Origin of the sequence: Candidatus Pelagibacter sp. HIMB1715 (assembly GCF_052047595.1) — a bacterium.
Taxonomy (GTDB): Bacteria; Pseudomonadota; Alphaproteobacteria; order Pelagibacterales; family Pelagibacteraceae; genus Pelagibacter.
In genome coordinates, this window is sequence record NZ_JBNAJY010000006.1 from 1 (window position 1) to 42,234 (window position 42,234).

41 protein-coding genes and 3 tRNA genes are annotated in these 42,234 nt (G+C 27.6%); 28 read left to right on the top strand and 16 right to left on the bottom strand.

From position 1 onward, the window contains the following. Positions 1-157: 157 nt before the first annotated feature. From fabZ to lpxB, 5 genes are read left to right on the top strand one after another with little or no spacing between them, the layout of a single operon-like run. Positions 158-604, top strand: a complete 447-nt coding sequence (fabZ, locus tag ACTTAY_RS02905; protein WP_440672284.1) for a 3-hydroxyacyl-ACP dehydratase FabZ — start codon at positions 158-160, stop codon at positions 602-604. A 51-nt stretch (positions 605-655) separates the two neighbouring features. After that, positions 656-1,636 carry a UDP-3-O-(3-hydroxymyristoyl)glucosamine N-acyltransferase gene (gene lpxD, locus ACTTAY_RS02910; RefSeq protein WP_440672285.1) on the top strand — a complete coding sequence of 327 codons (981 nt, stop codon included), beginning with the start codon at positions 656-658 and terminating at the stop codon, positions 1,634-1,636. Continuing rightward, positions 1,633-2,415 carry an acyl-ACP--UDP-N-acetylglucosamine O-acyltransferase gene (gene lpxA, locus ACTTAY_RS02915; protein WP_440672286.1) on the top strand — a complete coding sequence of 261 codons (783 nt, stop codon included), beginning with the start codon at positions 1,633-1,635 and terminating at the stop codon, positions 2,413-2,415. Before lpxD ends, lpxA begins: the two co-directional genes overlap by 4 nt. Before the next feature lies 1 nt (position 2,416). Beyond that, the gene (gene lpxI / locus ACTTAY_RS02920) at positions 2,417-3,202 is read left to right on the top strand and encodes a UDP-2,3-diacylglucosamine diphosphatase LpxI domain-containing protein (RefSeq protein WP_440672287.1); all 786 of its coding nucleotides are present in this window, start codon (positions 2,417-2,419) and stop codon (positions 3,200-3,202) included. Then, a complete protein-coding gene (gene lpxB, locus ACTTAY_RS02925) occupies positions 3,199-4,332 on the top strand; it encodes a lipid-A-disaccharide synthase (protein WP_440672288.1) in 1,134 nt (377 codons plus the stop codon). Before lpxI ends, lpxB begins: the two co-directional genes overlap by 4 nt. Here lpxB and gltX read toward each other — a convergent pair. The 7 genes from gltX to ACTTAY_RS02960 all read right to left on the bottom strand — a co-directional run bounded on the left by gltX (position 4,312) and on the right by ACTTAY_RS02960 (position 11,724). Beyond that, complete coding sequence (gene gltX, locus ACTTAY_RS02930; protein WP_440672289.1) at positions 4,312-5,709, bottom strand: glutamate--tRNA ligase; 1,398 nt, start codon at positions 5,707-5,709, stop codon at positions 4,312-4,314. The genes lpxB and gltX overlap by 21 nt on opposite strands. A 22-nt stretch (positions 5,710-5,731) precedes the next feature. Continuing rightward, complete coding sequence (lexA, locus tag ACTTAY_RS02935; RefSeq protein WP_440654252.1) at positions 5,732-6,409, bottom strand: transcriptional repressor LexA; 678 nt, start codon at positions 6,407-6,409, stop codon at positions 5,732-5,734. 89 nt (positions 6,410-6,498) lie between these two features. Beyond that, positions 6,499-7,290 (bottom strand): indole-3-glycerol phosphate synthase TrpC, encoded by a 792-nt coding sequence (locus ACTTAY_RS02940; RefSeq protein ID WP_440672290.1) that lies wholly within the window; start codon positions 7,288-7,290, stop codon positions 6,499-6,501. After that, complete coding sequence (trpD, locus tag ACTTAY_RS02945) at positions 7,283-8,275, bottom strand: anthranilate phosphoribosyltransferase (protein WP_440672291.1); 993 nt, start codon at positions 8,273-8,275, stop codon at positions 7,283-7,285. Before trpD ends, ACTTAY_RS02940 begins: the two co-directional genes overlap by 8 nt. Positions 8,276-8,279: 4 nt before the next feature. Beyond that, the gene (locus ACTTAY_RS02950; RefSeq protein WP_440672292.1) at positions 8,280-8,846 is read right to left on the bottom strand and encodes an anthranilate synthase component II; all 567 of its coding nucleotides are present in this window, start codon (positions 8,844-8,846) and stop codon (positions 8,280-8,282) included. Next, positions 8,846-10,303, bottom strand: coding sequence for an anthranilate synthase component I (gene trpE, locus ACTTAY_RS02955; RefSeq protein ID WP_440672321.1), 1,458 nt, complete (start codon positions 10,301-10,303; stop codon positions 8,846-8,848). The genes ACTTAY_RS02950 and trpE overlap by 1 nt, the downstream gene beginning before the upstream one ends. Next, a complete protein-coding gene (locus tag ACTTAY_RS02960; RefSeq protein WP_440672293.1) occupies positions 10,303-11,724 on the bottom strand; it encodes a SurA N-terminal domain-containing protein in 1,422 nt (473 codons plus the stop codon). Before ACTTAY_RS02960 ends, trpE begins: the two co-directional genes overlap by 1 nt. Before the next feature lie 56 nt (positions 11,725-11,780). On the opposite strand from ACTTAY_RS02960, the gene tpiA reads away from it, so the two are divergent. The 8 genes from tpiA to ACTTAY_RS03000 are packed head-to-tail and all read left to right on the top strand — an operon-like array spanning position 11,781 to position 18,208. After that, the gene (tpiA, locus tag ACTTAY_RS02965; RefSeq protein ID WP_440634095.1) at positions 11,781-12,521 is read left to right on the top strand and encodes a triose-phosphate isomerase; all 741 of its coding nucleotides are present in this window, start codon (positions 11,781-11,783) and stop codon (positions 12,519-12,521) included. 6 nt (positions 12,522-12,527) lie between these two features. Then, positions 12,528-12,827, top strand: a complete 300-nt coding sequence (gene secG, locus ACTTAY_RS02970) for a preprotein translocase subunit SecG (RefSeq protein ID WP_440672294.1) — start codon at positions 12,528-12,530, stop codon at positions 12,825-12,827. A 44-nt stretch (positions 12,828-12,871) separates the two neighbouring features. After that, positions 12,872-14,488 (top strand): CTP synthase, encoded by a 1,617-nt coding sequence (locus ACTTAY_RS02975; protein ID WP_440672295.1) that lies wholly within the window; start codon positions 12,872-12,874, stop codon positions 14,486-14,488. After that, complete coding sequence (kdsA, locus tag ACTTAY_RS02980) at positions 14,485-15,306, top strand: 3-deoxy-8-phosphooctulonate synthase (protein WP_440672296.1); 822 nt, start codon at positions 14,485-14,487, stop codon at positions 15,304-15,306. The genes ACTTAY_RS02975 and kdsA overlap by 4 nt, the downstream gene beginning before the upstream one ends. Beyond that, positions 15,303-16,559 (top strand): phosphopyruvate hydratase, encoded by a 1,257-nt coding sequence (gene eno / locus ACTTAY_RS02985; RefSeq protein WP_440672297.1) that lies wholly within the window; start codon positions 15,303-15,305, stop codon positions 16,557-16,559. Before kdsA ends, eno begins: the two co-directional genes overlap by 4 nt. After that, a complete protein-coding gene (locus ACTTAY_RS02990) occupies positions 16,559-16,861 on the top strand; it encodes an FtsB family cell division protein (protein WP_262589265.1) in 303 nt (100 codons plus the stop codon). The genes eno and ACTTAY_RS02990 overlap by 1 nt, the downstream gene beginning before the upstream one ends. Continuing rightward, positions 16,851-17,771, top strand: coding sequence for a lipoyl synthase (gene lipA / locus ACTTAY_RS02995; RefSeq protein WP_440672298.1), 921 nt, complete (start codon positions 16,851-16,853; stop codon positions 17,769-17,771). Before ACTTAY_RS02990 ends, lipA begins: the two co-directional genes overlap by 11 nt. Further along, positions 17,771-18,208 (top strand): type II toxin-antitoxin system RatA family toxin, encoded by a 438-nt coding sequence (locus ACTTAY_RS03000; protein ID WP_440672299.1) that lies wholly within the window; start codon positions 17,771-17,773, stop codon positions 18,206-18,208. Before lipA ends, ACTTAY_RS03000 begins: the two co-directional genes overlap by 1 nt. Here ACTTAY_RS03000 and ACTTAY_RS03005 read toward each other — a convergent pair. The 3 genes from ACTTAY_RS03005 to ispF are packed head-to-tail and all read right to left on the bottom strand — an operon-like array spanning position 18,205 to position 20,260. Beyond that, the gene (locus tag ACTTAY_RS03005; RefSeq protein ID WP_440672300.1) at positions 18,205-18,672 is read right to left on the bottom strand and encodes a CinA family protein; all 468 of its coding nucleotides are present in this window, start codon (positions 18,670-18,672) and stop codon (positions 18,205-18,207) included. The two genes, ACTTAY_RS03000 and ACTTAY_RS03005, sit on opposite strands and share 4 nt — an antisense overlap. Further along, positions 18,672-19,163 (bottom strand): phosphatidylglycerophosphatase A family protein, encoded by a 492-nt coding sequence (locus tag ACTTAY_RS03010; RefSeq protein ID WP_440672301.1) that lies wholly within the window; start codon positions 19,161-19,163, stop codon positions 18,672-18,674. Before ACTTAY_RS03010 ends, ACTTAY_RS03005 begins: the two co-directional genes overlap by 1 nt. Continuing rightward, the gene (gene ispF, locus ACTTAY_RS03015) at positions 19,160-20,260 is read right to left on the bottom strand and encodes a 2-C-methyl-D-erythritol 2,4-cyclodiphosphate synthase (protein WP_440672302.1); all 1,101 of its coding nucleotides are present in this window, start codon (positions 20,258-20,260) and stop codon (positions 19,160-19,162) included. The genes ACTTAY_RS03010 and ispF overlap by 4 nt, the downstream gene beginning before the upstream one ends. A 23-nt stretch (positions 20,261-20,283) precedes the next feature. Here ispF and ACTTAY_RS03020 point away from each other — a divergent pair, with 23 nt between their 5' ends. From ACTTAY_RS03020 to ACTTAY_RS03065, 10 genes are all read left to right on the top strand, one after another. Then, positions 20,284-22,065: an ATP-binding protein gene (locus tag ACTTAY_RS03020; RefSeq protein ID WP_440672303.1), complete on the top strand. Its 1,782-nt coding sequence runs from the start codon at positions 20,284-20,286 to the stop codon at positions 22,063-22,065. A gap of 1 nt (position 22,066) precedes the next feature. Then, entirely contained in the window at positions 22,067-23,422 is a 1,356-nt protein-coding gene (locus ACTTAY_RS03025) for a sigma-54-dependent transcriptional regulator (protein WP_440672304.1), read from the top strand. Then, entirely contained in the window at positions 23,423-24,814 is a 1,392-nt protein-coding gene (gene trkA / locus ACTTAY_RS03030; RefSeq protein ID WP_440672305.1) for a Trk system potassium transporter TrkA, read from the top strand. Positions 24,815-25,052: 238 nt separating this feature from the next. After that, positions 25,053-26,222 carry a potassium transporter TrkG gene (locus ACTTAY_RS03035; protein WP_440672306.1) on the top strand — a complete coding sequence of 390 codons (1,170 nt, stop codon included), beginning with the start codon at positions 25,053-25,055 and terminating at the stop codon, positions 26,220-26,222. Between the two features lie 29 nt (positions 26,223-26,251). Beyond that, a tRNA-Arg gene (locus ACTTAY_RS03040) sits at positions 26,252-26,328 on the top strand. Between the two features lie 124 nt (positions 26,329-26,452). Further along, on the top strand, positions 26,453-27,493 hold the full coding sequence (locus ACTTAY_RS03045; protein WP_075506690.1) for an amino acid ABC transporter substrate-binding protein: 1,041 nt from the start codon (positions 26,453-26,455) through the stop codon (positions 27,491-27,493). 63 nt (positions 27,494-27,556) lie between these two features. Then, complete coding sequence (locus ACTTAY_RS03050; RefSeq protein ID WP_440672307.1) at positions 27,557-28,708, top strand: amino acid ABC transporter permease; 1,152 nt, start codon at positions 27,557-27,559, stop codon at positions 28,706-28,708. Next, positions 28,709-30,151: an amino acid ABC transporter permease gene (locus tag ACTTAY_RS03055; RefSeq protein WP_440672308.1), complete on the top strand. Its 1,443-nt coding sequence runs from the start codon at positions 28,709-28,711 to the stop codon at positions 30,149-30,151. A gap of 2 nt (positions 30,152-30,153) precedes the next feature. Beyond that, positions 30,154-30,888: an amino acid ABC transporter ATP-binding protein gene (locus tag ACTTAY_RS03060; RefSeq protein ID WP_440672310.1), complete on the top strand. Its 735-nt coding sequence runs from the start codon at positions 30,154-30,156 to the stop codon at positions 30,886-30,888. Between the two features lie 146 nt (positions 30,889-31,034). After that, positions 31,035-31,406 carry a helix-turn-helix domain-containing protein gene (locus ACTTAY_RS03065; RefSeq protein WP_440672311.1) on the top strand — a complete coding sequence of 124 codons (372 nt, stop codon included), beginning with the start codon at positions 31,035-31,037 and terminating at the stop codon, positions 31,404-31,406. A gap of 66 nt (positions 31,407-31,472) precedes the next feature. On the opposite strand, the gene ACTTAY_RS03070 is transcribed toward ACTTAY_RS03065, so the two are convergent. Together ACTTAY_RS03070 and ACTTAY_RS03075 are read right to left on the bottom strand one after the other, a co-directional pair. Beyond that, positions 31,473-31,548 (bottom strand) — tRNA-Asn (locus ACTTAY_RS03070). Between the two features lie 50 nt (positions 31,549-31,598). Continuing rightward, a tRNA-Cys gene (locus ACTTAY_RS03075) sits at positions 31,599-31,672 on the bottom strand. 122 nt (positions 31,673-31,794) lie between these two features. On the opposite strand from ACTTAY_RS03075, the gene ACTTAY_RS03080 reads away from it, so the two are divergent. Genes ACTTAY_RS03080 through ACTTAY_RS03090 form a run of 3 tightly spaced genes read left to right on the top strand, consistent with a single transcriptional unit; the run spans position 31,795 to position 37,351 of the window. Further along, entirely contained in the window at positions 31,795-34,422 is a 2,628-nt protein-coding gene (locus ACTTAY_RS03080; protein ID WP_440672312.1) for a valine--tRNA ligase, read from the top strand. Continuing rightward, a complete protein-coding gene (gene ilvD, locus ACTTAY_RS03085) occupies positions 34,422-36,140 on the top strand; it encodes a dihydroxy-acid dehydratase (protein WP_440672313.1) in 1,719 nt (572 codons plus the stop codon). Before ACTTAY_RS03080 ends, ilvD begins: the two co-directional genes overlap by 1 nt. Beyond that, complete coding sequence (locus tag ACTTAY_RS03090; RefSeq protein WP_440672314.1) at positions 36,140-37,351, top strand: sugar phosphate nucleotidyltransferase; 1,212 nt, start codon at positions 36,140-36,142, stop codon at positions 37,349-37,351. Before ilvD ends, ACTTAY_RS03090 begins: the two co-directional genes overlap by 1 nt. Before the next feature lie 166 nt (positions 37,352-37,517). Here ACTTAY_RS03090 and ACTTAY_RS03095 read toward each other — a convergent pair whose 3' ends face one another. Together ACTTAY_RS03095 and ACTTAY_RS03100 are read right to left on the bottom strand one after the other, a co-directional pair. Further along, positions 37,518-37,727 (bottom strand): hypothetical protein, encoded by a 210-nt coding sequence (locus ACTTAY_RS03095; protein WP_440672315.1) that lies wholly within the window; start codon positions 37,725-37,727, stop codon positions 37,518-37,520. Positions 37,728-37,795: 68 nt separating this feature from the next. After that, entirely contained in the window at positions 37,796-38,686 is an 891-nt protein-coding gene (locus ACTTAY_RS03100) for a diacylglycerol/lipid kinase family protein (RefSeq protein WP_440672316.1), read from the bottom strand. Between the two features lie 108 nt (positions 38,687-38,794). Between ACTTAY_RS03100 and ACTTAY_RS03105 the strand changes: the two genes are divergently transcribed. Then, entirely contained in the window at positions 38,795-39,619 is an 825-nt protein-coding gene (locus ACTTAY_RS03105; protein ID WP_440672317.1) for a UDP-2,3-diacylglucosamine diphosphatase, read from the top strand. Beyond that, positions 39,619-40,623: a glycosyltransferase family 4 protein gene (locus ACTTAY_RS03110; protein ID WP_440672318.1), complete on the top strand. Its 1,005-nt coding sequence runs from the start codon at positions 39,619-39,621 to the stop codon at positions 40,621-40,623. Before ACTTAY_RS03105 ends, ACTTAY_RS03110 begins: the two co-directional genes overlap by 1 nt. Here the strand turns inward: ACTTAY_RS03110 and ACTTAY_RS03115 are convergent. Together ACTTAY_RS03115 and ACTTAY_RS03120 are read right to left on the bottom strand one after the other, a co-directional pair. Next, positions 40,616-41,347, bottom strand: a complete 732-nt coding sequence (locus ACTTAY_RS03115) for a 1-acyl-sn-glycerol-3-phosphate acyltransferase (protein WP_440672319.1) — start codon at positions 41,345-41,347, stop codon at positions 40,616-40,618. The genes ACTTAY_RS03110 and ACTTAY_RS03115 overlap by 8 nt on opposite strands. 4 nt (positions 41,348-41,351) lie before the next feature. After that, positions 41,352-42,176, bottom strand: coding sequence for a GNAT family N-acetyltransferase (locus tag ACTTAY_RS03120; RefSeq protein WP_440672320.1), 825 nt, complete (start codon positions 42,174-42,176; stop codon positions 41,352-41,354). Positions 42,177-42,234: the final 58 nt, after the last annotated feature.

Sequence of the window (42,234 nt, forward strand, 5' to 3'; positions counted from 1 at the left end):
AAATTTAATTAATCCAATTATTGAAAGCTATATGGAAAATAACTCTATTTCAATTCTCGTTAACAAAGAAAACGTGTATATGGGTAATAATAATTATGATATTACAAAAAATTTAATTGAGATAATTAACAAAAAACTTTAAAAAAAGTCTTATTAAATGAACATATTAAATAAAGATCAAATTAGAAATTTACTTCCTCATAGAGAGCCTATGTTGTTAATCGATAAGCTTTATGATATTAAAAAACTCCAATCAGCAAAAGCTTTGGTAAATGTGAGTAAAGATAGTTTTTTTGTGCAAGGTCATTTTCCTGATCAACCAGTAATGCCTGGAGTTTTAATTGTGGAGTCCTTTGGTCAAGCTGCTGCAGCTCTTACAGCTAATGGTTTAGACAGATCAACATATGAAAATAAATTAGTATTTTTAATGGGTATTGAAAAAGCACGTTTTAGAAATCCAGTAATACCTGATTGCAATTTGATATTAAACATTGAAGCAATAAGATCACACGGACGCGTCTGGAAGTATAAAGGTGAAGCTTTTGTAAATGAAAAAAAAATGGCAGATGCCATTTGGTCCGCTACTATTGTAGATAAGAAATAAATAGCAATAATTATTGACTATTTAAATGTATTAGTATTGTTAAAAACATTCATGTCTAATTCCTTTTTTATAAACAAAGGTCCAGTCTTATTTCATGAAATTTTAAAAATTCTTAAATTGCAAAATATCCATAATCAAAAGAATATAAAATTAAATGATATCAAAGATCTTTATAGTGCAAATAATTTTGATATTACCTTTTTTCACTCTAAAAAATATTCTGAATTTGCAAAAAGTACTAAAGCTTTATTTTGTATAACTACAGAGTCCTTAAAAAAAGATCTTCCAACCACTTGTTTTCCTTTAGTTGTTCAAAATGTATTAATATCTGTTTCAAAAATAACATCAATTTTTTATCCTGATGCTATAAATGATGATTTTGACGGTAGCGTTATTGAAATTAATCAAACAAATTTTAATGATAGAGTAATTTATGGTAAAAATGTTTTAATTGGAAAAAATGTATCAATAGGTAAAAATTGTAAAATAGGTCATAATACCATAATTGAAAAAAATGTTTCTATTGGAGATAATTGTTCAATAGGTTCTAATACAATAATAAGAAATTCATTAATTAGTAATAATGTAAAAGTTTTAGATAACTGTGTAATTGGAAAACATGGTTTTGGTTTTTTTCCAAATAAAAATAAGAATTTAAGATATCCACATATTGGCATTGTAATTATTGAGGAAAATTGTGAAATAGGAAGTGGATCTACTATTGATAGAGGTTCGATGTCAAATACAGTAATTGGCAAAAACACTTATCTTGATAATCAAATACATATTGCTCATAATGTTAAAATAGGAGAAAATTCTATTATTGCAGGTCAAGTAGGTATTGCTGGGAGCTCAATTATCGGTTCAAATGTAAGAATAGGTGGTCAGGCAGGAATTTCAGGACATATTAAAGTTGGCAACAATGTTGAAATTGGAGGTGGCTCAGGTGTAATAAAAAATATTCCAGACAATACAAAAGTAATGGGTTATCCAGCAAAAAATATTAGAGAATTTTTAAGAGACAACAAATGATCCACAAAACGGCTATTATTGATTTAAATGCTAAAATTTCTCAAAATGTAACAATTGGACCATATTCTGTTATTGGCTCAAATGTAGAAATAGGAAATGGAACAGTTGTTCAGTCCCACGTAAATATAACAGGTAATACTAAGATTGGTGCTAATAATAAAATTTATCCATTTGTTTCTATAGGAAATGATCCACAAGATTTAAAATTTAAAGGTGAAAAAACTTCATTAGAAATAGGTGATAATAATAAAATAAGAGAATACGTTACTATAAATCCAGGTACAGAAGGTGGTGGAGGTAAAACTAAAATAGGTAATAATTGTCTGTTTATGGTGTCTTCTCATATTGCTCATGATTGTATTGTTGGTGATAATGTTATTTTAGCAAACAATGTTCCATTAGGTGGCCATGCTCATGTTGATGATAATGCCATAATTGGTGGCAATTCAGCTGTGCAACAATTTACTAGAGTTGGTAAATTTGCAATGATAGGTGGGATGTGTGGTGTAGTAAGAGATGTGATACCGTATAGTATAGCACATGGAAATAGAAGTATATTGCAAGGATTAAATCTTATTGGTTTAAGAAGAAATAATATACCAAATAAAGAAATATTATCTCTTAGTGAAGCTTATAAAATAATATTTAAGAATGAGAATTTAACAGAGAATTTAAGTAATTTATCAAACGATTTAAGAAAAAATGAATTAGTTTCCGAAGTAGTTAATTTTATAGAAAAAGACAAGAAAAGACCAATTTGCACTCCCTTTTCAAAATAAAATGATTGGTTTATTTTTAGGTGATACAGATTTTCCTGAAATAGTTTTAAAGAAAATAAAAAAATTAAAAAAAAAATATTTTATTATAGATTTTTCAAAAAATAATAAATTTAAAAGAGATAAAAATTCTTACAGGATTAGCATTGGTAAATTTGGAAAAATAATAAAATTAATTAAACAAAAAAAATCTAAAAAAGTTTTGTTTGCAGGTAAAATAGCAAAGCCTAACTTTACATCCCTTAGATTAGATTTTAAAGGTATATATTATATGCCAAGTGTTATTAGAGCTTCTAAAATTGGTGATGCTGCAATTATAAAATCTATAATTAAGGTTCTTGCAAATGAAGATATTAAAGTTATTAGCTCTGTATATTTTAATCCAGAACTTTCTCTTAAAAAAGGAAATTATACAAAAACTAAGCCTAATAAGAATGATAACAACTCAATTAAAAAAGCTAAAAATTATTTTAATAAAATTAATAGTTTGGATCATATACAGGCTTTAGTTGTCAAAGATGAAAAAATAATTGCAAAAGAAGGAAGGCAAGGAACAAAAAAAATGCTTTCAAAAGTTAAGAAAAATTCAAAAGGTATATTAATTAAATTACCTAAAAATAAACAAGATTTAAGAATGGATTTACCTACCGTTGGTTTGCAAACTTTAAAAGATATAAAAAAATATGGATTAAAGGGTCTAGTTTTAAAATCTAAAAAAAATATTTTTCTTGATAAAAAAGAAGTAATAAATTTTGCAAATAAAAATAAAATTTTTATTAAAATTATATGAAAAAAATTTTTGTATTAACTGGTGAACCATCAGGAGACAAACTTGCATCAACTTTAATTTCAAGATTAAAACTAGAAAATTCTGAAATTGAATATTTATCAGTGGGCGGTACTCACCTAAAAAATTTGGGAATCAAGTCTATTTTTGATTTGAAAGAAATTACATATTTAGGGTTTACAAGTGTATTGCTTAATGTTTTTAAAATTAAATCAAAAATAAATAAAACTGTAGAAGAAATAGTAAAATTTAACCCTGATTTATTGCTAAGTGTAGATAGTCCTGATTTTACTTTACGAGTAGCAGAAAAGGTTAAAAAAATGAATAACAACATTAAAACAATTCACTATGTAGCACCTCAAGTATGGATATGGCGAAAGAATAGAGTTAAAAAAATTAAAAAGTTTATTGATCATATTCTTTTATTGTTTGAATTTGAAAAAAAATACTTTGATGAAGAAAATATAAATAATACTTTTGTTGGTCATCCTCTTATAGAAATAAATCAAAATAACAAAACTATTATTGATAATATTTTACCTAAAAATAAAAAAATAATATCTATATTTCCTGGTAGCAGAAATTCTGAAACTAACGTTTTGCTACCTATATTATTGGATTTTATTAAATTAATGAACAAAAAGCATAATGAATATTTTTTCTATATTCATGCAACAGAAGAAAATAAAAGTTTAATTTTAGAACATGTAAAAAAACATAACTTTGAAAATATAGATATAGTGTCTGATGAAAATATTAAATCTGAAATTTTGTCTAAATCTATTTTTGCTGTTTCAAAATCCGGTACTGTTTCATTACAAATTTGCAATTTTAATGTTCCATCAATTATTATTTATAAACTTAGTTTTATTAATTTTATGATTTTTAAAATGTTAGTTAATGTAAAATTTGCAAATATTATAAATATAATTAATAATCGTGAGATAATTCCTGAATTACTTCAAAAAGAATGTAATGCAGATGAAATATATAGGTCTGTTATTTATTTTCTTAAAAACCCCGAGTTGATGAAAAAACAAGTAAGTGAGAGCTCCAAAACTTTAGAGGGCATCAGATCTAAAACTTCATCTGCTAGTGAGGCAAGTTCTATTTTAATGAAGTATCTTTCTTAATCTTTTCTCAACATCTGCTTTACCCAAAGATATAACAATGTCATATAGGCCTGGTCCAAACTTAGATCCTGTTAGAGCCACTCTTAACGGTTGACCTACACCTTTGAAATTTGTTTCATGTTTTTTTATCAAGTTGTTGACTATTGGCTCTAAATTATCTCTGGTTAAACTTTCTAAATTTTTAATTTCATCTTGAAATTCATTAATTATTTTTTTGGATTTATCGTCAATTAGTTTTAAATCATTTTCATTAAAATTAACTTCATCATTAATGATATATTTTGCATTATTAAATATTTCTTCCAGTGTTTTTGCTTTATTTTTTAAAAATCCTAAAGATGATTTTATTTTCGATGCTTTTTCTGTATTAATTTTATCTTTATATTCTTCACAGTATCTCAAAAGATGATCATACAGATCATTTTCATCAATATTTTTGATATAGTGCTCATTCATTGACAAAATACGGCTCATATCTAATTTTGATGGTGATTTTCCAATACCTTCTAAGTTAAAAAATTTTATACTTTCCTCTAGAGTAAATATTTCTTTGTCTTGATACGACCATCCTAGTCTTAGTAAATAATTTCTTAATGCGTCAGGCATAATTCCAATTTTTGAATAGTCATCCAATGTTGAAGCATTATCTCTCTTGGATAATTTTTTACCGTCTATTGTGTGAATTAAAGGAATATGGGCAAACAGTGGAACATCCCATTTCATTGCTTCATAAATTTGTATTTGTTTAAAGGTATTTATTTTATGGTCATCACCCCTAATTATATGCGTCATTCCCATTTCATGATCATCTACAGTTGCTGATAAATTATAAGTTGGGGTTCCATCATTTCTTAATATTACAAAATCTTCAATTGTACTATTTTCGATTTCAACATCGCCCTGAACTAAATCTTTAAGAATTGAACTTCCTTCAATTTTACTTTTAAATCTTATTACAGGTTTAATTTCTTTAGGAGCGTCTTTTTCTTCTGCATCCCTCCATTTTCTGTTGTAAATATAAGGTATTTTCTTTTGTCTAGCTCTTTTTTTTTGCTCTTCTATCTCTTCAGGTGAACAGTAACATTTATAGGCATACCCATTTTTTAATAATTCATGTGCAATTTTTACATGATCATCAATTTTTGTTGACTGAATATATTCTTCACCATCATGTTTTATCCCTAACCAATTTAAGGATTTAATTATTTGAATTTTGTGTTCTTCTTTCGATCTTTCCTTGTCAGTATCTTCAATTCTTAAATGAAAAGTGCCTTTTTGATTTTTTGAATATAACCAATTAAACAAGGCAGTTCTAACACCACCAATATGAAGAGCTCCAGTAGGAGACGGAGCAAAACGAGTTGCTACTTTTGACATCAGAGATGTTTAGACTATTTTTTTAGAAGTTTCTATATAAAGATACCAAAACACCCTGAACTTTAACTCTATCAGGGCCAAATATTTTGGTTTCATAATTTCTATTTGCACTTTCTAACGCAACAACTTTACCTTTTTTACGAATTCTTTTTAACATCGCCTCGTGTTCATCAATTAATGCGACTACAATTTTTCCATTATCTGCTGTATCTGTTCTTTTAATGATAACCGTATCTCCCTCGTGGATTCCTGCTTCAATCATTGAGTCTCCTTGAACTTTCAATCCAAAATAATCTCCATTTTTTTCTAAATTATTTGGTAATGGTATTCTTGAAACTTCGTTTTGTATTGCTTCAACAGGAGTACCTGCTGCAATTTTTCCTAATACTGGCACTTCTATTTCATCTGAATTGTTAGTTTCTTCATCTAAACCACCTTTGATAACACTTGGTGAAAAACTATTGTAAATATCGTTTGCTGAAGCTGTTTCAGGTAATTTTACTACCTCTAAAGCTCTCGCTTTATGAGCTAATCTTTTAATAAATCCTCTTTCTTCTAAGGCGCTAATCAATCTATGAATACCTGACTTTGATTTTAAGTTTAGAGATTGTTTCATCTCTTCGTAAGAAGGAGATACACCAGAACTTCTCAACTTCTTGTTGATAAATAAAAGCAGGTTTTTTTGTTTTTTTGTTAGCATAAGAACAAATATCGTACAAACAATGTTCTATAAAAGTTCTTTTGTTTTAACAATACTAAAAAAAGTGAGTAAAATAGGGCTTAAATTGACTACAAAACTGAAAAAATTGAATTTTCATCCAATTTTTTCAAAAGTGATTCACCAATTAAAAAAGTATTAATTGAAGTCTTACTGTTTAATTCCAATAATTCTTCTTTAGATTTAATACCACTCTCAGAAATTAGAGGTCCTTTATGGTTTTTTACTACATTATAAATATCATAGGTTGTATTTATATCAGTTTTAAGTGTTTTTAAGTTTCTGTTGTTAATACCAATTAGTGCATCTTTAAAATTTAATGCCTTTTGAGCCTCTTCAACAGTATGTACTTCTACTATCACTGACATATCTAATTTCAATGCCTCTTGATATAAATTGTTTGCAAGATCATCTGAGACACCAGCTAAAATAATCAGAATTGCATCTGCACCATAACTTTTGGCAAGTGGCACTTGAAAAGTATCAATAAAAAAATCTTTACATAATATCGGTAAATTAACCTTATCTTTTATTTTGCTTATATGGATTAAATTTCCTAAAAAATAATCTTCTTCAGTTAAAACTGATAAACAAGTAGCATTATTTTTTAAATAAATATTAGCAATTTCTACTGGATTGTAGTCTTCAATTATAACACCTGCAGAAGGACTTGCTTTTTTTATTTCAGCAATAATTGAAGTTTTATTGTCTTTTAAATTGTTTTCAATTTTATCTTTAAAATTTATGTATGATTTATTTTTTTGTATTAATTCGTCTAATTTTTTAAGATCTATTGATTTTTTTAGATTATCAATTTTTTCGATTTTTTTTTTAATTATATTTTCTAAAACGTTTTCAGACATTTTGTATTTGTTCCAAATGTGAAAAAGTTTTACCAGAAAGAATAAATTGTCTTGCGTGATTATAGGCCTCTTCAAAATCAACAAACTTTTCTGCAACGATTAAACCAGCTGCGGCATTTAAACAAACTGCTTTCGAAAAATCATTATCTTTACCTTTAAATATTTCAATCATTTTATCTGCATTAAATTTCGCATCATTACCAATTAAATTCTCAAATTTCTCTGCATTCACACCAATTGAATTAGGATCAACCAAGATTTCAGATATTTCTCCATTCTTCAATTGTATTATATTTGTTTTTGCATAAGGAGATATTTCATCCAATCCATCTTCGCTATTTACTATCCATGCAAATTTTATATTTAAATTTTTTAATCCCTCTGCAAAAATTCTTAACAATTTTTTATCAAATACTCCAACAACCTGCCTTTCTACTAGAGCCGGATTGCTTAAAGGACCAATCATATTGAAAATAGTTCTTTTACCGATTTTCTTTCTTACAGGGCCTACAAATCTCATAGCACTATGATAATTTGGAGCAAACATAAAACCAAAATTGTTATTGCTTATTTCTCGTTCTATTTCTCTCGGCTCTAAATCAATTTTAATATTAAGAGCTTCCAAAACATCTCCAGAGCCACATTTTGAGGATACAGCTTTATTGCCGTGTTTTGCAACTTTTATACCCATACTAGCCAAAAGCAATGCTGATGCAGTTGATATATTAACAGTGTTCATGCCGTCACCACCTGTACCGCATGTATCTATACAATCTTGAACGTTTACTCTTTTAGATTTTTCTCTAAGGACATAAACACCCCCAGCAATTTCATCTGCAACTTCTCCTTTTTCTGAAAGAAGTGTTAAAAAATTATAGATTTGATCCTCATCAGCTTTACCAGTCATTAAAATCTCAAATGCTGATTTACTTTCTTCAAAGGTTAAATTTTCTTTATTTTTAAGTTTTTCTAAAATCTTTTTCATAAAATTAATAAATAATAAAATTTTTTAAAATTTTCATTCCCATCTTAGTTTTAATACTTTCTGGATGAAATTGTACACCATGAATATTAAATTGCTTATGTTGGATAGCCATAATTACCCCATCATTAGTTTCAGCTGTAATCTCTAAATCTTTCGAGAGGGTTTTTTTATCAATAATTAAGCTATGATATCTTGTAGCTTCAAAGGAACGAGGCAGATTTTTTAAAATCCCAATTTTTTTTGATTTAATTTTGCTAGTTTTCCCATGCATTAATTTTTTTGCTTGAATAATTTTAGATCCAAAAACTTGACCTATAATTTGATGTCCAAGACAAACACCTAAGAAAGGTAATTTTTTATATAATGATTTTAAAATACTTATACAATTTCCAGATTGACTTGGATTTCCAGGTCCAGGTGAAATTACAATTTTATCATATTTTTTTCTTATTATTTCTTTTGAGGTAATTTTATCATTCCTTATGACATCAACCTTTACACCTAATGAAGAAATGTAATGATAAAGATTAAATGTAAAACTATCATAATTATCTATTAATAATATTTTCATTATCTTAAAGCATTTATCAAAGCTTTCGCCTTGTTCACTGTTTCATCATATTCGTTTATAGGCTTACTATCAGCCACGATACCTGCTCCAGCTTGTACATAGAATTTTTTATTTTTTGCTACAGCTGTTCTTAATGCAATACAAGTATCAAATTCTCCATTAGCAGAAAAATATCCAATTCCACCAGCGTAAACTTTTCTTCTTGATGTCTCTAATTCATCAATAATTTCCATTGCTCTTATTTTAGGAGCACCAGATACAGTACCAGCAGGAAATCCTGCCAACAGTGATTTAAATTTTGAAAACTTTTTATTATACTCTCCAACTACATTTGAAACTATATGCATTACATGTGAGTACCTCTCAATTATGAAACTCTCAGTTACCTTTACAGTATTTATTTTTGATACTTTACCAGCATCATTTCTTCCTAGATCTAAAAGCATTAAATGTTCAGAAAGTTCTTTTTTATCTTTAAGAAGGTCTTTTTCATAAAAAAGATCTTCTTTTTTATTTTTTCCTCTTGGTCTAGTACCTGCTATTGGTCTAACTGTAATTTTGTTATCTCTTAGTCTTACTAAAATTTCTGGACTTGCCCCAATAATTTGAAAGTCATTAAAGTTGAAGTAAAACATAAAAGGAGAGGGGTTAGTTACTCTAAGTTTTTTATAAATTTCTAGGGGTTTTTTTGTTAATTTTGCTTCAAATCTTTGACTTAAAACAACTTGAAAAATATCACCAAGTTTAATGTATTTCTTAGCTTTATTAACCATTGCAAGAAATTTATTTTTAGATGTATTTGATTTAACTTTAATTTTTTTTTCTTTTAATACCCTTTTTGTATCAATATTTTTGATCGATGATTGAATTAATAGTTTAAATAGATCAGTCTTTATAGAGTCATACTTTTTTTGATAATTTTTAATTTTTTCATCATTAAAAACATTACTTATAAAAAATATTTCTTTTTTTAAATTATCATGAATAACCAAGGTTCTTGGTCTCATCAATCTTACATCAGGTAAATTAAGGTCATTTTTACATGAGTTAGGAATTTTTTCTATGTACCTAATAGAGTCGTATGAAAAATAACCTGAAATTAGCGAACAAATCTTAGGTAAATTCTTAGGTGTATCAAATTTAAAATTTTCAATAATTTTTTCTATTAACTCTTCTGGTTTATCTTTAAGAATGATTTTTTTATTTTCAGTGATTAAATATGACTTTTGGTTATTGAACTCCCATATCTTATCAGGATCTTTACCAAAAATTGTGTATCTACCTTTAATTTTTCCTTTTTCAACAGACTCAAATATAAAACTATTTTTTTCCTCTAAAAAATTATCAATTAAATTTATTACTTCATCATCAGAATTTACTTTTTTAGAAGTGTATATAATCTGATTTTTTTTGCTTCTATGTCGAAACTTAAAATCTTTGAAGCTTCGATTAATTATCATTTGAAATAGTTTTTGATTCTATCAATAGTTTTTTGATTCAATTGAACCTGATATTTATTATTCAACAGGGTATCGTAAGATTGTAAAATACTTTTTCTGTTGTTTGTATTTTGTGAATTTACAAATCCTTTATATTCCTCACCTTGTTTATTTATCGTATTTTTATTTATATCTTTTATTTTGACTAAAAATATTTGATTATTAGTGTTGTTTACTAAAGCAAAAGAATTTTGAGGTAATGAGTAGAGCATTTTAATTGAATTTACTTCAAATAGCCCATCATCGTTAATCGAATTAATTGATCCAGTTTGGATTTTACCTGAACTTAACTCTATAAATTTACTTTCATTAAATCCATCATTCTGTATTTCTTCAATTATTTTTCTATTGTAATCAAATTTACCTTTTTGATAAATGAGCTCGACAATTTCACTTTTTACTATCTCATCATTTAGATCTGGTGAACGATCATATTCATTCTCTATATTATAAAGAATATAATTATCGCCACTTTCAAATATATCTAATTTGCTTGATTTCTTAGAGTAAATTAACTTTTCGTTTGTGCTAGTGTTTTCATCTGGAGCAAATTCATTAATATTATTCACATCCACATTTATGTTTTCGATTATTGAACTAAAACTTTCATTTTGAGAAATTTTATTTTCTATTGCATCAATTTCGTTAAAAAAATCTTGATTAAATTCATCAATTCCAATTAGATTTTTTGGATTTAAAACCACATATTTAAAGTCAATATATTGTCTTTTTAATTGATCTTTATTTTCTTCAATAAATGCTTTGATTTCATCTGATGTATAATCATCTTTAATCTTATATAAATTTTCCATATCAAAGTATTCAATAATTAATGATTTATTGTTTTCTTCAAATTTACTTTCTATTAGAAATTCAGGGGTAACAGTACCTGCACCGATAAAATCAAATAAATGTTTCTGTAAACCTTGATTTTTTAATTTCAACTCAAACAAAGGAGCAGACATATTATTTGAAAGTAAAAATTTTTCGTATTTAATTCTTTCAAAAGCACCATTCTCGTCTTTAAAATTTTTATTGTCTTTTAAATATTTTAAAATTGTCTTTTCGTTTATAGAAAGTTTAAAATCTTCAATCTCTAGATCAATTAAAGTTGTTGAAATAAGTCCTGATAGTAATTCTTCTATAATATTGTTGTCTAAATTATTTCTTATTGCTTCTTGTGAAATTCCACTTTGATTAACATAGTCCATGAAATCTTGAGTGGTAACGTTAGTTTTATTTATTTTAGCAATGTTATTTTGATTGTTAGTGCTAAAGCCACCGCCAAATCCACCAAAGCCAAAAGCTATTATGATGATTACTATTAGAACCAATCCACCAAATTGTTTCCAACCTAAATTTTTTAATTTTTCAACCATAACGTTATAAATTTATTGATCTGTAAAAAACAAATCTATAGATTAAAAAGTCAATTATGACAAATAAATATATGTATTTTATAGCTAATTGGAAAATGTTTGGAGATTTAAAAACTATAAATTCATTAGATAAAGTTATTAAATTCTCAAAAAGTCATAAAAAAAATAAGTTCAAACTAATTTATTGTCCTCCAAATACTCTAATACGTCCAATTTCAAAAAGACTTAGTAAAACAAATATTGAAGTTGGTGCACAAAATTCTCATCAAAATTTAGATTATGGAGCTTTTACAGGTCAGGTTAATGCAAGAATGCTTAAAAGTGTTGGAGCAAAATATGTGATCTTGGGTCATTCCGAAAACAGAATGGCTGGAGAAAATGACAATCTAATTAATCTTAAAATAAAAAATTCAATTAAATCTGGTTTAAAAATTATTTTTTGTATTGGTGAAACTCTAAGACAAAAAAGAGATAAAAAGACTAATCAAGTTTTAAATAGTCAATTAAAGAAAGGATTAAAATCTATCAAAAAAATTAATGATATAATTATTGCATACGAACCAGTATGGTCAATTGGAACTGGTTTAATTCCTTCATCAGAGGAACTGTCTAAATCAATTAAATTTATAAAAAGTAAATTTGGAAAAAAATCTCCAAAAGTTTTATATGGAGGCTCTGTTAACATCAAAAATATTGATCAATTAAAAATAATTCCTGACATAGATGGTTTTTTAATAGGTGGAGCATCACAAAATCCAAAGAAATTTATTGATATAATTAAAAAAACCATTAATTAGACCACCATGGAAACATTATTACTTGTAATTAACATCATACTTGCATTTATTTTAGTTGTGCTTGTGCTACTTCAAAAATCAGAGGGTGGCGCTTTAGGTATTGGTGTTTCTCAAGAAAATTTCATGCTATCAAGATCTGCTGGTAGTTTTATTACCAAAGCAACTGCGATAGTTGCAACTTTATTTATCATTTGTAGCTTAGCGCTCACAATAATTTCTAGAGCAGAATTAACACCTACAGGATCAGTTTTAGACTCGGTTGAAGAAAAAACTGAAGATACTCCATCAATTCCTGAAAATAATTAATTAATACTTTCTATTTCTTTTTTTATTAGCTATAAGATAATTCCATGGCGCGATATATATTTGTCACTGGCGGCGTGGTTTCATCCCTTGGAAAAGGTCTATCATCAGCATCATTAGCTTATCTATTACAGTCACGTGGGTATAAAGTTAGGCTTAGAAAATTAGATCCTTACTTAAATATAGATCCTGGAACAATGAGTCCATTCCAGCATGGAGAGGTTTTTGTAACAGATGATGGCGCTGAAACAGATTTAGATTTAGGTCACTATGAAAGATTTTCAGGAGTTACTGCAAAGAAAACAGATAATATTACTACAGGAAAAATTTATAGCGATGTTTTGAGGAAAGAAAGAAAAGGAGAATATCTTGGAAAGACAGTTCAAGTTATTCCACATATAACCGATAGAATTAAAGAATTTATTAAATACGATACGTCAAAAGAAGATTTTGTAATTTGTGAAATAGGCGGAATTGTAGGAGATATTGAAAGTTTACCATTTGTTGAAGCTATAAGACAATTTTCAAATGATATTGGAAAAAAAAATGCTTTATTTATTCATTTAACTTTAGTTCCATATTTAAAAGCTTCAGATGAAATAAAAACTAAACCAACGCAACATTCTGTTAAAGAATTGAGAAGTATTGGTATTCAACCTGATATAATTATTTGTAGATCAGAAAGACCAATACCTTTGGAGCACAGAAAAAAAATATCTCTATTTTGTAATGTTGATATTAAAAATGTAATTGAAACAGTTGATGTTAAAACAATTTATGAAGCCCCGATTAGTTTTGCTAAAGAAAAGTTAGATGTTCAAGTTTTAGATTACTTTAAAATAAAATCTAAAAAATCAAATAACCTAAACCCTTGGAAGAAAATTACTAAAATTACACTTAATACAAAAAAACAAGTTAATATTGCGATAATAGGTAAATATGTAGAATTAAAAGATGCATATAAATCATTAGATGAAGCCTTAACGCATGGAGGAATTACAAACAACCTGAAGGTAAATTTAGTTAGAATTGATTCAGAAAAATTAAAAGTTTCAGAAATTAAAAGTAAACTTAAAAATGTTTCAGGTATTCTAATACCAGGAGGATTTGGAAAAAGAGGAACTGAGGGAAAAATCGAAGCAATTAAATATGCAAGAATTAACAAAATACCATTTCTAGGTATTTGTTACGGTATGCAAATGGCAATAATAGAATTTGCTAGAAATAAATTAAAAATTAAAAAAGCAACTTCTTCTGAGTTTGATAGAGGTGGTGTTCATATAATTGGTTTAATGAATGAGTGGGAAAAAAGTGGAAAAAAAGTTAAAGGTACAGATAAAAATTTAGGTGGAACAATGAGACTTGGTTCTTATGATGCTATTTTAAAAGATAAGTCTAAAATTAGAGATATCTATAAATCAAGATTAATCAAAGAAAGACATAGACATAGATATGAAGTGGATATTTCATTTAAGGAAAAATTTGAGAAAAATGGACTAATATTTTCTGGTTTATCACCAGATAATAAACTTCCTGAGATAATTGAACTTAAAAATCATCCTTGGTTTATTGGAGTTCAGTTCCATCCTGAATTTAAATCTAGACCTTTATCTCCTCATCCTTTATTCTCTTCATTTATCAAAGCAGCAAAAAATCATAAATGAGTAGTATTACAGTTAATTGTGGGAACATAGAAATTTCAAACGATAAAAAAATTTGTATTATTGCTGGTCCATGTCAACTTGAAACAGAACAACATGCAATGGACATGGCTGGAAAAATAAAAGAAATAACTTCCAAATATGGTTTAGGTTTCATTTATAAAACTTCTTTTGATAAAGCTAATCGAACAAGTTTAAAAGGTAAGAGAGGTGCTGGTTTGGAAGCTTCATTACCTGTGTTTGACAAAATTAAAAAAGAATTAAATGTTCCAATTTTAACTGATATTCATAATTCAGAGCAATGTTCAGTAGTTGCTAATCACGTTGATGTTTTACAAATTCCAGCTTTTCTTTGTAGACAAACTGATCTTTTAATTGCTGCTGCAAAAACAAATAAAATTATAAATGTTAAAAAAGGTCAATTTTTAGCTCCTTGGGACATGGTAAATGTTACAAAAAAAATATCAGACTCAGGAAATTCAAATATTCTTGTTACTGAAAGAGGTGCAAGTTTTGGATACAACACTTTGGTTTCTGACATGAGATCTTTACCTATTATGGCTAAGAATGGTTATCCAGTTATTTTTGATGCAACACATTCAGTTCAACAACCTGGAGGACAAGGAGAGTCTTCTGGAGGTCAAAGAGAATTTGTTGAGTATCTTGCAAGAGCAGCTGTTGCCGTTGGGGTTGCTGGTGTATTTATAGAAACTCATCAAGATCCTGATAACGCACCATCTGATGGGCCTAACATGGTTCCTCTAGATAAACTAGAAAATTTACTAAAACAATTAACTGAAATTGATAAACTTATTAAGTGAGTAAAATAACAAAAGTTAAAGCACGGCAAGTTTTTGATAGTCGGGGAAATCCAACTGTAGAAGCTGAGGTATATGCAAATAATTTAAGTGCATCTGCAATATGCCCATCAGGTGCATCAACCGGAACTTATGAAGCTTTTGAAAAACGAGATAAAAATAACAAGAAGTATTTAGGTAAAAGTGTTTTAAAAGCTGTTGAATTAGTAAATTCAAAAATTTCAAAAAAATTAAAAGGTCAAAGCGTTCATAATCAAGAGAGAATTGATGCTTTATTAATTAATTTAGATGGTACGAGACAAAAAACCAATTTAGGTGCAAATTCTATGCTTGCAGTATCAATGGCTGTAAAAAAACTTTCTGCAAAAGTAAAAAAACTACCTTTGTATAAAACATTTTTTTTAAAAAATAATTTTCAATTACCTTATCCATTAATGAATATTATTAATGGTGGAGCTCATGCCAACAATGGTCTTAGAATACAAGAATTTATGATACGACCAGATAGAGCAAAAAGTTTCTCAGAAGCAATGAGGATTTGTTTTGTTGTAATTAAAAACCTAAGTAATTTAATAAAAAACAAAGGTTATTCTACTTCAGTTGGTGATGAAGGTGGTTTTGCACCTATGATTAGTAGCAATAACCAGGCTTTAGATTTGATTGTTTCAGCAATTAAGAAATCTGGATTTGTTAATGGTAAAGATGTTTCAATTTGTTTGGATGTGGCTGCAAATGAACTATTAAAAAAAAACAAATATTCAATCCATTCAAAAAGTTTTGTAAGCGTTGAAAAATCAATAAAAGAATACCAAAAAATTATCAAGAAATATAAAATTAAATCTATAGAAGATCCTTTTGCAGAAAATGATTGGTTAGCTTGGAATAAATTAATGCGTTCAGTAAAAAAAGTTCAGATTGTGGGAGATGATCTTTATGTTACAAATCTTGAGAGATTAAAAAAAGGATTTTTAAATATTTCATCTAATTCTATATTAATTAAACTTAATCAGATAGGTACTGTTTCTGAAACTCTAGATGTAATTAAATTTGCTCAAACTATCGGTTATAAAACAATAATTTCTCATAGGTCTGGAGACAGTGAGGATACATTCATTGCTGATTTGGCAGTTGGAACAAATTCTAATCAAATTAAAACAGGATCTTTAGCACGTTCAGAAAGAGTTGCTAAATACAATCAATTAATTCGTATTGAAGAAGAACTTGGAAATAAGGCAAGAATGAATAAAATCAATTAATGTTGAGATTAATAAAAAGAAATTATTTTTTATTAACATCAATTTTTTTAATATTTTATTTTATTTTTAATTTAGTTTCTGGAGAAAGAGGGCTTTTTTCATATTTTGAAAAAAAAGAACTTTTGTCTGACTTGAAAAAAGAAGAGGCATTATTAATTAATAAAATAGAGGATATTGATCATAAGAATTCTCTATTAAGTACAAATCTGGATTTAGATTATGTGGAAATATTAATCAGAGAAAGATTTTTATTTGGTAAAAAAGGTGAAACAATTTATTTAATTAAAAAAGATGAAAAGTAGACATCCCGAAAAAGAAAATAAGCCAATAAATCCAATTAAAAAAAAACCAGATTGGATTAGATCAAAGCTTACTAATAGCAAAGAATTTTTTTTAACGAAAACAATAGTTAATAATAATAATTTAGTAACTGTTTGTCAGGAAGCAAACTGTCCAAATATTACTGAATGCTGGAGTAAGAGACACGCAACTTTTATGATAATGGGTGATACTTGTACAAGAGCATGTGCTTTCTGTGATGTTAAAACTGGCGTTCCAGGTAATTTAGATTTATTAGAACCAGTCAAAATTGCAGAAGCTGTAAAAAAGTTAAATTTAAAACATGTTGTAATAACTTCAGTTGACAGAGATGATTTAGACGACGGAGGTTCTGAACATTTTTATAATGTGATTAATCAAACAAGAAAATCAAATCCGAATACAACTATAGAAGTTTTAACACCAGATTTTTTAAGAAAAGGGGAAGCTTATAAAAAAGTTATTAAGGCTAAACCAGATGTTTTTAATCATAATATTGAAACTGTACCCAGTCTTTATTTAAAAGTAAGACCAGGATCTAGATATTTTGCATCCTTAGAACTTTTAAAAAATGCAAAGAAAATTGATAAAAATATTTTTACTAAATCTGGAATTATGGTTGGGTTAGGAGAAACAAGAGATGAAATATTGCAAGTTATGGATGATTTGAGAGCAGCTGATGTAGATTTTATAACTATCGGCCAGTACTTGCAGCCATCAACAAAACATTTTCCATTAGATAGATATTATACCCCAAAAGAATTTGATGACTTAGGAACCATAGCAAAAGCTAAGGGATTTTTATTAGTTTCTTCATCACCTTTAACGAGGTCTTCTTATCATGCCGACGAGGATTTTGCTAAGTTACAACAAAACAGAATAAAAAGTAATTAATGCCCAAAGCATCAGTTACACGTCACATCGCACGTGATAAACAAACATTAATTGATTTTGTTTTAGATATTGAAAAGTATCCCGAATTTATTCCATTTTGCATAGACTCAAAAGTTTATGAAACAAATGATGAGGGAGATGTAAAAAAAATAATTGCTGATCTGACCATTGGTAAAAGACCCTTTATAGATACTTATAAAAGTGATGTCAGATATGATAAAAAAAACGACTCTATTCATGTAACCAATATTGATGGTCCTTTAAAACATCTTGAAAATAATTGGAAATTTGTAGAAAAAGATAATTTAACAGAAGTTCAATTTGATGTTGATTTTGAAATTAAAAATAAGTTTTTGAATTTAATAATGGAAAAATCATTTCAATTTGGTTTAAACAAAATAGCTGATGCTTTTCAAAAAAGAGCTGAAAATCTTTAAGAAATAATTTTTGTAATTTTATTTAATACTTCTCTTACCGTATTTTTTTGAATACTTGATCTGTTCCTAGATTTAAATTTATTTTCCAAAATTAATAAATATTTTCCTGTTTTAATCCCAATATAGACAAGACCAACTGGTTTTAATTTAGATCCTCCTCCTGGCCCAGCTATACCAGTAATTGATACATTAATTTTGCTTTTAGAAATTTTATATAAATTCTTTACCATTTCTTCACAGCATTCTTTGCTTACAGCACCATATTTTTTAATGATATTTCTATCTACTTTTAAGATTTTAGTTTTTGCCTCATTAGAGTATGTAATTAAACCCATTTGAAAGTATTTGGATGAATTTGCTAGTTTAGTAAGATTGCTAGCCAATAAACCTCCTGTACAAGATTCAGCTACAGAAATTGTTAATTTTTTATCTATCAATTTTTTATGTAGTTTTTTTAAATTCATCAAAATATGAAACTAACTAAATAAACTACAACCATTGAGTAAAGACCAGCCATTATATCATCCATAATAATACCAAAATAATTTTTATGATTTTTATCAAAATAGCTTACTGGAAATGGCTTTAAAATATCAAAAAATCTAAATGATAATAAAGAGATTATATAATAAAATTCAATATCAATATTGATTTGATTGGTTTGATTTAAATATAGCAAAAGTATCAAAGGCATTGATTGACCCAAAACTTCATCAATTACAATTTGCCTAGGATCTTTATTTTCAAATTCACTCTCTGTGTCTTTGACTGCATAAAAAGAGTAAAAAAACAAAATAATAAAAAAGACTATCGAGAATTTTAAACTTGTATAATCAAGAATTTCATAAGCTATATAAATAAAGATTGTAGTGACAACCGATGCAACAGTGCCAGGCATTTTTGTTAAGTATCCGTATCCAAAGAAAGTTGAGATTAAAACATTAATTTTTTTCATTTTGATATCGAACAAATTACTTCACAGGCAATTGCTTTTTCTTTTCCTATTAATCCAAGTTTTTCCGTAGTTTTACCTTTTAAATTAATTAAATCTTTATTTAAATCTAACAGATTTGAAAGTGAATTTAATATTTTATCTCTGTATTTTGATATTTTTGGTTTTTCACATATCAGATTTATATCTAAATTATTGATATGATAAGTATTTGAATTTAATAATTCTATTATTGGTTTTAGCATTTTTGGAGATCTAATATTTTTAAACTTGTTACTGTTATCTGGAAAAAAAGTTCCAATATCCTTTTTTCTCATAGCTCCCAATATAGAGTCAATTATAGAATGAATAATTACATCCCCATCAGAATGTCCTTTCAAACCTGAATGATAAGGTATTTTAACACCTCCTAAATATAGTTTTTTACCTTTGATTAATCTATGGATATCAAATCCAATACCAAAGTATGTTAATTTTTCTTTAATATCTTCTTTGAAAGTAATTTTACTATTTAAATTTTCACCTTGAATAAATTTTACTTTAATATTGTTTTCAATAAATAATGTTGCTTCGTCTGTGACTATCTTTTTTTGCTTTATTGATAAGTTATATAATTCTTTAAATTTAAAAGCCTGGGGGGTTTGTGTTAAAATAGAATTATCTCTGTTTAAATTGAATATTTGATTTTTAATTCTATACTTAATTGAGTCTTTAGATTTGATTGCAGGTATTACTGCTTTATATTTTTTTAGTGAAGTTATTAATTTATTTAACAGATTTATTGTAAAATTTGGTCTTGCAGCATCATGTATTAGTACATTGGAAGGTTTGTATTTCTTGATAAACTTTAAAGCAATCAATGAAGAATCAGATCTTTCTTTCCCACCAATAATAATTGAAACATTTTTAGGAAATTTTTCTTTAATCTCCTTTTTTTTGTTAACTACTATTATTATTTTTTTGAAAAGTTTTGACTTTAAGGCCTTATCAAGAGAATGTTTGAATAAAGGTTTGCCTTCATAAATATTATATTGTTTAGGTTTTTTTGAATTAAACCTTTTACTTTGTCCTGAAGCTAGTATTATAAAATAGTTACTCATAATTATAGAAATTTTATACTCAAATGACAGATTTTATTAAGAAAAATATCTATTTGATAATATTATTTATTATCACATTATCGATAGGTTTTTTAACATTTTTAACTTTTATTGATAAAGGATTTATAAAATTAACTGACAAGAATTTACAATATCTTCTAATATTAAATATACTACTTTTAACTTCACTTTTTATATTTATTTTTTTTGAAATTAGAAGAGCAATCAAAACAGATATTGATAAAGACGGATTAAAATCTAACAAAAAATATATTACTGTATTTGCTCTTTTTACTTTAATACCTTCAGTTTTGATATCAATTTTCTCATTGTTCCTTTTTTCGTTTGCCTTGGAAAAATATTTCGACAAGAAAGTTACAACTGTAGTTAATAATTCTTACGAGCTTGCTAAAAATTATGTCGAAGAAATTAGAAACAAAATTCAATCAGATATTGTTTTAATTGCTTTTGATACCAATAAAAGTAAAAATTTTTTAAACGACAATCCTAAAGAATATAAAAGATTTCTAGACACTCAGAAATTAATTAGAGGTGTTGATGAAATACATATAATCAACATTGATAAAAAATTATTATTCACTACTCTTAATGATAATCAGCCATACATACCTCCTGTTGATAGAGCGTTAGCACTTGTGCTAGATGATGATAGACCTTTAAAAATTATTAATGCACCAGATAATATATCTGCTGCGATTATGAGATTACAAAGTTTTGATAATAGATTTTTGTATGTAATTAAATATCTAGATAAAGATATTTCGAAATATCTGACAGAATCTGAAGAAGCAATAAATTTTTATTATACTGTAGAGGAAAAAAGTACGGGAATAAAAATATCTTTTGCAATTATTTATGTTATTGTTGTAAGTGTATTGTTGTTTGTATCTATATCAATAGCTATAAGATTTTCCTCTAGGTTTTTTAGATCCATTAATAATTTGATTAATGCATCAGTCTCTATTGGTGAAGGAAAATTTGACACAAAAGTTCCTGAGGTGAAAACCGATAAAGATTTAGAAATTCTGAATAAGAATTTTAATTTAATGATTGATAGATTGAAAAATCAACAAGAAAAATTAATAATAAATGAAAGACATGAAGCTTGGAGCAATTTAGCAAGAAAACTGGCGCATGAAATTAAAAATCCTTTAACCCCAATTCAATTAACAATAGACAGAATGAAAACAAAATATTCTAATCAAGTGAATGAAAACGAAAAACAAAATTTTGATGAGAACTTAAAGATAATAAATAACCAAATTAAACAAATAGGAAATTTAGTTAATGAATTTTCAGATTTTGCTCGTATGCCAAAACCCATTTTAAAAGAAAATAATTTAATTCAAATTATTCAGGAGGATATCAAATTATTAAATGAATTAGATAATTCGATTAATATTTCCATTAACAAAAATAAAAAAGAAATTTTTTTAAATAGTGATAAAGAACAACTCGCAAGGGTTTTCTTTAATTTAATTAAAAATTCTATCGAAAGTATTCAACAAAGAGCAGAAAATGATAGTAATTTAGTAAAAAAAATCACCATTGAAGTTAATGAAGAAAATAACCACATAACAATCAATATAACAGATAATGGTATTGGTTTTGGAATATTTGCAGCAAATATTAAAGATATTTTAAATCCATACTTTACCACTAAAAAAAATGGAACTGGATTGGGTCTTTCAATAGTAAGTAAAATTATAAATGACCATAATGGAAAAATTGAATTTATACCTTTAGACGAAGGTGCGAAAATTAAAATAGATTTTATTAAATAAAATGAGTTCAGAAATATTAATTGTTGATGATAACGCAGATATTAGGAATATTATTAATGAGTTAATTTTAGATGCTGGTTATAAAACCAGACTTGCTGCTAATTATAATCAAGCTTTATCTGAAATAGATAAAAAACTTCCAGATGTTGCTATTCTAGATGTAAAATTAGATAAGGGTGATAATGATGGAATAGAATTGTTATCACATATTAAATCAAAAGATAAAGATGTGCCTGTTATTATAATCTCAGGTCATGCAAATATTGAAATGGCAGTAAAATCTCTTCATGAAGGTGCTTTTGAATTTATTGAAAAGCCTTTTGATCAAGAGAGATTGTTAAATTTTGTTAGAAGGGCAGTTGAGAATTACAATCTTAAAAAACAAAATAAAGAATATGAAACAAAATTATTTTCATCATATGAATTAATTGGAAATAGTAAAAATATTTTAAATATAAATGATCAAATCAATAAAATTTCTATTACAGAAAGTAGAGTATTTATCAACGGCCCCTCAGGATCTGGAAAAGAATTGATAGCAAGAAAAATTCATAAATTATCTAAAAGAAATAAAAATCCTTTTGTAGTTTTGAATGGAGCATTGTTAGATTCAAATAAATATGAACTTGAGTTATTTGGAGAAGAAAAAGATAATGGCTCTATATCTTATGGAGCGTTAGAAAAAGCTAACAAAGGTACTTTATTGATAGACCAAGTTTCAGAAATACCTTTGGATATACAATCAAAAATTTTGAGAGTTCTAACAGATCAAAAGTTTAAAAGAGTTAATGGTTCAAATGACGTAAGCGTAAATGTTAGATTAATTTGCTCTTCAAGTAAGGATTTAAAGAAAGAAATTGAAATAGGAAATTTTAGAGAAGATCTTTTTCATAGATTAAATGTTTTTGAAATAAATGTTGAACCGTTGAGTCAACGTATTTCAGATATTCCACTTTTAATTAAATATTTTTCAAAAAAAATATCTGAAAATTACAATATTAATGAATTAGAAATAGATGAAGACAATACTTATATCCTAAACCATGATTGGCACGGTAATGTTAGAGAATTGAGAAATTTAATTGAACGAATTGCAATTTTACAACCTGACACAAAGGAAAAAATTTCAAATATAATAAAAGAATCCTTAAAAAATATTAATTTCAATGAGCAATTGGCTGAAAACAGCCTATCAGTGCCATTAAAAGAGGCTAGAGAAAAATTTGAAAAGGAGTATTTAACTATTCAACTGAAAAAATTTAATGGAAATATTTCAAAAACAGCTAATTTCGTTGGTATGGAAAGAAGTGCCTTACACCGAAAATTAAAAGGCTTAGGAATTAAAGAATTTAATTAAATGAACATAATCATTTGTGGCGCAGGTAGAGTAGGCTTTACTATTGCTAAACAACTTAGTGATCAAGGTCATTCTATTACTGTAATAGATCCATCAAGCGAAGATATTCAAAAAATTGATGACGCACTTGATGTTAAAGCTATTGTTGGAAAAGGAAGTTATCCATCAATTCTTGAAAAGGCTAATGCGCAAGAGGCTGATATGATTATAGCAGTAACTCGAAATGATGAAATTAATATGGTTATATGCCAAATTGCATTTTCTATTTTTAAAATACCAAAAAAGATTGCCAGAATAAGATCTCAGGATTATTTAAATCCTAAGTTTACAACTGTTTATAACAAAGAAAACTTACCTATAGATGTTATTATTTCACCAGAAATTGAAATTGCAAAATCAATCCAAAGAAAACTCGAAGCTCCTGGAGCTTTAGATAGTGTTCCTTTTGCTGACAATAAAATCAGGTTATTAGAAATATTAATTAATGAAAATTGTAATTTGATTAATATTAAATTAAGTGATCTTACAAAAAAGTACCCTAATCTCAAAGCAAATGTTATTGGTGTAATAAGAGAAGAAAGATTTTTTATTCCAAAAAAAACTGATGAAATAAAGATAAATGATAAAATTTATGTAATTATAAACTCAACCCAAATGTCCGAAACATTGGAAGCATTTGGACATACCGAAAAAGTTTCTAAAAAAATTCTTATAGTCGGCGGAGGTAATATAGGTTTTAATTTAGCTAAGAATATTGAGGAAAATTTGGATGCAGCTCGGGTAAAAATTATTGAGAAAAATAAAGAAAGAGCTGAATTTCTTGCAAGTGAACTAAATAATACAATAGTAATAAATGGTGATGCTCTAGATGAAGAAGTTTTGTCAGAAGCAAATTTAGAGGAGGCAGAAACTGTTTTAGCTCTTACAAACGATGATGAAGATAATTTAATGGTTAGCGTACTGGTCGAAAAATTTGCAAAAGATGAAAAAGAAATTGATGATAAACGAACAATGGCTTTAATTAATAAACCAAACTATTCATTATTACAGAATTCACTTAAAATTGATGATCTGATTGATCCTAGAATGAATACTGTATCTAGTATTTTAAAACATATACATAAAGGCACCATAGAAACAGCTTACACAATTATGAATGGTGAATATGAGGTGATAGAGGCTGAGATAATTGAGACATCTGAATTAATTAACAAAGAATTAAAAAATTCTAATCTTCCTGAAGAAATTCGAATTGGCGCTATTCTTAGAGACGATAAAGTAATTATACCTAGATCAGACTTTGTATTTCAAAAAGATGATAAAGTTGTTTTTTTAGCAAAAAAAGACTCAATTTCAGTTGTTGAAAATATTTTTAGAATTAGCTCAATTTAATTTAATGCCAATACTTCGGGTAAAATATTTAAGTTTTTTCTTTCTATTGATATCAGTTTTTTCTTTTTTAAATATTATCTACTCTTATTATTTCAACTTATACTTAAACTTAAATATATATTACTTTAGTTTAGTAATTTCTGCTCTAGTTGGGTTTTTATTTTATAAAATTGATACCTCAGATAAAAAACCAACAATATTTGAAAAAATACTAACTGTACTTTTGGGATATTTTATTATGCCATTGGTATTATCTATTCCATTTTATTTTAGTATTTATAACTTAACTTTTTTGAATGCTTTATTTGAAGCAGTTTCTGGTTTTACTTCAACTGGTTTTACAATCTTTGAAAACATAAAACATATTGATCAAGGATTAATAATTTGGAGATCATCAACTCAATGGATAGGTGGTTTGTACTTTTTATTTTCTATAATTTTTTTGATTGATATTTATGATGAAAATTTAAAAAAATCTCTCACAAATTTTTTATCATTTAATACAACTGAAATTTTAAAACAGACAATTAAAATATTTATTTTATATTTAAGCTTAACTTTAGTTATTTTTATAATTCTTAATATATTTGGTATTAGATCATTTAACTCATTAAATATAGCAATGACCATCATTTCATCAGGTGGTTTTTTGCCAGTAAACGATCTATCAACTATACTTGTGCAAAATTCACAAATAATAATTTTTTCTTTATTAATGCTAGTTTCTTTTTTTAGCATCTTCTTTGTATATAATTTAATTTTTTTAAGAAAAAGCATAAATTTTTTTCATGAGGATATTCATTTATTTTTGTACTTTGTAATAACTGTTGGAATTTTTTTTATATTTTTTAGTTACGATAATACTTTTTCTTATAGTTTTTTATCTTTAGTGAGTAGTATTTCTAATATAGGAATTTCATTGAATGTTGAGCAAACTAATCTTCAATTATTGTATTTACTTTTGGTTATAATTGGAGGTTCATTTATTTCAACAAGTTCTGGTTTAAGATTTTTAAAAATATATTCATTAACAAAATATTCTTTAAACCAAATACTTTCTTTTAGCAGACCAAAAAATGTATTCATGAACAAGCTGGTATTTTCTAAAATTAATTTTGCGACTCAAGATATAAATAAATATTTTCTTACAATTGTAATTTTTATTATTTCACTTTTTTCATTAACAATTTTATTATCTTTGGGTAATATTGATTTTGAATATTCATTTAAACTTGCAGTATTAACATTAATGAATACTGTTAACTCATCAGCTTATGGAATAAGTGATTTTGATTTCCAAAATTTACATTTTATTGCCAAATATATTCTTATTTTCTTTATGATTATTGGTCGAATTGAATTACTATCTTTATTATTGATAGCTAAAAAATTTCTGTTTAAATATTAAATTTGTAATATATATGTATTTCAATAATTGCGCCCTTAGCTCAGCTGGATAGAGCATCGGTTTTCTAAACCGAGGGTCGTAGGTTCGAATCCTTCAGGGCGCGCCATTGCTTAATATTTTGACCATAATTTCTTCTTGAAGTAGTTTTTTTAAAATGTTTTAATCCTGCGAATTCAAAACTAAGTTTTGAATTATTTGTTAACAAATAAAAATAACCAAAAGGAAGAATAATGTTTAAATACTTAAAACAATTAACTTCTTTAGTAGCAATGGTTGCTGTGTTGTTTACTTTTACAACAGAAACTATGGCTGCTAAAAAATCAAAAACACTCAAAAACACTCAAAAGAAGGGTTTTGTAAGATGTGGAGTATCTCAAGGTCTTCCAGGATTTTCTAATGCTGATGCTGCAGGAAATTGGACTGGTATCGATGTTGATGTATGTAGAGCGGTAGCTGCTGCAGTACTAGGTGATGCAAACAAAGTTAAGTTTACACCATTAAGTGCTAAAGAAAGATTTACAGCTTTAACTTCTGGTGAGATTGATATCTTATCAAGAAACACAACTTGGACTCTTTCTAGAGATGCTGATATCGGATTAACTTTCGTTGGAGTTAACTTCTACGATGGTCAAGGTTTCATGGTTAGAAAAAGTTCTGGTATTACTTCAACAAGCCAATTCAAAGATGGTATCTCAGCTTGTACAAACATTGGTACAACAACTGAGTTAAACATGAGAGACTTCTTTAACTCTAAAGGAATTTCTTATGAGCCAGTTGCTTTCGAAAAAGCTGACGAAGTCGTAGCTGCTTATGATGCAGGTAGATGTGATACTTACACTACTGATAAATCAGGTCTTGCTGCACAAAGAACTAAAATGACTAACCCAGATGATCACATTGTATTACCTGAAACTGTTTCTAAAGAGCCTTTAGGACCAGTTGTTAGACAAGGTGACTCAGTATGGGAAGATATCGTTAGATGGTCTTTAAATGCTATGATCGAAGCTGAGGAGTATGGAATTACTTCAGCTAATGCAGATTCTATGAAAACTTCAGACAACCCAGCTGTCAAAAGATTAGTTGGTGCTGAAGGTGAATTAGGTGCTGCTTTTGGTCTAGACAATGAGTGGAGCTTAAGAATTATCAAGCAAGTTGGTAACTATGGTGAAAGCTATAAGAGAAATATAGCTGACACTGGAATTTTACCAGACAGAGGTCCAAATGAATTATGGACTAAAGGTGGAATTCTTTACGTACCACCTGCAAGATAATTGCATATTTAATTAATTAAAAAGGGCTAGATTTTTCTAGCCCTTTTTTTTATAAGTTTTTAAATGAACTTCAAATTACAAAAAATAGTTCCTCAGTTAGTTACAGTTTTAGCAGTCATATTAGTTTTTGGTTTCTTTAGTTATAACGCCCAAGTCAATATGGAAAATAGAGGTATTGATTTTGGATATGGTTTTTTATCTCAAGAATCTTCATTTGATGTTCAATTTTCTTTAATTGAATACGATGGATCACATTCTTATTTTAGAGCTTACTTAGTTGGATTATTAAATACTATTTTAGTTTCTGTAATTGGAATTATATTTGCAACAATACTTGGAGTAATTGTTGGTGTTGCTAGACTTTCACCAAATTATCTTATTAACAAATTTGCAGCCTTCTATGTAGAATTTTTCAGAAATATTCCATTACTTTTACAAATATTTTTTTGGTATTTTGCAGCTTTAAGAGCTTTACCTTTGCCTCAAGATGCTGACGCAATATTTGGTGTCTTCTTTTTAACTATTAAAGGCCTGTATGTTCCAGCTTTTGTTTGGGAAAACTTTAATGTTTTCTTTTATTCAATAGTTGCAGCAATAATTGCAATAGTTGTTATCAGAGTCCATGCGATAAAAGTTCAAGAAACTCAAGGTAAACAATTACCAGTTTTATGGATATCTTTAGGATTAATTTTTATATTACCTTTATTAAGTTTTTTAATAGGAGGTGTAAACCTTTCTTTTGAGATACCTAAATTAAAACAACTCGCGACAACATCTTTTATTTACGAAGGTGGTGTAAGTTTACCTCCTGAATTAATTGCATTAACTTTATCTTTAGCATTATATACAGCAACTTTTATTGCAGAATGTGTAAGAGCTGGAATTCAAGGTGTTGGAAAAGGACAAAAAGAAGCTGCTGCATCTATCGGTTTAAATCCAAATCAAGTTTTGAAATTAGTGGTTATGCCTCAAGCTTTAAGAATTATTATACCACCAACTACTAACCAATATTTAAATTTAACTAAAAATTCATCATTAGCAGCTGCAATTGCTTATCCTGATTTAGTTTTAGTATTTGCAGGTACTGCATTAATGCAAACAGGAAAGGCTATTGAGATCGTTTCTATTACTATGCTTACTTACTTAAGTTTGAGTATATCAATTTCTATACTGATGAATTGGTATAATAAAAAAATTGCTATTAAGGAAAAATAAATGTCAAAAATTAATTTTTTAAGACCAGATAAAGAAAATTTGAATACCTTTTTATATTTAGGTTCTCTATTATTTTTTGTTAGTGTTTTAGATGTATTTTTGAATTCATTTTTTAATGTTAATATTACAGGTTTCCTACCAACGTTGTTAAGTTTTGTGATACCTTTAGTGATTGGATTTATAGGTCTTCATTTTATTAGGATTGAACATAGCGGTTATAAATTTTTAGATAGTTTAAACAAAAATATTAATACCAATAGTTTTAATGCTGTTCTTTCATTATTAATTATTTTTGTAATCATTAAAGCAACACCACCAATTCTAAGTTGGTTTTTTGTTGATGCTAGTTTTACAGGAGATAGTAAAGATGTTTGTTCAGGAACAGGTGCATGTTGGACTTATATAAAAGTTTGGTTCAATAGATTTATGTATGGAATGTATCCAAATGCTGAGCAGTGGAGAATAAATTTATCTTTTATTTCTTTAGCATTACTTGGTTCTGTTGGTTATTTTGCTACAGAGAAATTTAAAAAGTATTTAACTTTGTACTATGTAGTTATTTATCCTTTTATCGCATTCTTATTTATTTTCTTTTTTATATCAGGTGGTCCTGTATTTTTTGATTTTTCTTACGGTATAATTGCTGCAGTTATTTCAATTATTCTTGGATTTTTTATTCCTAGTAGATTTAAATTTTATTATTTTTTAATTGTACCATTAACAATCTATATAGTTCTTAAGTACTTTGTTTTTTATGAAGAACTAATCGAACTTGGTAAACTTGATGGTTTAAATTGGGTAGAAACGGGAGCGTGGGGTGGATTATCTTTAACATTTATAATCTCATTCTTCTGTTTAATATTCTGTTTTCCTATAGGGATGGCTTTTGCCTTAGGAAGAAGATCTGATTTACCTTTGATTAGATATATATCTGTAGGATTTATAGAGTTCTGGAGAGGGGTACCATTAATTACAGTTTTATTTATGTCAGCTGTAATGTTTCCAATGTTTTTACCAGAAGATTTTTTCATAGATAAATTAGTTAGAGCAATTATTGCAATTTCATTATTTGAAGCTGCATATGTTGCAGAAGTAATAAGAGGAGGCTTACAAGCCTTACCAAGAGGCCAATACGAAGCTGCTAAATCATTAGGGATGGGATATTGGAAAATGCATATATTTGTAATTTTACCTCAAGCACTTAAATTAGTGATTCCGGGTATTGCTAATACTTTCTTGGCATTAGTAAAAGATACACCTTTAATATTTGTAGTTGGTTTATTAGAGATAGTTGGAATGTTAAATTTGGCAAAAACTAATCCAGAGTGGTTAGGATTTGCAATGGAAGGCTACGTATTTGCAGCAATAATTTTCTGGATTATTTGTTATGCAATGAGTAAGTATAGCTATAATCTAGAACAAAAATACAAAACAGAACGGTAATTATGTCCGACAGTATAATTCAAATTAAAAATGTAAATAAATGGTTTGGGGATTTTCAAGTACTAAAAGATATAAATTTAGAAGTTAAACCAAAAGAAAAAATTGTAGTTTGTGGACCTTCTGGTTCTGGTAAATCAACTTTAATTAGATGCATAAATAGATTAGAGGAGCACCAACAAGGAGATATTATTGTTGATGGAAATACTTTAACAGAAGATACAAAAAATATTGAACAAATTAGAGCTGAAGTTGGAATGGTGTTCCAACAGTTTAATCTATTTCCTCACTTATCTATTGTAGATAATTGCACACTTGCTCCTATTTGGGTGAAGAAAATGCCTAAAAAAGAAGCTGAAGAATTAGCACTAAAGCATTTAGAAAGAGTTCAAATTCTTGACCAAGCTCAGAAATTTCCTGGCCAATTATCTGGTGGACAGCAACAAAGGGTAGCTATTGCTAGAGCACTGTGTATGGAACCAAAAATTATGTTGTTTGATGAACCAACATCAGCCCTTGATCCTGAAATGATTAAGGAAGTTCTAGATGTTATGGTTGATTTGGCTAATCAAGGTATGACCATGATAGTTGTTACTCATGAAATGGGCTTTGCCAAAGAAGTTGCAGATAAAATGATCTTTATGGATGAAGGTATGATAGTAGAAAAAGCTGATACAACAGAGTTTTTTGCTAACCCAAAGAGCGACCGTACTAAGCTTTTCTTAAGCCAAATCTTGTAAAATTTATATATATTCTAATCTTAACAATTGCTTGACAGGTTTTTAGTTTTTAAGGTTTTTTTATTAAAATAAATAAATTTTTCTATTGCAGTAGTTGAAATAAATTTGTTCAATAGTGTTTTAAAATTTAATTAAGAGGGGTCTTAATGGAAGATAATTTCAACAAACACTTAGGGAATAAACTTAAGTTAAGAAGATTGGCTTTAGGTTTAACACAAACAAAAGTAGCAAAAGCAATTAACGTAACATTTCAACAAATCCAAAAATATGAAAAAGGAACGAACGGAGTAAGTTCAATTAGATTACTTCAGCTTTCAAATTATTTAAAAGTACCGATAAACTATTTCTTTGAAGATTTTTCAGAATATTTAGTTAATTTAGAAAAATCTCAAGAAGGACATATGAATGTAAATTATAATTTTTTAGCAAAAGTTTATTCAGAACTTAATGCTGATCAAAAATTAAAATTTAACAAAACATTACAAATTTCAGGATCTAATATTTCTAAAGCAATTTAATCATAACCAAAATATGACCCCTTTGGTTAATTGTTTATTCATAAAATTTTAGATTAATTTTTTTTTTGGCTCCTCGGGCAGGACTCGAACCTGCGACCAATTGATTAACAGTCAACTGCTCTACCAACTGAGCTACCGAGGAATGTAAAAATCACAACTTACTTTTTTTTAAAACTAAAACAAGATTTTTTTTGGAGGCAACGCCCGGAATCGAACCGGGATACAAGGATTTGCAATCCTCTGCGTAACCATTCCGCCACGTTGCCTTCTTGTTTTAGACGAATAGCTTTAGGCCTTTTTATATTAAATTTTTTATATTAGTCTATTAAATAACGTTCCAAATTGATTATTGTTAAATAAGATTATTAAATTATAAACTTTAAATTCAATGAGTAACGATAAATATATCCATTCTGAAGTTGAAAATAAGATTTATTCATATTGGGAAAAAAACGAATTATTTAAACCAAAAGAAAATTCTAAAAAATTTTCAATAGTAATTCCCCCACCAAATGTAACTGGTAGCCTTCATATGGGGCACGCATTAAATAATTCTATTCAAGATTTATTAGTTCGTTATCATCGGATGAATAATTATGAAACTTTATGGCAACCAGGAACTGATCATGCTGGTATTGCAACACAAGCCTTAGTGGAAAAAAAACTAACCTCTGAAAAGATAGATAAGAATGAGATAGGTAGAGATAAATTTATTGAAAAAGTTTGGGAATGGAAAGAGCAATATGGTGACATAATAATCAATCAATTAAAAAAACTTGGTTGCTCTTGTGATTGGTCAAGAAATGCATTCACAATGGATGAAAATTTATCCAAATCAGTTATCAAAGTTTTTGTAGAGCTTTATAATAAAGGTTTAATTTACAAGGATAAGAAATTAGTAAACTGGGATACTGTTCTTAAGACAGCTATTTCAGATTTAGAAGTAGATCAAAGAGAAGTAAATTCAAAAATTTACTATATTAAGTATACTATAGATGGAACTAGTGAATTTATAACTATAGCAACTACAAGACCCGAAACAATGCTAGGTGACACCGCTATAGCTGTTAATCCAAAAGATGATCGGTTCAAATCATTTGTTGGCAAAACAGTAACTATACCAATCGTTGGTAGAAAAATAAAAATTATAGAAGATGATTATGCTGATCCTGAACAAGGCACAGGAGCATTGAAAATAACTCCTGCTCATGATTTTAATGATTATGATGTCGGTCAAAGAAACAATCTAGAGATAATAAATATTTTTACTGAAGAAGGTAAAATAAATGAAAACGCACCCGAACGCTATAAAGGTCTTGATAGATTTGAAGCTAGAAAAAGAATTTTAAAAGAACTCAAAGAAAAAGAATTTTTTGTAAAAGAGGAAAATATTAAAAATAAAGTTCCATATGGAGATAGATCTAATTCTATAATTGAACCTTTTCTTACAGAACAATGGTTTGCAGATGCTGGTAAATTATCTGTTAAAGCTAAAGAAGTTGTTAATTCAAAAAAAACAAATTTCTTTCCTGAAAATTGGTCAAAGACTTATTTTCAATGGATGAACAATATTGAACCTTGGTGTATTTCGAGACAATTGTGGTGGGGACATCAAATACCTGCATGGTACGGACCAGATAATAAAATTTTTGTTGCTATAAATGAAGAAGAAGCAAAATCACAAGCAAAAGAATTTTACAAAAAAGAAGTAGAACTAAATAGAGATCCTGATGTTTTGGATACTTGGTTTTCATCTGGTTTATGGCCTTTTGCTACTTTAGGGTGGCCAGAAGATGATGATTATATAAAGAAATTTTATCCAACTTCAGTATTGGTAACTGGTTTTGATATTATCTTTTTCTGGGTTGCTAGAATGATTATGTTTGGAACAGAATTTTTAGATAAAGAACCCTTTAAAGACATATATGTTCACGCACTAGTAAGAGACGAAAAAGGACAAAAAATGTCCAAATCAAAAGGAAACGTAATTGATCCTTTGGATTTAATTGAAAAATACAGCGCTGATGCATTGAGATTTACTTTACTATCAATGGCTTCACCTGGGACAGATGTAAAGTTGTCAGAAGATAGAGTTAAAGGTTATAGAAATTTTCTAAATAAATTGTGGAATGCCAATAACTTTTTAATAACAAATGAATGTGATTTTAAAGATATTGATGATCTACCAAATTTAAACGTAAATATAAATAAGTGGATATATTCAGAGCTAATAGAAGCAAAGAATAAAATTCAAAAAAATCTTGAGGATTATAGATTTGATGAAGCTGCAAAAAATGCATATCAGTTTGCTTGGCACTCATATTGTGATTGGTATCTGGAGTTATCTAAAACTATTCTTTTTTCAGATGATAATGATGCAAAAGCAGAGGTTAAAAAAGTATCATCTTATATATTTAAACAAATTTTAATATTACTTCATCCATTTATTCCGTTTGTAACAGAAGAAATATGGCTCAAAGACCAATTTGATAAGAATGGTAGCGATTTTTTAATGCATAAAAATTGGGTAACAGGAGACGTGAACAAAGATAATAGTACTGAGCAGGTAGAAAATATCATAAATATTATTTCAGAGCTTAGATCCTTTAAAAACGAACTTAATGTTAGCCCAGGTTCATTTATTGACGTTTCAGTTAAAGGTATAAATGATAATCAAAAAGAATTTATTAATAAAAATGAAGTTATCTTAAAAAAACTTGGAAGAATAAACAGCATACTTGATGATGATTTAGAAAAACCTGCTGCAACAATGGTTGTTTCAGGTGATTTATTCAAAATTTATTTTGATAAAGATGTAGATTTAAAATTAATTAAAGAAAACCTAACAAATAAACAAAGTAGATTAGAACAGGAAATGAATAAAATTTCTCAAAGATTAGAGAATAAAAGTTTTGTAGATCGTGCACCAAAAGAGATTGTTGAACAAGAAAAAACTAATTATAATAATTTAAAGAATGATATTGAGAAAATATCAATAACAATAAAGGGTATATAATGGCAAAATTTAATAAAAAGAAACTTCCAAGTAGACATACATCATTAGGACCAGATAGAGCACCACATAGATCTTTTTATTATGCAATGGGTGAAACAGAAAAAGATGTAGCAAAACCCTTTGTTGGAGTAGTTTCAACTTGGAATGAAGCAGCGCCTTGTAACATTGCTTTAATGAGACAAGCACAATCTGTTAAAAAAGGTGTTAGAGCAAACGGCGGAACACCAAGAGAATTTTGTACAATTACTGTTACTGATGGAATTGCAATGGGTCATGAAGGAATGAAATCTTCATTAATTTCAAGAGAGGTTATAGCAGACTCTGCCGAACTTACTGTTAGAGGACATTGTTATGATGCATTAGTTGGTATTGCAGGATGTGATAAATCTTTACCAGGATTGATGATGTCAATGGTTAGACTTAATGTACCGAGTGTATTTATTTACGGAGGATCCATTCTTCCAGGTACTTACAAAGGAAAAGATGTAACTGTAGTAGATGTATTTGAAGCAGTTGGTAAACATTCATCAGGTCAAATGTCAGCAGCTGAGCTTAGAAAATTAGAATTAGTAGCTTGTCCAAGTGCGGGTGCTTGTGGTGGTCAGTTTACTGCTAACACAATGGCATGTGTATCAGAAGCAATTGGTTTAGCATTACCTTATTCTGCAGGAACTCCTGCTCCTTATGAAGAAAGAGATAAGTATTCAAAAGAAAGTGGTAAAATGGTTATGAACCTTTTACAGAAAAAAATTAAACCAAGAGATATTGTTACAAGAAAAGCCTTAGAAAATGCTGCAACCATTGTTGCTGCAACAGGTGGATCTACAAATGCAGGTCTTCATTTACCTGCTATTGCTAATGAAGCAGGAATTAAATTTGATTTAATGGATGTTGCAAAAATATTTAAACGAACACCTTATCTTGCAGATTTAAAACCTGGTGGAAAATATGTTGCAAAAGATATGTGGTTAGCAGGTGGTGTACCAATGTTATTAAAAACTTTATACGAAGGTGGATATATTCATGGAGACTGTATGACTGTTACAGGTAAAACTATGAAAGAAAATTTAAAAAATATTAAATTTAATCCTAAACAAAAAGTAATGAGATCTTACAAAGATCCATTGTCTCCAACAGGAGGTGTTGTTGGATTAAAAGGTAACTTAGCTCCAGAGGGAGCAATTGTTAAGGTTGCAGGACTTAAAAAATTACAATTTACTGGAAAAGCAAGATGCTTTGATAATGAAGAAAGCGCTATGAAAGCTGTTCAAAGTAGAAAGTACAATGATGGTGATGTAATTATTATCAGATACGAAGGACCAGTTGGAGGTCCAGGTATGAGAGAAATGTTATCTACAACTGGAGCAATTTACGGTCAGGGAAAAGGGGAGAAAGTAGCCCTTATAACTGATGGAAGGTTCTCTGGTGCTACAAGAGGCTTTTGTGTGGGTCACGTAGGCCCTGAGGCCGCTCTAGGGGGTCCTATAGGTCTATTAAAGAACGGAGATATCATTGATATTGATGCTAAAAAAGGAACAATCAATGTAAGGCTTTCTAAAAAAGAATTAGCTTCTAGAAGAAGAAAATGGAAAGCTAAAAAATCTGACTTTGGATCAGGTACTTTGTGGAAATACGCACAAACAGTTGGACCAGCATATTTAGGTGCTCCAACTCATCCAGGTAAGAAAAAGGAAGTTAAAGACTATTCAGAGATTTAATGAAAATAAGACCAGTTATTTTATGTGGTGGTGCTGGTACACGTCTTTGGCCTAATTCTAAAAATCATCAAGCGAAACAGTTTATTGATTTTGGCAATTGGACTTTACTTGGAAAAACTCTAGAGAGAACAAAAGCATCCATTTATGATGCACCTATTATAAGTACAAACAAAAAATATCTAAGTAAAGTTAAGCAACATTTAAGAAAAAACAAAATTAATAAATATAAAATTGTTGTTGAGCCAGCTAAAAGAAATACGGCTCCAGCTATCTTAAGCACAGCTTTAATAAAAGATATTCCTGATAATCAGCCACTAATGTTTTTCACAGCTGATCATTTGATTGAGAAAATAAATATATTTAATAAGGCTATCAATAAAAATAAGTCCAATCTTAATGAAAATAATATTTTTGTATTTGGTATCAAACCAAAATCACCAACAAGTGATTACGGTTATTTCTTAACTAAAAAAATTAAAAGTAACATTAATAAAGTAACTAGATTTATTGAAAAACCTAAAGAAGCAAAAGCAAAAGAAATCATTCGAAAAAGTGGATATTGGAACTCAGGAATGTTTTATCTTCGTAAAGATTCAATCATCAATAACTTTAAAAAATATAACCGAACTATATATAGAAATTGTGTAACAGCAGTTAATAAGGCAAAATATAAATCAAATACTTATCATTTAAATAAATCCTCATTTATAAAAGCAACTGCTAAATCTTTTGATTATGCAATCCTTGAAAAAACAAAGCAAATTAATGCAATTAAATTAGATATACCTTGGTCAGATCTTGGAAGTTGGAAAGAAATTTTAAAAATGTATGACAAAAATAAAAACAAATATATTAAGAAGAAAAATGTTTATTTTAGACCGTGGGGTAGGTACACAAACCTATTTGAAGGCAAAGAATTTTTAATTAAAGAACTTTATGTTAAACCAAAAGGAATACTAAGTTTACAAAAGCATCATCATAGAGCTGAGCATTGGTTGGTCACGCAAGGTAATGCCAAAATAACTCTAAACAAAGAGACAATTATTAAAAAACCTGGTGAACATATATTTATACCACTAGAGGCTATACATAGAGTTCAAAACTCTGGACAAAAACCAGTTAAAATTATGGAAGCCCAAGTAGGCTCAATATTAAAGGAAACTGATATTGTAAGATTTCAAGATGTGTACGGAAGAGTTTCGAAAAAGTAATAATCTTGTAATAATTAGTTTATATTTTTGAAATATTTAAATTCTAAAAGTTTAGAACAAAATTTTAATAAGTTTCTAAATTATTCTTACCTCTTAATTTTAAAATTTTGTGAGTTAATCACTTTCCTCTTCTTAAATTTTAAGAAGAGGAAAGACGAATTGAAATTTAATTATTTACTGATGCTGGATTTTGATTAGTTTTTTTTTTAGCTAGTTTTTTAGCTTTTTTCTCAGCAATTTTTTTCTCTACACTTGCAACTTTTATACTGATCTTATCTAGTTTTTTTTCTTTTAAAATAATTTTATTTTTTAATTTATGAATTGATTTATTTATTTTTTGTTTTTTCTTTGCAAAGTTTTTTAGTTTTTTCTTCATATCAACCCCCAATTGTATTTAAGTTAAATAAATTATTGCAAACTTTCAAAATGAAGTAAATAATATTTTCAGGCTGCTTTTAGTAAATTAAATTTTCTTTTAGAAGATTTGATAACTATATCCTTAAGAGAGCCAAAATTATCTCCATCTATCTGTATGGGTATGCTTTTATCAATAGTTTTAAGTTTAACTTCGTTTGTATTTTTTGTGATTACCGAATTTGATTTATTAAGATTGCCATTAAAAATAATTAGAAAGATATAGTATAAAAGTTTCATTCTACTTAAATCTTTAAAGATATATGTTGTAAATTTTTCTTCAAAAATATTTGTATCTGTTATTTTATGGTGACCCGCATAATATTTACTATTCGAACATAATACCCAATCTGCTAACAATTCATCGTTATCAATATTTACTTTAATCTTAGTATTTTTCATAAAAATAAATTTTTCTAATCCTTTAATTCCAAATATTACTTTTCCTAGTATTTTTTTAATTTTAGAATTTATAGATTGAACAATTTGAGCATCCCAACCTATGCCAGCCATGAGAATAAAATAATTGTCATTAATTTTGACAAGATTAGTTTTTTCTAAGTTATCCGACGTTAATGTTTGTAAAATTTTGTTTATATTTTTAGACATTCCAAGTTCTGCTTGTAAAATATTTGCTGTACCAGCTGGTACATATCCAATTGCAAAATTTTCTTTTGGTTGAAAATTATTTTTGATTAGTTGATTTATGGCAAAACACACAGAGCCATCACCTCCAGCAACTACTAATCTATCGTAATCTTGCTTTACGATTTGTTTAAATAAATCTTCAGCTTCTTTTTCAGTAACTGTTTCAAAGAGATCAACATGATGCGACAATTTTAGGTTGTTGCAAATTTTTTTTATAAAATTGGATTTTCTACCAGAAGAAGCTTTTTTGTTATAAATAAAGCAAAATTTCATTTTATCTTGTTATTTTTATTTTAATAAATCTTTAACATTACTATGACACAACCAGGTTAATGATTCTAGTATTAATTGAGAATAATTATCTCAGATTGGAGCTGCATAGTGAAACCCATTTTACAATATAAAAGTATTTTTATTTCAGATGTTCACCTTGGAACAAAGGGATGCCAAGCGGAGAAATTGTTAGAATTTTTTAAGAATACAAGATCTGAAAAATTGTATTGTGTTGGTGACATTATAGATGTGTGGGCATTGCAAAAAAACTTTTATTGGCCGCAAGCACACAACGACGTAATTCAAAAAATATTGAGAAAAGCTCGTCATGGAACAGAAGTGTTTTATGTTATTGGTAATCACGATGAAGTATTTAGGAAGTTTATTCCAATGCATTTTGGACAAATCAAAATGATTAACAGAGTAATTCACCAGTCGGTACAAAATAAAAAATATTTAGTTGTTCATGGCGATGCTTGGGATGGTGTTATGCGATATGCCAAATGGCTCTCCAAGTTAGGTTCAATAGCTTATGAAATGCTATTGAGACTAAACATAGTTATTAATTTCTTTAGAAAATTGAGAGGAAAAACTTATTGGTCTTTGGCTAAGTATTTAAAATATAAAGTTAAAAATGCAGTTAAATATATCGGTGAATATGAAAGAACTATTGCTCAATATGGTAAGAAAAAGAAATTTGATGGAATAATTTGTGGTCATATTCATCACGCTACGAATGAGGATTTTGATGGAGTAAATTACTTAAATTGTGGTGATTGGGTTGAGTCTTGCACTGCACTCGCTGAAAATTATGATGGTACTTTTGAAATAATTTATTGGGACAAAATTAGAAAAGATTATGTAGATGTAGATGAAGATGAAATGATATCATCTAATACAGTAGAAGATGATCAACTTAAAAAAGCATCTTAATGAAAATTTTGATTGTAACTGATGCTTATTATCCGCAAGTCAACGGTGTAGTTAGAACTCTTCATGAAACTGGTGAAATATTAAAATCTCAAGGTCATCAAATTGAATATATAACGCCGCAACAGTTCATGACTGTACCAATGCCAAAGTATAATGAAATTAGATTGTCTTTAAATGTTTGGCCAAGAGTAGGAAACTTAATTAAATCAATAAATCCTAACGCAATTCATATTGCAACAGAGGGTCCTTTAGGTTTTATGGCAAGAAGGTATTGTATAAAAAATAAATTAAAATTTACTACAAGTTTTCACACTAGATTTGATAAGTATATGAAGCTTTATATGCCGATCATCCCAGCTAAATGGTCAGAAAAATTTTTATGTAATTTTCATAATAAAGCAGAGAGAATTTTAGTAACAACAGAGTCGATGCGAAAAGAATTGATCGATTTAGGAATTGATAATAGCAAGATGGTAACTTGGACAAGAGGAGGTAACCATGGTGCTTTTAAAAATCCACAAAAAAGAGATCTACCTTACAAAAGACCAATTTGGATTTACGTTGGAAGAGTAGCGGTAGAAAAAAATATTAAAGCATTCTTAGACTTAGATCTAGAAGGTACCAAAGTCGTCATAGGCAAAGGTCCAGATCTTGAAAATTTGAAAAAGAAATTTCCCAATGATGTTTTTTTAGGTGAGAGAACTAATGGAGAATTGGCTTCACACTTTGCATCATCAGATGTTTTTGTATTTCCCAGTAAAACTGACACTTTTGGTATTGTTGTTTTAGAATCTTTAAATTGTGGTACACCCGTAGCAGCATACCCTGTACCAGGCCCAAAAGATATTTTAGGTGGAACTAAAATTGATACTTTGGATAATGATTTAAAAGCTTCTGCTTTGAAAGCTTTAAAGATAAGTAGACAAGATTGTCTAGAATTTGCTAAAAAATACAGCTGGGAAGAAACTGCTAAGATATTTTTTGATAATATTTCACCTAATTAATACCTATAACAATATTTTTTAAATTTTCGGAAATCTCTTCATTAGTTAAATTTTTTGTTTTAAGTTCATAAATAGGTTTATTTATTATAACTTTGAAAGTTTCATTTTTCTTGTTTAAGAGTTCACGTATAAATAAAGCTCTTCTTAAATTGTTATTTATAAATCCTGTAAACTGAAAAAACTTACTATTTTTTCCAAAAAATTTTACAGGTATTATTGTTGGATTACTTTTTTTTATAATAGAACCAATTAATGGTTTCCACTTTCTTTCCTTTGGGTTATCAAATATGAATTTAGATGTAGCAACTTCACCTGACGGAAATGTGATTAAACAACCACCGTTCATTATGTGATTTATAGAATTATTTTTGCTGTTAATATTGAAGATAACATCTTTTTTATTAGTGCTAAATTTTAAAGGGTATAAATATTCTGTAATATGATCAATTTTTGTTAATTCATTATTTATAAGAATTTTGTAATCTTTCCTAATATTAGAGACTATAGAAGAAAGTATTAAACCGTCTAATATGCCAAAAGGATGGTTTGCAACTAAGATAGTTGGTCCTGATGATGGTATATTTTGAATTCCTTGAGCATTATATTTAATATTTAAAATTTTAAGAGTTTCGTCCCAAAAATTTTTGTTATTAAAGTTATTATAATTTTCGGAGTATAGATTTTGTATATAAGAATATTTTGTAATTTTTTTTAATATTTCCACAATATTAGTAAGAAAATTTTTCTAAATACTTTGTATCAATCTTATTAAATTCTACAAAAATAAATATATCAATAGTTTTAAATTTAGGATCAATGATTGCACCATTTCCAATTTTGGCATTTAGCTTCAGGTATCCTTTAATTAATGTCGGAAGATTTTTTATTAATTTTAAAGATGGTTTAACTTTTTTATTGTAATCAATATTTATTGACATTTTTGGATTTGCTGTGACCTCAACATCTTTATTCATTAAAAAATTTTGTTGCAAATAGATTAGCTCATCTTCTATTTTTTTATAATCTGTGTGCAAGAAACTAGCTGTACCAAACAAACCCTGTATTTTATTCGATATTACGTATCTATGAATTTCTTTCCACATTGATTGTAGTACATTTTTATTTCTATGATCTTTGTGAATACATGATCTGCTTACTTCTAATAAATTGTTATATTTTGGTGATTTAATTAAATTGTCTAAATTATATTCTTCACTAGTACAAAATCCTACATTCCCAATATTTTCCTGCTTAAGTAATCTGTATGTACCGATAATACTAGTTTTACTAAATTTATTTTTTTTATAAGAAACGATTATATGGTCACAATATTTATCATAAATATCAGTATCTTTTTTGAAACTTGAAATATTTATTATTTTTTTCTTTTTTCTATCTTCAAAAAAAACTTTATACCTTAGTTTTTGTGCAGCTTTTATCTCACTTTTAGTGTCGGCCAATTTAGTGATAAAAGTAGGTTTAAAAAAATTTCCAGTATTTATGTAAAATTTTTTACTATAATTAGTATTTGAAAAATGTTTTAAAGTTAACATTAAAATTAAATAAGAGATTCTTATTTAATTTTTGTTAAACATATGTTTCAAATTTCTT

Excerpts from the sequence above, each read along its gene's own strand:
- lpxB (WP_440672288.1), top strand. The coding sequence starts at position 3,199 with ATGAAAAAAATTTTTGTATTAACTGGTGAACCATCAGGAGACAAACTT.
- ACTTAY_RS03055 (WP_440672308.1), top strand. The coding sequence starts at position 28,709 with ATGTCAAAAATTAATTTTTTAAGACCAGATAAAGAAAATTTGAATACC.
- fabZ (WP_440672284.1), top strand. The coding sequence starts at position 158 with ATGAACATATTAAATAAAGATCAAATTAGAAATTTACTTCCTCATAGA.
- ACTTAY_RS02960 (WP_440672293.1), bottom strand. The coding sequence starts at position 11,724 with ATGGTTGAAAAATTAAAAAATTTAGGTTGGAAACAATTTGGTGGATTG.
- ACTTAY_RS03020 (WP_440672303.1), top strand. The coding sequence starts at position 20,284 with ATGACAGATTTTATTAAGAAAAATATCTATTTGATAATATTATTTATT.
- ACTTAY_RS03110 (WP_440672318.1), top strand. The coding sequence starts at position 39,619 with ATGAAAATTTTGATTGTAACTGATGCTTATTATCCGCAAGTCAACGGT.
- lpxA (WP_440672286.1), top strand. The coding sequence starts at position 1,633 with ATGATCCACAAAACGGCTATTATTGATTTAAATGCTAAAATTTCTCAA.
- ACTTAY_RS03010 (WP_440672301.1), bottom strand. The coding sequence starts at position 19,163 with ATGAAAAAAATTAATGTTTTAATCTCAACTTTCTTTGGATACGGATAC.
- ACTTAY_RS03025 (WP_440672304.1), top strand. The coding sequence starts at position 22,067 with ATGAGTTCAGAAATATTAATTGTTGATGATAACGCAGATATTAGGAAT.
- kdsA (WP_440672296.1), top strand. The coding sequence starts at position 14,485 with ATGAGTAGTATTACAGTTAATTGTGGGAACATAGAAATTTCAAACGAT.
- ACTTAY_RS03120 (WP_440672320.1), bottom strand. The coding sequence starts at position 42,176 with ATGTTAACTTTAAAACATTTTTCAAATACTAATTATAGTAAAAAATTT.
- ACTTAY_RS03005 (WP_440672300.1), bottom strand. The coding sequence starts at position 18,672 with ATGAATTTAAAAAAACTACATAAAAAATTGATAGATAAAAAATTAACA.
- ACTTAY_RS02940 (WP_440672290.1), bottom strand. The coding sequence starts at position 7,290 with ATGTCTGAAAACGTTTTAGAAAATATAATTAAAAAAAAAATCGAAAAA.
- ACTTAY_RS02990 (WP_262589265.1), top strand. The coding sequence starts at position 16,559 with ATGTTGAGATTAATAAAAAGAAATTATTTTTTATTAACATCAATTTTT.
- ACTTAY_RS02950 (WP_440672292.1), bottom strand. The coding sequence starts at position 8,846 with ATGAAAATATTATTAATAGATAATTATGATAGTTTTACATTTAATCTT.
- lexA (WP_440654252.1), bottom strand. The coding sequence starts at position 6,409 with ATGCTAACAAAAAAACAAAAAAACCTGCTTTTATTTATCAACAAGAAG.
- ACTTAY_RS03095 (WP_440672315.1), bottom strand. The coding sequence starts at position 37,727 with ATGAAGAAAAAACTAAAAAACTTTGCAAAGAAAAAACAAAAAATAAAT.
- lpxD (WP_440672285.1), top strand. The coding sequence starts at position 656 with ATGTCTAATTCCTTTTTTATAAACAAAGGTCCAGTCTTATTTCATGAA.
- ACTTAY_RS03035 (WP_440672306.1), top strand. The coding sequence starts at position 25,053 with ATGCCATTGGTATTATCTATTCCATTTTATTTTAGTATTTATAACTTA.
- ilvD (WP_440672313.1), top strand. The coding sequence starts at position 34,422 with ATGGCAAAATTTAATAAAAAGAAACTTCCAAGTAGACATACATCATTA.
- ACTTAY_RS03000 (WP_440672299.1), top strand. The coding sequence starts at position 17,771 with ATGCCCAAAGCATCAGTTACACGTCACATCGCACGTGATAAACAAACA.
- ACTTAY_RS03080 (WP_440672312.1), top strand. The coding sequence starts at position 31,795 with ATGAGTAACGATAAATATATCCATTCTGAAGTTGAAAATAAGATTTAT.
- ACTTAY_RS03060 (WP_440672310.1), top strand. The coding sequence starts at position 30,154 with ATGTCCGACAGTATAATTCAAATTAAAAATGTAAATAAATGGTTTGGG.
- lipA (WP_440672298.1), top strand. The coding sequence starts at position 16,851 with ATGAAAAGTAGACATCCCGAAAAAGAAAATAAGCCAATAAATCCAATT.
- gltX (WP_440672289.1), bottom strand. The coding sequence starts at position 5,709 with ATGTCAAAAGTAGCAACTCGTTTTGCTCCGTCTCCTACTGGAGCTCTT.
- ACTTAY_RS03045 (WP_075506690.1), top strand. The coding sequence starts at position 26,453 with ATGTTTAAATACTTAAAACAATTAACTTCTTTAGTAGCAATGGTTGCT.
- lpxI (WP_440672287.1), top strand. The coding sequence starts at position 2,417 with ATGATTGGTTTATTTTTAGGTGATACAGATTTTCCTGAAATAGTTTTA.
- ACTTAY_RS02975 (WP_440672295.1), top strand. The coding sequence starts at position 12,872 with ATGGCGCGATATATATTTGTCACTGGCGGCGTGGTTTCATCCCTTGGA.
- ACTTAY_RS03065 (WP_440672311.1), top strand. The coding sequence starts at position 31,035 with ATGGAAGATAATTTCAACAAACACTTAGGGAATAAACTTAAGTTAAGA.
- trkA (WP_440672305.1), top strand. The coding sequence starts at position 23,423 with ATGAACATAATCATTTGTGGCGCAGGTAGAGTAGGCTTTACTATTGCT.
- ispF (WP_440672302.1), bottom strand. The coding sequence starts at position 20,260 with ATGAGTAACTATTTTATAATACTAGCTTCAGGACAAAGTAAAAGGTTT.
- trpD (WP_440672291.1), bottom strand. The coding sequence starts at position 8,275 with ATGAAAAAGATTTTAGAAAAACTTAAAAATAAAGAAAATTTAACCTTT.
- ACTTAY_RS03090 (WP_440672314.1), top strand. The coding sequence starts at position 36,140 with ATGAAAATAAGACCAGTTATTTTATGTGGTGGTGCTGGTACACGTCTT.
- ACTTAY_RS03050 (WP_440672307.1), top strand. The coding sequence starts at position 27,557 with ATGAACTTCAAATTACAAAAAATAGTTCCTCAGTTAGTTACAGTTTTA.
- ACTTAY_RS03100 (WP_440672316.1), bottom strand. The coding sequence starts at position 38,686 with ATGAAATTTTGCTTTATTTATAACAAAAAAGCTTCTTCTGGTAGAAAA.
- tpiA (WP_440634095.1), top strand. The coding sequence starts at position 11,781 with ATGACAAATAAATATATGTATTTTATAGCTAATTGGAAAATGTTTGGA.
- secG (WP_440672294.1), top strand. The coding sequence starts at position 12,528 with ATGGAAACATTATTACTTGTAATTAACATCATACTTGCATTTATTTTA.